This window comes from Serratia sp. CY55921 (assembly GCF_052167655.1).
Lineage (GTDB): Bacteria > Pseudomonadota > Gammaproteobacteria > Enterobacterales > Enterobacteriaceae > Serratia > Serratia ureilytica.
Map to the genome: position 1 here is coordinate 1,529,596 of NZ_JBJNMU010000001.1, position 55,916 is coordinate 1,585,511.

Sequence of the window (55,916 nt, forward strand, 5' to 3'; positions counted from 1 at the left end):
CCGCGCCGCTTCGGAAAAGCGCAGCGTCGGGAAAGAGATGCTCAGCCCGGCGATCGCCACCCCGAACCTGTCAAAAACCGGTACCGCGATGCAGCGGATCCCCGCTTCTTGCTCTTCGGCATCTTCGCCGTATCCCTGCGCACGCACCCGATCCAGCACCGGCAACAGTTCGGCGGCGCTGGTCAGGGTATGCTCGGTGCTGCGGGTAAATTCAATCTGCGACAGGATCTGCGCCACCTCATCCCGCTCGCGCCAGGCCAGCAGCACCTTGCCGATGGCGGTGCTGTGCAGCGGGTTGCGGCGGCCGATGCGCGAATACATGCGCAGGTTGTACATCGCGTCGATCTTATGGATGTAGACGATGCCATCCTCGTCCAGGGCGCCGAGGTGGATGGTTTCACGGGTATGATTCGACAGCTCGCGCATCTGCACGTCGGCGCTGCGGATCAGATCGACGTTCTGCAACGATTTGGCGCCCAGTTCGAACAGCTTGAGCGTCAGCGCATACTTTTCCGTCTCGCCCTCCTGTGAAACGTAACCCAGCGCTTTCATGGTCTGCAGAAACCGGTAGACGGTGCTTTTAGACATCATCACCCGCTGGGACAGTTCGGTAATGCCGATCTCGCGCTCATCGCCGAGCGCCTGCAAAATGCCGAACACTTTCATCACGGATGAGACGGCATCCGGTTGCTTGTCTGAATCTGCGTTAGCCATGGCGAATACCCTACTTAACGGTTTTGTTTCAGGAAATTTAAACAAGGGTTTCAGTATAATCGGAACAGATCGCGACGCGCAACGCAGCTGAAGGCTAAGCGATTGAAGCCAAATGAATAACCGCCTGCCGCTCACCGCCGTTTACAATTAAGCGGACAAGGGGCATGCAATCGCAGGCGAATATGATTAGCATGATAATACTCTCCTGAATAAATACCGCTGAGACCTGCATGCGTCCTTGTTCCGACGGCCTCCCCGTCCCGCAACGCTATGGGGCGATCCTCGCCATCGCCCTCGGCATTACCGTATCCGTGCTCGACGGCGCGATAGCCAACGTGGCGCTGCCCACCATCGCGCGCGATCTCAACGCCAGTCCGGCCAGTTCCATCTGGGTGGTTAACGCCTATCAACTGGCGATCACCGTCTCTTTGCTGTCGCTGGCGTCGCTCGGCGATCTGGTCGGCTATCGCCGCATCTATCAGGCTGGATTGCTGGTGTTCAGCATCACCTCACTGTTCTGCGCCCTGTCCGACTCGCTGCTCACCCTGACCATCGCCCGCGTGCTGCAGGGCTTTGGCGCCGCCGCCATCATGAGCGTCAACACCGCGCTGATCCGCATCATCTACCCGCAGCGTTTTCTCGGCCGCGGCATGGGCATCAACTCGCTGATCGTCGCCTGCTCCTCGGCGGCCGGGCCGACGGTGGCGGCCGCTATCCTGTCGGTCGCGTCCTGGCAATGGCTGTTCGCCATCAACCTGCCGATCGGCATCGTCGCGCTGCTGCTGGGGATGAAATTCCTGCCGGCCAACGGCCAAAAAAGCGATAACCGCCGTTTCGATCCCACCAGCGCCGTGCTGAATGCGCTGACCTTCGGCCTGCTGATCACCGCCATCAGCGGCTTCGCCCAGGGCCAGAGCCTGACGCTGATCTTCAGCGAGATCGCCGCGCTGCTGGCGATTGGCGCGCTGTTCGTGCGCCGCCAGCTGCGCCAGGAATTTCCGTTGCTGCCGGTCGATCTGCTGCGCATTCCGATCTTCGCCCTGTCGATGGGCACCTCAATCTGCTCGTTTGCCGCGCAAATGCTGGCGATGGTGTCGCTGCCGTTCTTCTTGCAAAGCGCATTGGGCCGCGACGAGGTGGCGACCGGGCTGCTGCTGACGCCGTGGCCGCTGGCGATCGTGGTGATGGCCCCGATCGCCGGCCGGTTGGTGGAACGCGTGCATGCCGGCCTGCTGGGCTGCATCGGGCTGGCGGTGTTCGCGCTCGGGCTGTTCTCGCTGGCGCTGCTGCCCGCGGCGCCGTCGAATATGGACATCATCTGGCGCATGGTGCTGTGCGGCGCCGGTTTCGGCCTGTTCCAGTCGCCCAACAACCACACCATCATCTCCGCCGCACCGCGCAACCGCAGCGGCGGCGCCAGCGGCATGCTGGGCACTGCCCGTCTGCTGGGACAAACCTCGGGGGCCGCCCTGGTGGCGCTGATGTTCAACCTGTTCCCAGCCTCCGGCACCCACGCTTCACTGATCCTGGCTGGGGTGTTCGCCACCCTGGCGGCGGCCGTCAGCAGCCTGCGCATCACTCAACCGACGACGCAAACGGCGCAGCCCAGCCGCGAGGTGAAATAGCGCACATAAAAGAGCCGAGCCCCATCGATTGTAAAACCGACGGGGCCAGCACTGGCGGCCGGGCCGCGTCGGGTGCGGTGCCGGGAGCATGGCAGGCCAGGCGTCAGTCGCCGCACCTCAACGGGCTGCGGCCTTGTCGTAAACAGGCTAAATAGGCGTCGTCATCCGGATACCAGCCAACAATGCGTTGGCCGTCGTTATCCATCCCCTCGAAGGCCTTGAGCAGGCCGGGGGCGAACATGCGCTTTATCAGATCTTCGGATTGCGCGCTGTCGATGCGGCAGTCGCAGCGCGTCTCTCCGCCAACCTGAACGAAGTTCTGCAACGAAGCGAGACATCGCGCGTCGAGGTCGCCATGAACATGGATAAACTCCCCCGTTTCTACCAGGGTGAGCGCGGTCAGGTCTCCCCCCACCACGAACGCGCCGTCGTTTCCTGAGCTGCAATAGGCATGGCGTATGCGGACATCGTCACGCACGACCAGCCCGCCCCAGCAAATCAGCGTATCCGCCTGCAGCCGCCCCAGCACGACAATGCCGCCGTCCTCTCGCTGCGGTGACACCGCCAGGCATCCCTCGACGATCACATCGCCGTCCACGATCAGGTAATCGTAATCGTGGCCATCGTGCTCGTCGGGGAAAAACGCCGGCAGGCGCAGATCGCCTGAATGCCAGCGAATAACCGGCGGTTCATCATCGTCATCATGCCGGTTCAACAATTCCGCAACCGCATCGGCGACACCGCCAGCCAATGCGGCCAGGCGCGCCGACACCTCATCACCGTTGAGTAAGGGAAGGTGGTTGATTTTCATAGGGCCTCAGGGACAAATGTCATTGTGCCAAAGCATATAACATGCGCTTCCAAAGCCAAACAGGCGGTCGTGACCGGGCCCGATGCGGCTTGCCCTCTCACCGGGTGATCTGGCACCGCGCCAGCCCAGGCTGAGAGGCCGAAAGACGCGGTTTGCAGGTGGGCTTCAGCGACTTCGGGCGCTGCTGCACGGCATTAACGCCCGCAAACTTCGCTGAAGCGCTCATCCCATTCATTGCCGAATTTCATTGCTGAATCCGTCGCCGCCACTGAAATAGCGGTTCAGGCATGCCATAAAAAAACCCCGGCAAGCCGGGGTTTTTCATTTCATTCAGCCGATTACTTCAGGTACTGACCGGTGCGCAGCGCTTCGATGCGCTTGTCGAGCGGCGGGTGCGACATGAACAGCTCGCTGAACGACTTGGATTTGCCGTTGATGCAGAACGCCATCATGCTGCCCGCTTCCTGCGGTTCATAGCTGGTTTTCAGACGCTGCAAGGCGGCGATCATCTTCTCGCGGCCCACCAGTTTGGCGGAACCGGCGTCGGCATAGAATTCGCGGTGACGCGAGAACCACATGGTGATGATGCTCGCCAGGATGCCGAACACCAGTTCCAGCACCATCGACACGGCGAAGTAAATCATCGGGTTGCCGTTGCCTTCCCCTTCACCGTCGCGGTTGCCCAGGAAGCCGGCGGCAACCTGTGCGATCAGGCGCGAAATGAAGATGACGAAGGTGTTCACGATCCCCTGGATCAGGGTCATGGTCACCATATCGCCGTTGGCGACGTGGCTGATTTCGTGCGCGATAACCGCTTCCGCTTCGTCGCGGCTCATGCTCTGCAGCAGGCCGGTGCTGACGGCGACCAGCGAAGCGTCGCGCCGTGCGCCGGTGGCGAAGGCGTTGATGTCCGGCGCGTGGTAGATAGCGACCTGCGGCATGGCGATGCCCGCCTGCTGCGATTGACGGCGCACCGTTTCCAGCAGCCAGTTTTCGGTTTCGTTACGCGGCTGTTCAATCACTTCCCCGCCCACGGAGCGCAGCGCCATCCATTTGGACATCAGCAACGACACGAAAGCGCCGCCGAAGCCGAACAGACCGGCCATGATCATCAGGCCCTGAACGCTACTGGATTGGATTCCTGTCAGGCTGAGCACCAGCCCGAAAACCAACATCACCGCCAGGTTGGTGAGCAGGAACAGAGCTATACGCATCATAAAATGTTTACTTCCTCATAAATGTTAACAAAACACTGTCCAGATACCCTGGATCGTATGGGCATTCGTCACAGTTTCAAGAGTTGCGCGCCATTAACCTACTAAAAATACGAAACTTTACAAAAACGACGCGCGACCGGGATTTGGCAAATTGTAAACGATTGTTGCGCAAGGCGGAGGGATTTTGCAGAAAAATTTCTTTGCCCGCACGCCATGACAACGAGAACCGTTATCCTCACGCTTTATAGGCCAATATCCGCTCAGCGCGTTTCATCATACCCCGCCTGATTCAGCGGCGATGAAAGTTTGAATCTCGCGATTAATTGTTACATTATAACATCACAATTAATCGTAAAGGGATGTCAATCATGTTATCGCGTATCGTCTGGATGCTGGCGACGTGGCTGCTTTTCTGCCAGGTCGCGCACGCTGAAATTCACCTCACCGACGTTGAAGGACGCCAGGTTACCCTGGCCGCCCCCGCACAGCGCGCCTATATCGGCTTTTACTACGAAGATTTTCTGGCGGTGAACGGCCCGGAGAGTTATCAACAGGTCGTCGCCTTCTCCAAAAGCGACTGGGCGTTGCGCGCCAGCCAATGGACGCGCTATCAGGCGGCGCTGCCACGGCTCGCTCAACTGGTCGATGTCGGTTCGCTCTATAACCAGAGCTTCGATTTTGAACGCCTGCTGACCACGCGGCCAGACCTGCTGATCCTGGCGAAGTGGCAGCTCGACGGCTTCGCCAACTACCTGCCGGTGCTGCAACAGCTCAACATTCCTTACATCGTCGTCGACTTCAATCAGGGCGTTGAAGTCAAGCTCGCCAGCATCCGGTTAATGGGCCAGGCGATGGGCCACGCCGAGCGAGCGGAACGGCTGGCCGACGAATATCGCCAAAGTCTCGAGGATACCCGGCGGCGCATCCGCCAGGCGCAGCTGCCGCCGCCGGTCACCTACATTGAGCTGGGGGACAAGGGCCCCGGCGAGTACGGCAGCAGCTATGGCGCATCGATCTGGGGGCCGCTGCTGCAGCTGGCCGGCGCCGAAAATATCGCCGCCGGCGTCGTCGGCAGCCCTTCCCCCTTGCGCGCCGACTATGTCCTGACCCAACGGCCCGAGGTGATTTTTCTCGCCGGTGGCGACTGGGAAAACATGCCGAACGCCGTGCCGATGGGTTACGGCACGCAGGCAGCCCCCCTACAGACGCGCCTGACGCAATACGCCCGGCGGGCGGGATGGCCGCAACTGCCGGCGGTAAAAAATCAGCGTCTTTATGCGCTTTACCATGGCGGCGCGCGCACGATTTACGATTTTATCTTTGTCCAGTATCTGGCGAAAGCGCTCTATCCCGCCGCGTTTGCCGATGTTGATCCCGCGCGCAATCTGGCGCAGTTCTACCATCAATATTTGCCGATAGAGGCGGACGGCGTCTTCTTGCAACGCTGGCAAGGAGAATAACCGTGGCCCACACAGGACGTGCGTTTTTGCGACGGCGCAGGCTGCGCCGCGGGCTATTGACGCTGGCGCTGCTCGGCGCGCTGCTGGCGGCGACCGCCATCGATCTCACCGTCGGCGCCGCGCAACTTGGCCTCACGGATATCGTGCGGATGCTTTGGCCCGGCTCTGCACCTGGCAACGCACTGCATCAGGCGGTTTTCTGGTCGATTCGCTTGCCGATGACGCTCACCGCCTTGGTGGTCGGCGCCAGCCTGGCGCTGGCGGGCCTGCTGATGCAGACCGTGCTGGCCAATCCCCTCGCCAGCCCCTATACGCTGGGGATCTCTGCCGCGGCGGGGTTCGGCGCGGCGCTGGCGATCCTCACCGGCTTCAGCCTGGGCGGCGCGTTGGCGCTGGGCACGCCGTTGCTGGCTTCGCTGATGGCGCTGTTGGCTTGCGTGCCTATCTATCTGCTGGGACAACGCCGCGGCATGACGCCGCAAATATTAGTGTTGAGCGGCATCGTGGTGCTGTTTTTCTTTCAGTCGCTGCAATCGCTGCTGCTGTTTCTGGCCTCGCCGGAAGCCATGCAGCAAATTGTCTTTTGGCTGTTCGGCAGCCTGCTCAAAGCCAATATGCACGGCGTGGCGATCACCGGCGTCGTGTTGCTGTGCGCTCTGTTCGTCAGTCTGCGGCTCGCCTGGCGGCTGACGGCGCTGTCCGCCGGCGAAGAGCAGGCCCAGGGGCTGGGCATCAATGTCAGCGCCTTGCGCAAGCTGGCCTTTCTGCTGGCGACCTTGCTGACGGCCGCCTCGGTCTCGTTTGTCGGCACCATCGGGTTCGTCGGGCTGATCGCCCCGCATTTCGCCCGCTTTCTGGTGGGTGAGGATCAGCGCTACCTGATCTGCATTTCCGCCCTCTGCGGCAGCCTGCTGCTGCTGTGCGCCTCGATCGTCGCCAAGCTGGTGATGCCGAACGGCGTGGTGCCCATCGGCATCGTTATCGCCCTGATCGGCGTGCCGGTGCTGTTTTACTTCGTCACTCGACAGGTTAAACGCCCATGACTCAACTGACCCTCACCCGCGTCGGCGTCTCGCTGCATCGCCGCTCGCTATTGGCAGACGTTTCATTGAGCTGGCCGGAGGCGCAGCTCGGCGGCATCATCGGCCCCAACGGCGCCGGCAAATCGACGCTGCTCAAAGCGATTAACCGCATGGTGCCGTGCAGCGGCGAGATCGCTTACCGCGAGCGCCCTCTCGATCCGAAAACCAGCCGTATCGCCTATGTGCCGCAGCTAAATCGCTGCGATTCGGCATTGACCGCTTTTGACATGGTGCTGCTGGGCAAGGTACGCCAGTTGAGCTGGCGCGTCAGCGCCGCCCAGGCCGATGCGGTCGAGCAGGCGCTTACGGAATGCGGCATTTCCGCGCTCGCCGATCGCCCCTTCAACCGTCTCAGCGGCGGCCAGCGACAGTTGGTGATGCTGGCTCAGGCTTTCGTCTCTCAGCCGCAGATCATTTTGCTCGACGAACCCACCAGCGCGCTGGATATCCACCACCAGCTGCGCGTGCTCAATCAGATCGCCGACTACGGCCGGCGCTACCGCTGCATCACGCTGCTGGTGATCCACGATCTGGGATTGGCGCTGCGCTATTGCCACTCACTCACGCTGCTCGCGCACGGACGCGTCGTTTGCCACGGCGATACCCATCAGATGATGGGACATCCGATGGTGTCTCGCGTATTTGGCGTCGGCATCGAAAACGGCGTCAGCCCGCAGGGCTACCCCTATCTGCTGCCGACACAGCTGTTACACGCACACGGAGAATCCCCATGTACACTCTGACCAAGGCGGACATGCTGGCGCAACTCGCCGGCTTGCAACAGGAAATTCACCAGCTTCACCGTTCCGCCCGGCAAGATCGGCGCCATTTTTCCCTGCTGGAACGTCGTTTCAGCCGCCTGCAGGCCTTTAACGACGAACCGCAGCTGCAGGCCTATCGTCAAAAGCTGGAAAACGACCGTTTGATAACGGCGCAGATCACCCAACTGCGGGCGACGGCCAACGCCGCGTTGTGCGACTACGAGAAGCATCGCGTCTCGGCGCTGTGCCGGGAACCGGCGCAAACCAACGCCTACCTGAACAGTTTCGACCGCGCGCTGCAGCTGGAGATCGCGGCCGCCGACATTAAACCCGGCGAACGGGTGCTGCTGGTGGGCAGCGGCGCATTGCCCACCACGGCGCTGGCGCTGGTCGCCAGGCTCTCCGCCACCGTCATTTGCTACGATTGCGACCCGGCGGCCCAGCGTTTTGCCCGCCGGCTCACGCGCCACCTGGGGCTGGTGCAGCAGATGCCCTGCATCGACAAGCTGAACGGCCTGACGCGCAACGATATCGATCACATCATCATCGCCTCCCTGGTGGCGGACAAGCAGGGTTTGCTGAAGGCGCTGCGGCCTTTGCTGCCCCAGTGCGGCAAATTGCTGGTGCGCTATGGCAATGGCCTCAAGTCGATCTTCAACTGCCCTTACCACCACCAGGCCGCCGGCTCGCCCTGGCGCGTCAGCGGTAAACCGCTCACCACCCCGCTGTACGATCTGTTGATTTTGGAGCCTCACCGCCATGAATAATGCCTTTCCCACCCTGATCCTCGGCGCCGGCCCGGCGGCGATCCAACTGGCGGCGGACATCAAGGCCGCGGGCAATGCGCGCATCGGCCTGTACAACCGTCCCAGCGAAAAAGGGCGCCGCCTGAAGCAACATCTGGCGCACACGCCCAGCCTGTGGCTGACGGGCGCCGGTAAGGCGCAGCGCACCCAAGACGATGCGCAGGTGACAATTGACCGCTATTGCGATGATCTGGCGCTCGTCGGCGGCGACTGGCGCAGACTGATCCTTGCCGTCCCCGCCGATCAATACCATGACGTGCTGCGACAGGTGCCATGGGCGGCGTTGCCCCAACTGCGCTCACTGATCCTGCTCTCTCCCTCCATCGGCTCCGGCTTGATGGCGCAAAGCCTGCTGCAGGAGGCCGGGCAATCCCACGTCGAGGTCATCAGCCTGTCGAGCTACTACGCCGACACCAAATACCAGAACGCCGAACAGCCTTACCGCGCCTACACCAAGGCGTTCAAGCAGCGAATTTATCTGGCCGGCGCAGGCACAAGGTCAGACTGCGCCGAACTCGACTGGCTTTGCTCGCTGCTGGCGCGTCACGGCATTGACGCCCAACGCTGCAACAGCCAGTTCGCCGCCGAGCGCTTCAGCATCACCAATTATATTCATCCTCCGCTGGCGCTGGCCGAAACCACGCTGCAGGCGATATTCGAGCCGCAGGCGCCGATCCAGTACCTGTATAAAACCCACCCCGAGGGCCCCATCTGTCCCGAGGCGATCGCCGACATGCTGGCGCTCTCGCAGGATTACCAGCAGTTGCTCAACCGGTTCGGCATCGAGGCCATTAACCTGCTGCGCTTTTTGAATGACGACAACTACCCGGTTCCGCCCCGTATGGTGAGCCGCCGCTGGATTGACCAATTCCCGCAGCTCGCGCCGACGGAGCAATGCTATGCGCTGTTTACGCGTTATACCGCGCTGCTGGTCGACCCCTATTCCGAGCCGGACGCGCAGGGTCGCTACTATGATTTTTCCGCCGTCAGGGTCGCCCGCGTCTTCCAGGATGTCCAGGGGCGCTGGCGCCTGCCGCGCGTGCCGCAAGAGGACGTGCGCAAACTGCGCGTCCTGGTCTTGCTGGCGCAGCGGCTTGACGTCGAGATGCCCGCCGCCCAGCGTCTGTTGGCCCGCTTTCAGCAGGCGCTGCAGCGCTTCGTCACCCGGATCGGCGCCGAGCATTGCCATCGCTCGTTGCTGGACGATACCTGCGACGAGCAGGCGGACATCATTTACCGACAATGGCGGAGGCAAGCATGAATCAGGGTGCGCTACTGGCCATTTTTGCCTCATTGATTTTCAGCGTCATGAACGCGCTGGTTAAAACCATCTCCGATGCTATTCCCACCGGTGAAATCGTGTTCTTTCGCAGCAGCATCGGCTGTGTGCTGGTTCTACTGCTGATGTACCGCCACCGCATCGCCTTCAGCCGCGTAGACCGGCCGCTGCTGGTGTTGCGCGGCACCATGGGCGGGCTGTATCTCATTTGTTATTTTTACAGCATCGCCCATCTGACGCTGGCCGACGCCAGCATGCTGGCCTATCTGTCGCCGTTTTTCTCCATTTTGCTCTCCTTGCTGGTGCTGCGTGAACGGGTCAGCGCCTGCACCGCGTTTTGGCTGACGATGGTCATCATCGGCGCCGTGCTGCTGGTGCGGCCGTGGCACTTCTCGGCCTATACCCTGGCGTCGCTGGTCGGCGTGATGAGCGCGGTGTTCGCCTCGATCGCCTATCTGTCGGTCAACAAACTCAGCAAGCGCCACCACAACTACGAGATCGTGTTCTACTTCCTGTTCATCGCAACGCTGATCTCGCTGCCGCTGATGTGGAACGCGTTCGTTTGGCCCAACGCCTATCAGTTCGCCATTCTGCTCGCCATCGCCCTGGTGTCGCTGTTGGGGCAGGTCGTCTTAACCCAGGCCTTCTCTTCCGATAACCTGATCGTGGTCTCGGTGGTGCGCTATATCGGCATCGTGTTCAACATCGCCTGGGGTTGGCTGTTCTGGCATGAGATCCCGCTGCTGCTGTCGCTGTTCGGCTGTCTGCTGGTGGTGGTTTCCTGCATTCAGCTCGGGCTGCGTCACCGTAAGAAACCGGCTTAAGCCGGGCTTGCCGCAACCAAAAAAAAACGCACCCAAGGGTGCGTTTTTCACAGGCAAAGCCGTGGCCTTATTTGGCCGGCGTCGGCTGCTGAGCGGGCTGATCTTTTTCCAGATGAGCCAGGTCCAGCGCGATATGCACGGTTTCATCCAGGTACGGATCCGGCTCCTGGTAATCCTTCGGCAGATCGTCGAGCGATTTCAGCGGCTTCTTGCCCGCACGTTCCAGACGCTCGTTGATGCGTTTCAGACGGGTCGCGTCGTCATCGTGATTCTCTTTCTCGCGCACCGCCAGATTGAGGGACACGATGTTGCGTTTATCCTTCAGCGCCTTGTAATGCGCGATATCCTGCGCGATGTACTGGAACTCCGGATTTTGCGCGATGCGCTGCTGGTGATCTTTCAGCAGCTCCGGCTCGAACGGCGCCATATCGCCGGTCTTGCTGTAGGTCGCCGCATTGATGCTGTCCCACGGCATGGCGTTGTCTTCAAACGCTTCGCCGGTTTCCGCCGGATCGACGCCGGTCGGCATCAGAATGTCCGGCGTCACGCCCTTGCGCTGGGTGCTGCCGCCATTGACGCGGTAGAACTTCTGAATGGTGTACTGCACGGAACCGAGCGCCGGCCACTCAGGGCGCAGCATCTGATCATAGATACGGTTCAGCGAACGATACTGCTGCACGGTGCCTTTACCGAAGGTCGGCTCGCCGACAATCAGCGCGCGGCCGTAATCCTGCATCGCCGCCGCGAAAATTTCGGAGGCGGAGGCGCTGAAGCGATCGACCAGCACCACCAGCGGGCCTTTGTAGTAGGTCACGCCGTCGGTGTCGGCGTCTTCACGCACTTTGCCGTTGTTGTCGCGCACCTGCACCACCGGGCCGCTCGGAATGAACAGGCCGGACAGCGACACCGCTTCGGTCAGCGCGCCGCCGCCGTTGGTGCGCAGATCGATGATCACGCTCTTGACGTTCTGCTTGGCCATCTTCTGCAGCTGCACTTTCACGTCATCGGTCAGACCGACATAGAAGCCGGGGATGTCGAACACCGCCACCTTCTCTTTGCCGACGGTCTTGATGGTCATTTTCACCGCGCGGTCTTCCAGACGGATGCGCTCGCGGGTCAGGGTGACCACGCGGGTTTTGGTGCCCTTGCCGGCCGGCAGGATCTCAAGGCGCACCTTGCTGCCCTTCGGCCCTTTGATCAACGACACCACGTCGTCCAGGCGCCAGCCGATCACGTCCACCATCGGTTTGCCGGCCTGGCCGACGCCGACGATGCGATCGCCCACGGTGATCGCCTTGCTCTTCGCCGCCGGGCCGCCCGGCACCATCGAGTTGATCAGGGTGTAGTCGTCATCCATCTGCAGCACCGCACCGATGCCTTCCAGCGACAGGCTCATCTCGGTGTTGAACTGCTCGGTGTTGCGCGGAGACAGATAGTTGGTGTGCGGGTCGATTTCATGCGCAAAGGCATTCATCGCCAGCTGGAAGACGTCTTCGCTGTTGCTTTGCGTCAGGCGCTTGATGGCGAACTGATAACGCTTGGTCAGCGTGTCGCGGATTTCTTTGTCGGTCTTGCCGGTCAGCTTGAGGTTCAGCTCGTCATAGGTGACTTTCGCATCCCACAGGCTATCCAGCTCGGCCTTGTCTTTCGGCCACGGCGCTTTGCTGCGGTCGAGATCGATAGTGCCGTTGCCGGTGAAGTTCATCGGCTTGTCCAGCAGCGACAACGCATAGGTGTAACGCTCGAAACGGCGTTTCTGCGCCAGATTGAACAGCGCGTAGAAGGTGTCCAGCTTGCCGGTTTTCAGCTCTTCGCCAACCTGATTGCGTTTGCCGGCGAACTGCGCCACGTCGGAGGCCAGCAACACGTTATGGTTGTAGTCCAGCATGTTCAGGTAGCGATCGAAGATCTTGCCTGAAAATTCCGCATCGAGGGCGAACTGGCGGTAATGAGAGCGAGTGAAGCGCGAGGTGACGCGCTCACTCACCGTAGCGTGCTGGGGTTCCTGTTGCAGTTGGGGCAGTTGGCCGATGCGGATGTTGGCTGTTTCCGCGCCGTAACTGACACCCGCCCACAGCAGCCCTGCAATCGCTGTTAATCTGACGAATTTGTTCATGCCTGGGTTGGCCTCCGTATCAGAACTGCAAGTGTTCTGCGCGCACAATCATCGCCAGACCGGAAGAGAGCTGCACACGTACGCCATCTTTAGCGATTTCGAGTACGGTAGCATCCATCGCGCTCTTGCCTGCTCTGACTTTGATTTCCTGGCCAATTTGCAGTTTAGAGATATCCGTGACTGGCGCATAACGCGGCTGGCTTTCCTCTTTGGCTGCACGAGGTTGGCGAGCGGGCTGTGGGCGAGTTTGTGGGCGCGGCTTGCGGTTTTCCGGCGCGGCTCCGCCTTCGCGACGCGCAGCGGGCTTTTTACCGGCTGGACGCGGACGGCGCGGAGCGGCATCGGCGGATTCGCCGGCGGCTTCACGTTTTTTGGCGTTTTGTTCGGCACGCTGTGCCTGAACGCGCGCTTTGGCTTCTTCAAGCTGCTGGCGAGCATGATCGACATGCTGCTGCTCCAGTTCACCGCACGGATTGCCGTCCAGATCGACGCGCTGCGCGCCCACCTTGACGCCGTACAGGTAACGCCAGCTTGAGGTGTATAGGCGCAGGGCAGAACGCAATTGCGTTTTGCTGAGATTCTCTTCCCCCTGCACGCGCTCTACCAAATCCTGAAAAATACCGATTTTCAGCGGACGAGCTTCGCCTTCGGCGCTAAAGCAGAGCGGAAAACGCTCGGCAAGAAAAGCAATGACTTCTTTACTAGAGTTCAACTTAGGTTGATTTTCCATGAAATTTCCTGATTACAACGGTATTGCCAACAAGCCACAGGCATGAACAGGCGTCATTATAATGACGCCATCGGTAATTGCCACGTTAACCGTCGATCAACTTGCCGCCACAGTCACATATTTCGCACTGTCACACTGTTCCAGTTGCTCACAAAGCCCCGCCACCACTGCTTTCAGGCCCACTTCGTCCTGTTCGTCGAAGCGTTGATAAACCGTGCTATCGATATCCAAAACGCCGATCGCTCGGCCGCCAACCACCAGCGGCAGCACGATTTCCGCGTTGCTGGCCGCATCGCAGGCGATATGGCCCGGAAACGCATGCACGTCGCCGACGCGCTGCACGCGATTTTCCGCCACCGCCGTGCCGCACACGCCCTTGCCCACCGGAATGCGCACGCAGGCGATCTTGCCCTGGAACGGCCCCAGCACCAGTTGGTCGCCATCCATCAGATAGAAACCGACCCAGTTCACGTCATCCAGACGCTCGTTGAGCAACGCGCTGGCGTTGGACAGCGCCGCGATAAAGTTGGTTTCCCCGCCGAGCAACGCGCTCAGGTCACGTTTTAATTCCGCGTAGAATTGTTCTTTTGTCATGTGTTAACCATTGAAACAGTGAAGATGGCCAGAAGCCCAAAGCTTAGGCCCTATAAAATAAGCATTAAATGCGTATAGCCACAAGGTTAATCATCTGTTGCTTCACAAAACCCCGTCGCTCGGGGTATGTTTGCCGCTCAGAATCCCGGTTTACCTCGTTTTACCGTCCGGCGCCCGATCGCCGGTGACGCGGCCGGTTTATTTTTCAGCTACGCTGACAGTTCCGGCGGGCTCAAGGGCAGCTACTTGTCAAAAATGAAAATACACGCGATCACCGCCCCCCTTTCCAAAGCGCGCCACCAACGCTGCTGCGAGTGCGACCTGCTGTTTGTGCTGCCGCCGCTCAGCGGCAATCAGGCCGCTTATTGTCCGCGCTGTAACGCCAAGGTGGTGAGCGGCCGCGACTGGTCGATGACGCGCCTGACCGCCATGGCGATCGCCATGCTGCTGCTGATGCCGTTCGCCTTCACCGAACCGCTGATCAGCATTCGTCTGCTCGGCACGCGCATCGACGCCAGTTTGCTGGAGGGCATCTGGCAGATGAGCCGCCAGGGCGATCCGCTCACCGCCAGCATGGTGGCGTTTTGCACCATCGGCGCCCCGCTGACGCTGGTGCTGTCGCTGCTGTACCTGCGTTTCGGCCATGCGCTCGGCATGAACCTGCGCCCGGTGCTGCTGATGCTGGAGCGGCTCAAAGAGTGGGTGATGCTGGACATTTATCTGATCGGCATGGCGGTGGCGGCGATCAAAGTGCAGGATTACGCCGACATCCAGCCCGGCAGCGCGCTGATCGCTTACCTGTCGCTCACGGTGCTGAGCATCCTGACGCTGATCCACGCCAACCTGGAGCAGCTGTGGGAGCGCTACTATCCGCAGGAACAGCCGGAAGGCCCGCCGACGGCGCTGCACATTTGTCTGTCCTGCCACTATACCGGCTATCCCGACGCGCGCGGCCGCTGCCCGCGTTGCCATGTGCCGATGTGCCATCGCCAGCCCTACAGCCTGCAGAAAACCTGGGCGGCGCTGATCGCGGCGATGATCCTGCTGATACCGGCCAACCTGCTGCCGATTTCCATCATTTACGCCAACGGCACGCGGCTGGAAGACACCATTTTCTCCGGCGTGGTCTCATTGGCCACCTCCGGCAACGTGCCGATCGCCGCCATCGTGTTCATCGCCAGCGTGCTGGTGCCCTTCACCAAGGTGATCGTGCTGATCGTGCTGTTACTGAGCATCCACTTCAAAACCTCGCACAGCCTGAAGACGCGCATTCGTCTGCTGCGCCTGGTCACCTGGATCGGCCGTTGGTCGATGCTCGATCTGTTCGTTATCGCCTTGATGATGTCGCTGGTAAATCGCGATCAACTGTTATCTTTTACTATGGGACCGGCCGCGTTTTACTTTGGCTCGGCGGTCATTTTGACTATTCTTGCCGTTGAATGGCTCGATAGCCGATTGATTTGGGATGCACATGCAACAGGAAACGCCGACTACACCGACTGAAGCGCGGGTCAAGAACAAACGCCGCATTTCACCGTTCTGGTTACTGCCGTTCATCGCCCTGCTGATCGCCGGGTGGCTGGTCTATAACAATTTCCAGGAGCGCGGCACCACCGTCACCATCGATTTCCAATCGGCGGCGGGCATCGTCGCCGGCCGCACGCCGGTGCGCTACCAGGGCGTTGAGGTCGGCACGGTGCAAAAAATCAGCCTGAGCAAAGATCTGCGCAGCATCGTGGTGGAAGCCAGCATCAAAAGCGATCTGGAAGACTCGCTGCGCGAAGGCACCCAGTTCTGGCTGGTGACGCCCAAAGCCTCGCTGGCCGGGGTTTCCGGGCTCGATGCGCTGGTCGGCGGCAACTATATCGGCATGATGCCTGGCAGCGGCAAGGAGCAAACCCACTTCACCGCGCTCGATACCCAGCCGAAGTACCGCCTGAACACCGGCGAGCTGATGATTCACCTGCACGCCGACGATCTGGGTTCGCTCAACAGCGGCTCGCTGGTCTATTACCGTAAAATCCCGGTCGGCAAGGTGTATGACTACACCATCAGCGAAGGCAACAAGGGCGTAACCATCGACGTGCTGATCGACCGCCGCTTCGCCAACCTGGTGAAGAGCAACAGCCGCTTCTGGAATGTCTCCGGCTTCAAGGGCGATTTCAGCCTGTCCGGCGCCACGGTGCAGATGGAGAGCCTGGCGGCGTTGGTCAACGGCGCCATCGCCTTCGATTCGCCGGCCGATGGCCAGCAGGCCAAGGGCGATCAGAACTATACCCTTTACCCGGACCTGGCCCACAGCCAGCGCGGCGTCAATATTCTGCTGGATCTGCCGAGCGGCAACAATTTGAGTGAAAACCGCACGCCGCTGATGTACCAGGGGCTGCAGGTCGGCACCCTGACCAAGCTGACGTTGCAACAGGACAGCAAAGTCATCGGTGAACTGACCATCGATCCTTCGGTGGTCGATCTGATGCGCAGCGGCACCCGCATCGTGATGCGCAGCCCGCGCATCAGCCTCAACGACGCCAAGCTCAGCCAACTGCTGACCGGCACCACGCTGGAATTGGTGCCGGGTGAAGGCGAACCGCAGCAGCGCTTCAACGTGCTGGACAGCAGCGAAACGCTGTTGCAACAGCCGGGCGTGTTGACCGTCACGCTGACGGCGCCGCAAAGCTACGGCATCGACGTCGGGCAACCGCTGGTGGTGCACGGCGTGAAAGTCGGCCAAATCCTGAGCCGCACCTTGACCGCCGGCGGCGTGGTGTTCACCGCCGCCGTTGATGCGCAATATCGCGGCCTGCTGCACAAAGACAGCAAATTCGTGGTCAACAGCCGCCTCGATGTCAAGCTGGGAATAGACGGCATGGAAGTGCTCGGCGCCAGCGCGCAGGAGTGGGTAGACGGCGGCGTGCGCATTATCCCCGGCAGCAAAGGGGAGCCTGGCGGCCAATACCCGCTGTACGCCAACAGCGAAAAAGCCGAGGAAGGCATCGTCGGCAACGCCCCTTCCACCACCCTAACCCTCAGCGCCACCAGCCTGCCGGACGTGCAGGCCGGCTCAGTGGTGCTGTATCGTAAATTCCAGGTGGGCGAGATCGTCAACGTTCGGCCGAAGGCCAACGAGTTTGAGGTGGACGTCTACATCAGCCCGGAATACCGTAAGTTGCTGACCCGTGAAAGCATCTTCTGGGCCGAAGGCGGCGCCAAGGTGCAGCTCAACGGCAGCGGCCTGACGGTGCAGGCTTCACCGCTCAACCGCGCGCTGAAAGGCGCCATCAGCTTCGACAATCTGCAGGGCGTGACGCTGAACAAAGGCGCCAACCGCGTACTGTACGCCAGCGAAACCGCCGCCCGCGCGGTGGGCAGCCAAATCACGCTGAAAACCTATGACGCCAGCAAGCTGTCGGCGGGCATGCCGCTGCGTTACCTCGGCATCGACGTCGGCCAGGTGGAGTCGCTGCAGCTGGCGCCGGAGCGCAACGAAGTGTTGGCCAAAGCGGTGCTGTATCCGGAATACGTGCAGACCTTCGCGCGCCTCGGCAGCCGCTTCTCGATCGTGTCGCCGGAGATCTCCGCCGCCGGCGTCAGCAACCTCGATACCCTGCTCCAGCCTTATATCAACGTGGAGCCGGGCCGCGGGCGCGAGCTGCGCACCTTCGAACTGCAGCAGGCCAGCATCACCGACTCGCGCTATCTCGATGGGCTGAGCGTCGTGCTCGACGCGGCCGAAACCGGCTCGCTGCAGATCGGCACGCCGGTGCTGTTCCGCGGCGTGGAGGTCGGCACCATCACCGGCTTCTACCTCGGCGCCATGTCCGATCGGGTGCACGTCGCGCTGCGCATCAGCAAGAAGTACCAGCATCTGGTGCGCAACAACAGCGTGTTCTGGCTGGCGTCGGGTTACAACCTGCAGTTCGGCCTGACCGGCGGCGTGATCAAGAGTGGCACCTTCCAGCAGTTCATCCGCGGCGGCATCGCCTTCGCCACGCCGCCAACCATTCCGCTGGCGCCGAAAGCGACGCCGAACAAGCACTTCCTGCTGAATCCGGAAGAGCCGAAGGACTGGAAAACCTGGGGCACCGCCATTCCGCGCGATTAACTTTCGCGTTTCCCTCAGGGCCCGGCAATGCCGGGCCCTGTTTTTTTCCGCTTTGTGATAAACTCTCGCCCTTGTCTTTATTGCACCCTGAGAGTTCGCCCGTGGCCAAATCCACCGCCGTTTTTCTGCCCCCCGCTTTCCTTGACGCCACCCGCGCCATCATGCCCGCCGAACTGGCGATGGACGATTTTATCGCCGCCTGCCAGCGCCCGCTGCGCCGCAGCCTGCGCGTCAACACGCTGAAAATCAGCGTCACCGACTTCCTGGCGCTGGTGCGGGACTACGACTGGCGATTGGAACCCATTCCCTGGTGCGCGGAAGGTTTCTGGATCGAGCGCGACGATGAAGAGCTGCGATTGGGCAGCGCCGCCGAACATTTGAGCGGCCTGTTCTACATTCAGGAGGCCAGCTCGATGCTGCCGGTCAGCGCGCTGTTCGCCGGCGGTGCAGCGCCCCATCGGGTGCTGGACGTGGCGGCCGCGCCGGGCTCCAAAACCACCCAGATAGCCGCGTTGATGGATAATCAGGGCGGCATCGTCGCCAACGAATACTCCGCCAGCCGGGTGAAAGTGCTGCACGCCAATATCAGCCGCTGCGGCGTGAAGAATACGGCGCTGACCCACTTCGATGGCCGGGTGTTCGGCGCCGCGCTGCCGGAGAGTTTTGACGCCATTCTGCTCGACGCCCCCTGCTCCGGCGAAGGCGTGGTGCGCAAAGATCCGGACGCCATGAGCAACTGGTCGCCGGAAAGCGTCGCCGAGATCGCCGCCACCCAGCGCGAGCTGATCGACAGCGCGTTTCATGCGCTGGCGCCGGGCGGCGTGATGGTTTATTCCACCTGCACCCTCAATGCGCAGGAAAATCAGCAGGTGGTGCGCTGGCTGCTGGACACCTATGGCGACGCGGTCAGCGTCGAGCCGCTGGGTGAGCTGTTCCCCGGCGCCGACAAGGCGTTGACCGCCGAGGGCTTCCTGCACGTCTTCCCGCAGATTTACGACAGCGAAGGGTTTTTCGTCGCCCGCCTGCGTAAAAAACACGCCGTGGCGCCGTTAGCAAAGCCGACCTATAAAGTCGGTAAATTCCCATTCAGCCCGCTGTCCGGCAAAGAGGCGGCGCTGGTCGCCCAAGCCGCCGCGGCATCCGGCTTAACCTGGGGCGATGACAGCCGGCTGTGGGAGCGCGACAAGGAAATCTGGCTCTTCCCGGCCGAGCTGGAGCCGCTGTTCGGCAAAGTGCGCTTCTCGCGTATCGGCCTCAAGCTGGCGGAGCGCTTCCCGAAAGGTTTCCGTTGGCAGCACGAAGCGGCGATCGCCCTCGCGTGCGCCGACGGCAAACAGCATTTCGAGCTGGACGCCACGCTGGCCCAAGAGTGGTATCACGGCCGCGATCTCTACCCTGAGCAGCCGCCGGCGGGCGACGAGTGCATCGTCACCTATCAGGGGCAACCGCTGGGCATCGCCAAACGCATCGGCAGCCGCATCAAGAACAACCTGCCGCGCGAGCTGGTGCGCGACGGCGCGCTGGATTTTCACCTGTAATCGCCCTGGCGCCGGGGAGCCGCTTTCCCCGGCGATAAATAAAGATAACAATATTCCCATCACCATTCGTTATTATTCTAATCATTTCACCATCACGTTATTTCACCCGCGCACGCTTGCCCTGTGCCAATTAAAAAGTTTTGACCTTTGATAAAGACAATTTCACGTTCTTATCCTATTAATTTAAATGTAAGTAAATAAATGCGTGCAACTCAGCTCTGGGTGGCGTTTTTGCGGACTTTCTCTGACATGGCAAGGAATCATGATGAAAAAAACTCTGCTGGTTTTGCTCTCGTTAACACCTCTGCTGTGCATCAGTGGCGCAGCCAACGCAGCGGGCACCATTCAGGGCACGGTGGGCGTGACAATGACCATCGGCGCCGGATGCGTGGTCACCGGCGGCAACAGTTCCGGCACCACCAACGACTTTGGTTCCATCAGTTTCGGCACCTACTCGTCTCTGGCTAACGTCATCACCGCCAGCGCCACCGGCAGCGGCGGCACCGGCACCTTGGGGCTGAACTGCACCACCGGCACCAACTACACCGTGGCGCTGGACAACGGCCTCAACGCCTCCGGCAGCCAGCGGCGCATGGCCAGCGGCGTGCCCGCCTACATCAGCTATAACCTCTACCAGGACAGCGCCCACGCCGTGCCGTGGAACAGCACTACCGGCGTGCTGACCGGCACCGGCACCGGCTCGGCGGTCCCGCTGATCGTCTACGGTCTGGTGCCCGCTGCGGGCACCACCCCGGCCGCCGGCGTGTACAACGATACCGTCACCATGACCGTGACCTGGTGATGCCTGCCGACACGGGGCGCCACCATGGCGCTCCGTTATTCATTAATGTAATAATATTCCTATCCACCCTCTCGTTATCTCAAACACGATTCCCCCTGATGTGTTTACGCTGCACTCAACCTGCGATCTCGCTTAAAAATAAATAAAGTTTTTAATCTTTCGGCAAGACATTCCCCCGTTCTTATTCTATTAATTAATCTGTAAATAGATTAATGCATTTGACTCATTTTTCGGGCTTTTTGGCAGGCTTCTCTACTACGGCAAGGAACCATGATGAAAAAGACTCTGGCGGCATTAACCTCGGCAGCGGTTCTGCTGTGCACCTCTGGCGCCGCCTTTGCGGCGGGCACCATTCAGGGCACGCTGGGCGTCACTTTAACCATCGGCGCCGGCTGCGTCGTTACCGGCGGCAACAGCTCCGGCACCACCAACAACTTCGGCTCCATCAGCTTCGGCACCTACTCGTCGCTGGCTAACGTCATCACCGCCAGCGCCACCGGCAGCGGCGGCACCGGCACCCTGGGGCTGAACTGCACCACCGGCACCAACTACACCGTGGCGCTGGACAACGGCCTCAACGCCTCCGGCAGCCAGCGGCGCATGGCCAGCAGCGTGCCCGCTTACATCAGCTATAACCTCTATCAGGACAGCGCCCACGCCGTGCCGTGGAACAGCACCACCGGCGTGCTGACCGGCACCGGCACCGGCTCGGCGGTCCCGTTGATCGTCTATGGTCTGGTGCCCGCCGCGGGCACCACCCCGGCGGCAGGCGCGTACAGCGATACCGTCACCATGACCGTCACCTGGTAAGCATGACGCGCCTGGCCGTCACCTGCATGCTGCTGTCGTTGGCAGGCGCTTGCCGCGCCGACGTCAGCACTGCGACGGTCGGCGTCAGCGCCACCTTGGTCAAATCCTGTGTCGCAGGCACCACCAGCGGCGGCAACACCACGTTCGGCACCTTTAACTTCGGCACGGTTTACTTCCTTAATACGGCGATAAAAGTGACCGGCCAGGCGAACGCCGGCGCACTGCAGATCAACTGCAACAACGGCACCAGTTACACGGTGCTGCTCAGCGGCGGACAGAGCGGCAATACCGCTTCGCGCTATCTGCAAAGCGCGGCGGGCGCCCGCGTGAACTACAACCTGTATACCAGCGCCAGCTACGCCACCGTCTGGGATAACGTCACCGGCGTGACGCAGACCGCCACCGGTCAAAGCGTCTGGCTGCCGGTGTACGGCATGATTCCGGTGCAGGCGACGCCGGCGACGGGCACTTATACGGACACGGTACAGGTGACGATAAATTGGTGATTAACGGAACGCTGCGCACCCTGCTGCTGACGGCGCTGTTTGGCGCTCCGGCGGCACATGCCGATACCGTCAGCCAGGGCTTCACGGTCAATGCTTCGATCATCAAAGGCTGCGTGCTCGGCAGCGGCGTCACCAACGTTACCTCGTTCGGCAGCATGAGCTTCGGCCAGGTGGCGTCTTTAAGCAGCCCGATAAAAATTGTCTCGAGCGCCGGCGCCGGCTCAATCCTTATCCGCTGCAACCCCGGGCTCAGCGTCACCCTGGGATTGAACGTCGGCAATAACGTGACCGGCTCCATCGCCGGCGGGCGCAAGCTGTTGAACTCGGTCACCTCGGAAACGCTGATTTACCAGCTCTACCAGGATGCCAACTACGCCGTTTTGTGGGGAGACGGCGGCAACGGCGGCGCCGCCCAAACCGTCTCCTCCACCGGCAGTACGCAGGAAATAAAAATCTACGCCAGTTTAATGGCGAGCAGCACCTTGCCCACCAGCGGCACCTACAACGATACAGTCTTAGTGACGGTGAGTTATTGAGCTTTTAAAAGGATCACATTATGCGTACTACTCTGCTTCGCCTGCCTCTGCTGGCAGGATTGTTGTTAGCCGGCCAGCCGCAGGCCTTCGCCGCCGCCTCCATTCTGATTTGGCCCATCGATCCGGTTATTGAAGACAACCAGCAGGCGACGGCCCTGTGGCTGGAAAACCGCGACAGCAAGCCGGTTTACATGCAAATTCGCGTGCTGGGCTGGCAACAAACCGGCGGTAAGGACGATTACCGCAACCAGAGCGAGGTGCTCGCCAGCCCGCCGGTCGCCACCATTCTCCCCGGCAAACGCCAACTGATTCGCCTGATCAAGCAGACGCCGGCCGCCGCCGGACAAGAGCGGGCTTACCGCATCCTGGTCGATGAAGTGCCGATCAAAGATAAAGATGGCGCAGCGCCCGACAAAGGCGCGCAGATGGGGCTGAAATTCCAGATGCGTTATTCGGTGCCGCTGTTCGTCAGCGGCAAAGGCGTCTGGACCAAGCAAGACTTCGAACACCCGCGCGACTACGCCACCGCCAACCAGCCGAAGCTCAGCTACCGGCTGCTGCAACAAAACAGCCAGCGCTGGCTCGACGTGCGCAATGACGGCATCGTGCATGCTCGCCTGTCGCAGGTCAGCATTCAGGGCAAGCCGCTCAACAACGGGCTGCTGGGCTATGTGCTGCCGGGTTCGCAAATGCGTTTCGCCCTGCCGCCGTCGGGCAGTTTTGCCGCCGGCAAGCTGCAGGCGATGGTCAACGACAATAAACAGCCCGTAACCCTCCCGTCTTACTGAGCCCGAGGCGCAGGTGATGCGGATGTCGCCATCGCCCTCACGCGGCATGCAGCTCAAGCCGCTGGCCCTGGCCGTACTCTGTATGGCGGTAGAACTGTGCCCGCCGCCTGCCGCCGCCGACGATTTGCCACCGCCGCCCCGCGCCGTCAGCATGCCGGATACCACGCTGTATCTGGAGCCGGTGGTGAACGGCCGCCCGACCGGCAAAGTCGTGCCGGTCGCCTACCGCGGCGGCCATTACTATTTAACGCCTCAGCAGCTGATCGATGCCGGCCTGCCGGTGACGGACAAACAGGTGAAAGAGATCGCCGTCGATCAACTGGATAAGGTCGACGTCACCTACAGCGGCGAAACGCAGCAGTTGCTGATCTCGGTGCCCAACGATTGGCTCCCCAGGCAAACCCTCGGTGACGCCAACCCGGAGCAGCGGCTGCCGGCGCAAAGCAGCCTGGGCTTCTTGCTGAATTACGACGCCTACGTCAGCCAAAGCGGCGGGCGCGGCAATCCGGGCTATTTTTCCGCCTGGAGCGAACAGCGCCTGTTCGACGGCTTCGGCGTTATCGCCAACACCGGCATTTTCCGCAGCAGCTTCAACGGCGAGACCGCCGCGCAGCAGAACAATCGCTATATCCGCTACGACAGCAGTTGGCGCTACAGCGACGACGACACCATGCTCAGCTACACCGCCGGCGATCTCACGACCGGCTCGCTGCCCTGGACCAGTTCGGTGCGCGTCGGCGGTCTGCAGGTAGCGCGTAATTTCGCCACGCGGCCGGATCTCATTACCTACCCGCTGCCGCAGTTCTCCGGCCAGGCCGCCGTGCCGAGCAGCGTCGATCTGTACATCAACAGCTATAAAAACACCTCCGCCAACGTGAATCCCGGCCCGTTCACCCTGAATACCGTGCCCTACATCAACGGCGCCGGTCAGGCGACGGTGGTGACGACCGATGCGCTCGGCCGCCAGATCAGCACGACGGTGCCGTTCTATGTCGCCAGTTCGCTGCTGCAGGCCGGGTTGAGCGATTTCAGCCTGTCGGCAGGCGCGCTGCGCCAAAACTACGGTTACCGATCCGCGGACTACGGCCAGTGGGTGGCCAGCGGCAGCGGGCGTTACGGCGTCACGGACTGGCTCACGATCGAAGGGCGGGCGGAAGGTGCGGCGGAGTTGGCGGTCACCGGCGCCGGCGCCGGCGTGCGCATCGGGCAGCTAGGGGTGCTCAACGCCTCCTACAGCTACAGCCAGGCGGGCCGCGACGCTTTCAACGCCCCTCCTGTCACGCCGCGGTATTACGATCCGGTCACCGGCCAACCGGTGCAGCAACCGGATGCCGGTCCGGTGTATCAGTACGCCGGCCGCCACGGCGATCAAACCAGCCTGAGTTACACCTACAGCAATCAGTATTTCAGCCTCAACGCTCAACGGGTGCTGCGCAGCGCGGACTTTGGCGATCTTTCCACCTACAAGAGCAGCTATCGGCTGAGCCGCCGCACCGATCAGCTGACCGGCAGCATCGGCCTGAGCCGCTTCGGCAGCCTGGGCGCCGGTTATTTCGACGTGCGCGACGCCATCGGCCAGCGCACTCGCCTGGTCAACCTGTCGTACAGCCTGACGCTGTGGCGCAACATCAGCCTGTACGCCTCGGCGAACCGCGAGATTGGCGGTGACGGTTACAGCTCTCAGCTGCAGATCAGCATTCCGTTCGATACCTGGGGCACCGCCAACGTCAGCACCGCCCGCGACGCCGGCAACCGCTGGAGCGAACGCGTGGCTTACAGCCGCGCCGCGCCGACCGACGGCGGTTTCGGTTGGAATCTGGCCTATGCCGGCGGCCAGGGCAGCAACAGCGATTATCGTCAGGCGGATGTGACCTGGCGCACCTCGCTGTTGGAAACCCGCGCCGGGCTGTATGGCAACCGTAACGACTACACCCGCTGGGGCGAAGTCAGCGGTTCTCTGGTGGCGATGAACGGCGGCGTTTATGCCACCAACACCATCAACGATGCCTTCGCGCTGGTATCGACCGACGGCTACGCCGGCATTCCGGTCAGCTACGAGAACCAGCGCATCGGCGTCACCAACGACAAAGGTTATCTGCTGGTGCCCACCGTCACCTCGTATTACCACGCCAAGTTCCAAATCGACCCGCTCAATTTACCGGCGGACGTTAACCTGCCGGCGGTCGAAAAAACCGTCGCCATCCGCGATCACAGCGGCTACCTGGTCGAATTCCCCGTCCAGCGCCTGTCCGCCGCCGACGTGGAGCTGGTCGATGCGCAAGGCAAACCGCTGGCCAACGGCAGCCAGGTGGCGGTGCTCGGCGGCAATCAACAAAGCTACGTCGGGTGGGATGGCATGACCTATATCGATCCGGTGCAGCAACACAACCGGTTAAGCGTAATCCCGGCCGACGGCGGCCCGCCGTGCCAGGTCAGTTTCAGCCTGGCCAACCCGCAGGGGCTGCAACGCGTCGGCCCTCTCGTCTGCCAGTAACACACGGAGAAGAAGAATGATGTCTCGGCAAGTGAAAATCTTTTTGGCGGCGCTGCTGTTGATGTGTGGACAACGCGCGCTGGCGGACTGCGCCACCACCAACGGCACGGTTACCCTGCCCAGCAGCAACTCCTTCGCCGTCTACAACGGCCAGATAAGCGCCCAGGGCACTGCGGGGCTGAACTGCACCGGGCTCGGGCTCAATTTGCTGACGCAAAACACCGTCACGGTCAAGATCGCTTCCACCACCAACAACATGGCTCTGCTGAACGGCAACGGCTCAGGCGATAAAATTTCTTATTTGATCTACCCGGATTCGAACTACCAGTACCCGTATAGCGTCGGCCAGACCATCGATTACAGCTCGCTGAATCTGCTGTCGCTGATCCTGATCTCAGCCAACGTCAACTTTCCGGTGTATATCAAAACCGTCGTCGGCGCGAACGTCAGCGCCGGCACCTATACCGATACCATCAACCTGGTGTGGAACTACCATATCTGCGGCCTGGGCCTGATAGGGCTTTGCATCTGGTGGGACGGCACCAATCAACCCAGCACCGTGACCGTCACCGCGGTCATCACCAAGAGTTGCCTGATCAACACCGCCAACAACGTCAACTTCGGCAGCATGGCCTTAGTGGGGCAATTCAATCCGATCAACCAAAGCATCACGCTGACCTGCACCAAATCCCAGTCTTACAGCTCCTATTTCACCAACGGCAACAATCCGATCACCGGCTGGCGGCGAATGATCAGCGGCACCAGCAACTTCCTGCAGTATCAGATCTATTTGCCCAATACCAGCACCGTGTGGAGCAGCACCAACGCGCAAAGCGGCACCGGCACAGGCCTGGCGCAAAGCATCCCCTTTACCGCCGCCGTCAACCCGGCGCAGACCGAAGTGCCGGTCGGCACCTATCAGGATAACGTCAGCTATGTCGTGACTTACTAGCGCAGCCGCTAGCCGCCCGGCCGAATGTTGCCAGAGTGTATTTTTTATGTGGCATTTTTTGCTCATTTGGCTATGCTCATACCGATGACCTGACTGGTCTAACCTCCTACCACATCATTGAGCAAGGAGTTCCCATGAGCAAAACCGTCGTAAAAATTGGCAGCTTCGAGGTCGATGACGCGCATCTTCACGCCACCGCCGACCGTGCAGGCACCCTGAGCATCCCCTGCAAGTCCGATCCGGATCTGTGCATGCAGCTCGACGGCTGGGATGAACACACCAGCATTCCGGCCATCCTCAACGGCAAGCAGTCGCTGCTGTACAAGCAACACTACGATCGACACACGGACGCCTGGGTGATGCGGGTGGCATGAAAATGCATCCAGTCGGCTGACGACGCGCTGCTTTCATCAGAAACAGCGCGTTTTTTTATGCGATGGCGATGCCGCGGCCGGCAAAGAAGTGGGCGAAGCGGTTGAGTGACAGCTGTACTCGCTCGCGCGTCGCCGGGCTGTCGCCCGAAGGATTATGGAAGGTCACGCTTTGCGGATCGGCGGCGGTGATCAACACCAGATGCCCGCCCCGCTGCGGCGGTATGCTCTCGGGCCGGCGAATGGCGGGATGCACCGAGGCGATAAAGTAGCGGCATTCATGAAGCAGCGCCGGCACATCGGCGGCCGCCAGCCCCACCTTCACCTCCGCCTGCAGCGCGAACTGCTCGCGCACGTACTCGACGAACGGCGCGTAAATCAGCCCTTTTATCCGCTCGTTCTCACGCACATAGGCGCCATAAGGCAGGCTGCGGCGCGCCAGTTCCAACAGCGGCGGCGCTTCGCCATCGCGGTGGCCCAGCACCATTTTCAGGCAGGCCATGCCGCACACGTGGTTGGCCCACTCGACGTACTCCGCCCGATCGCGGGCGCCGCTGCGCGCCCAATTCTCGTCTTGCGCCAGCGTCGCGCGGCCGGCGATCAGATCGGCGGCCATCTCCGGGCTCGCCCACTGGCACTCGTAGGGAACGGCGCGCATCCGTTTAGAACTTGTCGACGACTTTGAAATTCATCAGCACCAGCGTCATGTCCGGCGAGAACAGATCGTACTCTTCGAAGAAGCGTTGTAGCTCTTTGCGCCAATGCGCCAGCGAACGATCGCCCTCGCCTTCGGCAAAGGCGTGCGCTTCATCGACCTGATCGTACGTTTTCATTTCCACCGCGGTCAGCTCAACCGCGCAGACCGGCTCTCCCTTGCCGTCCACCACCAGGAACCGATCGCCGGCCTGTGGGATGCCCTCGCCGTCCAGGTTGGAGCAGGTCGCCGTTTTGGTGCCGTTCAAAATCAATTGCACCACTTCATCGGCCTGCTGTTCGGTATCGCCGAACGCCCAGCGCTCAAGGTGCTCGTATTTCTGTGGAATTGCCGTCGCCATGATTATACCTTTTGGAAAAATGCCTCAATGCAGACAGGATAGTACAACGTATTGGCGGCCGTCTGCATCCGTCACAAGCACGACTGCGCGTTACGCCAGCGCCGTCTTTACGAGTTTTTACCGTTCTTCGCTGTGCCTTCAGCGCTACGGGGCGCATACTGTGAACAGTATTCACTCAATGGCAACGCCAGGCGGCAACATGCGGCAAGACGATTTCGATGCTGACGATACCTTCAGCGATTTACTCAACAGCGTCGCGTTGGCGACGCTGTTGCTCATCGCCATCGCCGGCGGATGGTATTTCAGTTAAGAGAGGGCGACGTGGCGACAAAACGCATGGGCAACAAGCTCAGTAAAATGGTGGTGGTGCTGCTGCTGATCTGCCTGGCGTTGCTGCTGTTGCGTTGGGCAGCGATAGCGTTCGGTTAATCCCATAAAACGACGCCGGCCAACCGCCGGCGCCCTGCTCACCGCCGCGGCGCCGCGGTCGGTTCCAGTAACTCGCGCAAATAGGCAAGACGCGCTTCCCCCTGTGGCAACCAGCGACGGCACAGCCAATGTTGCGTTTCACCCGTGCGGCTGAGGCGGTAGTACTCCGCCAAGGTTTCGACCCAGTTCATGATGTGTTCTCCTGCTTTTCGACATTGCCAGTATTGAGCGCAAAAACCAGAAGAAATACTGATGGCTTGTTTTTTATGCTTCCTGTTTTTGGCCGTCGGTAGCGAAGCCGCAGTTCAACTGCTACATTGGGCGAAAATCAACCCACCGAGGTGTAGGCCATGACGTTCTCGGAACAGGAGATTAAACCCGTATGGGATGAAGTCGCGCGCCTGATCGGCGACAGCGTGATGCAGCTGCGCCATCGCGGCGAGGCGCTGTCGGTGGAAACGCTGGAGAAACATCTGGCGCGGCAGCTGGCCGAGAGCAACGACATCGAACGGCGTATCCTGCTCGGCGCCGCCATCAACATGCTGAAAGGCGGAAAATGAATCGCCAACCGAAAAGGTTGGCGATCCGACAGAAGCCCGAGGTATGCAAGCCCGGCCTTCTGCGCGCTACTATGTCACGCTAATATGACGTAATTAATAGGAATTGTCGGGTTTTTGCCCAAAACGCCCTATTTTTGTTGCCTGCATTACGCCAACACGAAATCGCCGGCATCCAGCGGCTGCCCCACCACTTTCACCAGGAAATCGTTGCCGTCAAAGGCGCCGCCCAGGTTGATCGCCACATCGCTGACGTGATTTTGCGCATCGTAGCTCAGCTTCGCCTCGCCCGCCTTGCCGCTGAACTGATCGACGAAGCGGATGCCGTCGGCGCTGCCGGTGTTGAACAGCGTCAAATCGATCTTGTCCTCGCCGCGCACGAAGTCGCGGATCCAATCCGGCGCCGCCGCCGTCGACTCATCCGCCGCGAAGTAGACGAAGGTGTCCTTGCCGGCGCCGCCCCACAGCTGATCCGCCCCTTTGCCGCCGTACAACACATCATCGCCCGCGCCGCCCTTGAGCACGTTATCGGCGGCGTTCCCGACCAGCACATCGTTACCCGACCCGCCGATGGCGTTTTCAATCGTTACGCCCGCCGCGATCGACACGTTGCCTTTCAGGCCGCCGACGTCCGAGAACGCCTTTTCATTCAGGTTGATGCGCTGATTTTGGCCAAAGCCGGAGAAGTCGAAGGTGTCGTTGCCGCCGGCATCCCAGGCGGTGAAGATTATCTTGTCCTGCGCGCCGGTGGCGGTGAGGAAGTCGCGATCGGTGTTGGAATTGAAACCGTAAACCGTGTCGCCGGTGCGGGTGTTCATGTTGGCGCCGTAGAAATGCTGGATCGCCGTGATGTCATTGAGCAACGGCCCGGAAGAGTACGCGCCTTTAAAGTCCTGCCCGGTGTTGCTTTCGCTGAAATAGCTCATCAGGCTGTGGGCGCGGCTGTCTTCGAAGTAGGTCGCGTCTTTAGCGTAGGTGATGCTGACGCCCGGCGCGGCGTTATAGTCGCCCGGGTGCTGCAACCCCAGCGCATGACCGATCTCATGGGTGAAGGTCTGGCGGCCGTACTCGTTTTCATGGATCTGGTTGTTGACGAAGGTGTGGTTCTTGGCGTTATACCAGGTTTGACCGGCGACCGAAGGCGAAGAATCCGGGTTATACGCAAAGGCATAGGAGCCGCGCGAGCTGTAATCGAACAGACCGAATTTGATGTTGGCGGCGGCGGTGTTGCTGGTCTCGGTGAAGGTAATGTTGGCCACGTCGGACCATGACTGCAGCGACAGTTTGGCCTGCTCGCGCTGTTCCGCGTTAAAGCTGCTGAAGCCGCTGATGCTCATGCTCGACATATTGCCCGGCGCCTTTTCCCAGAAGCTGTAGGTCAGGGAGACCGGCTTTTCGGTCACGCCCTTGTCGTGCCAACTGCGATCGCCGCGCACCAGTTCCAGGCCGGCATTCTCGAACGTTTTCGACGGATGAAGCACGGTAATGGTGTCGTCTTCATCGGGTTTATAAGCGCCCAGCAGGGCTAATACGCCTTCGGCCTTAACGGAAGCATTGCTTGATGACATAACCTTATCTCCATATTCGTCAATTCAATCGGGGGGATGCCCCAACTGGCGGATTGCCTGAACGGCAGCGGCCCGGTGTTGAATCAATACGGGGATATCGGTAATGCGCTGGCGCCTTCCATCGGCACTCTGAATGAGAACGATAATCCCTTAAGAGAAGAGAATAGACACATTTTACCGAGAACAGATTTTTCTTATCAAAAGTGTGACAGGGATTTTCCGCCATGCGAATGATTTTCAAGGTAATAATCAGCATTATCACGATGTCGAAAAAAGTATAAAAAAACCGGGGCAATCCAACCCCGGCTATCCATAACACACTCTGGACTCAGACTAACCAACCGAGCAACAGCGTCGCGCCAATGACCGTGGAAGCGCCGCCGATGCGCGTAGCGATTTGGGCGAACGGCATCAGCCCCATGCGGTTGGACGCCGACAGGATCGCCACGTCGCCGGTGCCGCCCAGGCCGCTGTGACAGCAGGTGACGATCGCCGCTTCCACCGGGAACATCTTCAGGTAAGGCGCAATCAGGAAACTGACCAACCCCATCGACAGCACCACCGAGCCGCAGACCACCACATAGCCGACCGAGAACACCGCAACCACGCTTTCCAGCGGCACGTACAGCATGCCCAGACCGATCATCAGCGGCCACACCAACGCGGTGGAGACGAACTTATAGAAACTGTGCGCGCCGGTCTCCATCGAGGCCGGGATCACCCGGCAGTATTTGCACAGCACCGCGAACAGGATCATCAGCACCGGGCCAGGGATATGCACGATATGCTCGAACAGGCCGCCGACGATAAAGAAGGCGCAGATCACCAGCAGCCCGCCGCCCATCAGTTGGAAATCGACGTTGCCGCTTTGTTCCTTGATGGCGAACATCGCGTTCTCCTGCGCCGAACGGATCAGCATGCCGTCGCCGCTCAGCGCCTTGCGCTGCATGCCGATGCGCGCCAGCACCCCGGCGGTCACGATGGCGAAGATATTACCCAGCACCGCCGCCGGCGCCAGCTGCGCGACGTAGACGTCCGGTGTCGATCCCAGGATCGCCGAATAGGCCAGCGACAGCGGTAAAATGCCCTCGCCGATGCCGCCGCCGATGATCGGCACGATGATAAAGAAGAAGGTGTGATAGAAGGTGAAGCCGAACAGTTTCCCCACCAGCAGCCCGGTGATCACCGCCGTGACCGTGCCCACCACCAGCGGCACGAACATGCGAATCATCCCCTGGATCAGGATCACCCGGTTCATGCCGAGAATGCTGCCGACCACCAGACTGGCGATGACGAAATAAAGCAGGTTGGCGTCTTTCATCAGCAGATGGACGGTGCCCATGACGTTGGGCTGGAACACGTTGAAGTAGACCAGCACCGACGGCACCATCAAACACAGAATGGCCGGCCCGCCGATATCGCGCAGCACGGGAATGCTTTTACCCAACTGCGCCAACGCAAAGCCCAGCGTCATTATCACCGCCAGGCCGCCGATCATATTCTTCGGCAGGAAGTTGGCGTAGGCGGAAATCGCCACGATGGCGCAAATCGTGATAAACAACGCGATCGGCACCGCACCGATATCTATTTGACGAAGTTGATTAATTAATCCTGATGATTCGGACGATGCCGTATTTTTATCACAGGCTATTTCTGCATTTATCTGTTTCATTATTCACCCTGCTGACAAGCGTACAGTACGGTTAGATTCACCTGGCGCAATAATCCCGCCATAGCCAAGTGAAAACAACTAATTACAAAAATCCTATTGCGGATTTCGCTTTTTCTAATAAGAAATAAAACAGTAGACAGTACTGACAATATGATAAAAAATAAAAATGCAAAACTAAATTACGCTGAGGGAATTCAATATTGTGACCCTCCGCCAAGGTTGGTTTTAATTAATTATCGTCAGCATTTTGTAATTAAAGTAATCAGGCTTAAATTCGCTGCTATGCTATAGGAGGGCGAAAAAGCCCCCTGCTTTATTAATAAAGAACCGGAAACGCCATTAGCTGAATCCGGTCAGCTTGATCCGAACCTTAATCCTGCGCGCGGCACCGCACGGGAAAAAGGCATAATATGACTCATAAGGAAGTAGAATATGTCTTCACGCGCTGTTACCCCACAAACCCTCGCTCGCTACGGCATCCATCAGGCCGCCGACATCGTCTATAACCCCAGCTATGAATTGCTGTTCGCCGAAGAGACCCGCGCCGACCTGCCGCCGCTGGAACGCGGCACCCTCACCCAACTGGGGGCGGTCAACGTCGCGACCGGCGAATTTACTGGCCGTTCGCCGAAAGACAAATACATCGTGCGCGACGACACCACGCGCGACACCGTCTGGTGGTCCGACAACGGTACCGGCAAGAACGACAACCAGCCGCTGTCGCCGGAAGTCTGGCAGCATCTGAAGACGCTGGTGGGCAACCAGCTCTCCGGCAAGCGTCTGTTCGTGGTGGATGCCTTCTGCGGCGCCAACGCCGATACGCGCCTGAAGGTGCGCTTCATCACCGAGGTGGCCTGGCAGGCGCACTTCGTGAAAAACATGTTTATCCGCCCAAGCGACGCCGAGCTGGCGGACTTTGAGCCGGACTTCGTGGTGTTGAACGGCGCCAAATGCACCAACCCGGACTGGCAACAGCAAGGGCTGCACTCGGAAAACTTCGTCGCTTTCAACCTGACCGAGCGCATGCAGCTGATCGGCGGCACCTGGTACGGCGGCGAGATGAAGAAAGGTCTGTTCTCGATCATGAACTATCTGCTGCCGCTGAAGGGCATCGCCTCGATGCACTGCTCGGCCAACGTCGGCGAGCAAGGCGACGTCGCGGTGTTCTTTGGCCTGTCAGGCACCGGCAAAACCACCCTCTCCACCGATCCGAAACGCCAGCTGATCGGCGATGACGAGCACGGCTGGGACGACGACGGCGTGTTCAACTTCGAAGGCGGCTGCTACGCCAAAACCATCAAGCTGTCGCCGCAGGCGGAGCCGGAAATCTATCAGGCGATCCGCCGCGATGCGCTGCTCGAAAACGTCACCGTGCGGGCCGACGGCAGCATCGACTTCGACGACGCCAGCAAAACCGAGAACACCCGCGTCTCTTACCCGATTTATCACATCGAGAACATCGTCAAACCGGTGTCCAAAGCCGGCCACGCGCGCAAGATCATCTTCCTGACCGCCGACGCCTTCGGCGTGCTGCCGCCGGTGTCGCGCCTGACGCCGGAGCAGACCCAATACCACTTCCTGTCCGGCTTCACCGCCAAGCTGGCCGGCACCGAGCGCGGCATCACCGCCCCGACGCCGACCTTCTCCGCCTGCTTCGGCGCCGCGTTCCTGACGCTGCACCCGACGCAATACGCTGAAGTGCTGGTGAAACGCATGGAGGCCGCCGGCGCCCAGGCTTACCTGGTCAACACCGGCTGGAACGGCAGCGGCAAGCGTATCTCGATCAAAGATACGCGCGGCATCATCGACGCCATCTTGAATGGCGACATTGAGCAGGCCGACACCTTCACGCTGCCGATCTTCGGGCTGGCAGTGCCGACCGCGCTGCCGGGCGTCGATCCGTCGATCCTCGATCCGCGCAAAACCTACGCCGACGAATCGCTGTGGCAGGAGAAAGCGCAGGATCTGGCGCAGCGCTTTATCGATAACTTCGCCAAATATACCATCACCCAGGCGGGCGAAAAGCTGGTGAACGCCGGGCCGAAGCTGTAACGCAGACGTTTAGCATCCTGCTGTTTAAGGGCCGAACTTTCGGCCCTTTCTTGTTTTCATCCTTCCGCCAGCAAACCCGGCATCACCAGCGCCACCGCCGCCGCGATGCGCTCGTCGATCGCGCTGCCGGGCGGCAACAGCCCCAGCGTCATCTGCCGCAGCGGTTCGGCGATGGCCATCGCCAACAGCAGATCGCTGGTTTGCGCCCAGTCGCGCTCACGCAGCCACCCGCACTGCTGCTGGCGCCGCAGCCAGTCCGCCACCGTCGCCCGTCCGCGCTGAATGCCGTTGCGCTGATAGCTGTCCAGCAGCGCCTCGCGCCCCGGAAACTCGCTTTGCAGCAGCCGAAACATCCCCACCGCTTCGGCGCTCAATACCTGCTGCGCCACCGCCTTCAGCCCTTTTTCCAACAGCGGCGCCACCGCCTCCCACCGCCCGGCATCCTGGGCGAAGGCCGGCTGAAACGCATCGGTCCAGCCGCTCACCGCCTGCGCCACCAGTTCGTCGCGATTGGCCGCAAAGCGATACAGGGTTTTTTTAGCCACCCCGGCGCGTTTCGCCACCGCATCCACCGTTGCCGCGGCATAGCCGCCGTCGAGCAACAGCGCCAGCGTCGCCTGCGCCAGCGCGGCGCGCAGCGCCGTTTCCGGCGTGGCCGGCCGGCCGCGAGCACGCAGCGGTTCTTCATTCGGGTTCGCCATATTTATTCCTCACAAGCATTGACAGACTCAGCATAGCGGCATAACTTTATTTTGGAAACACGATTCGTTTCCAAAATAAAACAGGAACCCATTATGACACATCCTTCCCTGCTGGCGCCGTGGGGCGTTAACGATATCAACGAGTTGCTCAAACCTGAACCGCTGCGGCTGGAGATGGGGCTGAGTCGCAGCGCCGACGGTTTGCTGACCGTCGCGGTCCGTACCGATCTGCACGGCTGCAAGGGGCGCATGCTGGACTGGTGGTTCACCTTCTTTGAGAACACGCAGCACATCAACTGGTGGCACCCGCACGATCACGTTGAACATCGCGGCTGGGACCGCCATTGGAAAAAAGGGGAAAGCTACGTCGGCGCCAGCATCGAAGCGGTCGAATGGCTGGCGGAGCTGCCACCGGTCGCGGCGCGCCTCAAATTCCACGCCGCCGAGGACTTCTTCGCGCCGCAACCGCTGCGCCAGGCGCGTGACGCGCAGGCGCTCTCCGCCGCCGTGTGCGCGCGCATCGGCTTCGGCGACCAGGTGGCGTTGGATGACAACGGCGATCCCTGCGACGGCGAGATGCTGCATCTGGCGCGCGATACGCCCTACGGGTGCGTGCTGCGCAGCCGTTTCCTGCTGGGTAAAGCCTGCGCCAACGCCCACGACGAACTCTCGGACGACATCGGGTTTAACCTGATGCGCCACTGCTACAACGAGTTCAGCTATCTGGCGCAGTTCCTGCCGTCGCTGTACTACGCCGAAAACGGCCGCGAGCCGGCGCCGTTGCTCTGGTAATGCATCAGCGGGGACCTGTTAATTTTTCGCGATATCGCTATAGTGATTTTCATCGTTTTCCCCTGAGCTCATGACGGAGACATCATGGAAAATCCCTGCTATAGCGGCGGCTGCCTGTGCGGGCATATTCGCTTTCAGGCACGCGGCCTGCCTGGCAATCCGCACAGCTGTTCCTGCGATTTTTGCCGCCGCCACTCCGGCGCGCCGACGCTCTGCTGGGTCGAATTTCCGCGTCAGGCCATCGAGTGGAACGGCCCGGGCGGCATGCCCACACTCTACCGTTCTTCACCCTATTCCAGCCGCGCCTTTTGCCCGCGCTGCGGCAGCACGCTGGGGGCGATCGACGACGAGCCGACGGTGGCGCTGGCCACCGGCAGCTTCGATCGGGCCAATCTGCCGGAGCTGCGCCCGACCTCACATGCGTTCGCCGATGTTTGCCCCGAATGGTGGCGTATCGACGGCATGCGCTGAGCGCCTCACAGTTCCCGCTGAAATCAATTGATTGTTTTGTCGTATAAATTTAGAACTGACGAACAATAATTCAAATGTATGGGAACGGGGATGAATCAACAGACTCTCGACGCGCGCCGGTCGCGTCAGGCGTTGCTGGCCGGCTCGGTCGGCAACTTTATCGAATGGTATGAGTTCGGGGTATACGGTTTTCTGGCCACCGTCATCGCCGCCAATTTTTTCACGCTGCAGGGTGAAAATGAAATCACCAGCCTGATCCTCACCTACGCCGCCTTCGCGCTGGCATTTTTCTGCCGGCCGATCGGCGCGGTGATCTTCGGCCGTATCGGCGATCGCATCGGCCGTCGTCCGACGCTGATTGCGGTCCTGCTGCTGATGACGCTGGCGACGGCGTTAATCGGCGTCATGCCGACTTATGCCTCGATCGGCGTCGCCGCCCCGCTGCTGCTGACGCTGCTGCGTATGTTCCAGGGGCTGTTCGCCGGCGGCGAATTCGGCGGCGCCGTGTCGCTGATGACCGAGTTCGCCCCAAAGGGCAAGCGCGGGCTGTTCGGCGCATGGCAATCGCTGACCGTCGCGCTCGGCCTGTTGGCCGGCGCCGGGCTGGTGGCGCTGCTGGCCGCGCTGCTGAGCGTGCAGCAGTTGCATGACTGGGGCTGGCGCATTCCCTTCCTGCTGGCGCTGCCGATGGGCGCCGTGGCGCTGTGGCTGCGGCTCAAGCTTGAGGAAACGCCGACGTTTACCCAGGCGCAGCAACATGCGGAACACGCTATCACCCCACCGGAAGTGAAGCTGGGCGGCGTGGTGAAAACCATTCTGGTCGGCATCGGCCGCATGATGGGTTGGTCGGCCGCCGGCTATACCTTCCTGGTGGTGATGCCTTCCTATTTGCAAACCTCGCTGCACGCCACCTTCCAGCAAGCGCTGGTGGCGACGGTGCTGGCCAACGTCGGTTTCGCCCTGACCATCCTGCCGGCGGGCATCATCAGCGACAGGCTGGGACGAAAAACGGTGATGCTGACGGCGGTGGCGGCGGTGATCCTGTTCACCTTCCCGCTGCTGCACCTGTTGCAGGATGCGCAGAGCTCACTGTGGATCAAAGGGCTGGCAGTCATGATCGCCGGCGCCGTGGTCGGCCTGCTGGCCGGTCCCGGCCCGGCGATGCTGGCGGAGATGTTCCCGACCCAGGTGCGCTATACCGGCCTGGGGCTGGCTTACTCGCTGTCCAATGCGGTGTTTTCCGGCTCGGCCGGGCTGATTATCACCGGCCTCATCAAACAGACCGGCAATATCGACATTCCCGCCTACTATGTGGTCGCCACGTCGGTGGTCAGCCTGTTTGCGCTGATGACGCTGCGCCGCGACGATCATCTGCGCTCGCTGAACGAACGTTAATCCTCCGGGGGCGCATCGCCCCCATTCCAACTCGTGATAATGATCACAACGCAATAATGTTAACGTTAACTTTTGTGATTAACATCGCATGAGTGATAACTGACAGCTTCATCCATCCGCGAGTTAACGTTAACAATAGAGCTAACTTCACTCACCGGGGCCCTACCCATGAACCGCGAAACGAAAAAATATTACGTGCTGCTCAGCGGCCTGCTGTTCTTCTTTTTCTTCACCTGGTCTTCCAGCTTTTCGCTGATCTCGCTGTGGCTGAATCAAAAGATCGGGTTGAAAGGCGCCGAGACCGGCCTGATCTTCTCCGCCATCTCGCTGGTGGCGCTGTGCGCACAGCCGTTGTACGGCTTTATTCAGGACAAACTTGGGCTGCGCAAACACCTGCTGCAGTTTCTCGGCGTGATGCTGCTGCTGACCGGCCCGTTCTTTATCTACGTTTATGCCCCGCTGCTGGCGAGCAGCCTGCCGCTCGGCGCTTTGGTCGGCGGGGTGTTCATCGGCGCGACCTTCTTCGCCGGCATCGGCGCGCTGGAGTCTTATACCGAGCGCGTCAGCCGCATCAGCGGTTTCGAGTTCGGCCGCGCCCGCATGTGGGGCTCGCTCGGCTGGGCCAGCGCCACCTTTGTGGCCGGTTTTATCTTCAATATCAATCCGAACATCAATTTCTGGCTGGCCTCCGCCGCCGCCGTGGTATTCCTGTTTCTGCTCAGTCAGGTACGCGAGCTGAAGCCGAACGCCATGGCCGGCCTGGCATTCGGCAAACCGGAGAACCTGCGGCTGCAGGACGCGCTGGCGCTGCTGCGCATGCCGGGCTTCTGGGCGCTGGTGGTGTTTGTGCTGGGGATCAGCGTATACAACGTTTTCGATCAGCAATTTTCTGTCTACTTCGCTTCACAGTTCGCTTCTCGCGCACAGGGCAACGAGATGTACGGTTTTCTCAACTCGCTGCAGGTCTTCCTCGAAGCCGGCGGCATGTTCCTGGCCCCGCTGCTGGTGAACCGTATCGGCGCCAAGCAGGGGCTGTTGCTGGCGGGCAGCGTGATGGCGCTGCGCATGTTCGGTTCCGGGTTGGTCACCGGCGCCCTGATGATCTCCGCCATGAAACTGCTGCACGCCGTAGAATTGCCAATCCTGCTGATCGCTATCTTCAAATACATCGCCAGCCGCTTCGACAGCCGACTCTCCTCCACGCTGTACCTGGTAGGCTTCCAGTTCATCACCCAGGTGATGGCCAGCTTCCTGTCGCCGCTGGCGGGCTACGGTTATGACCGCATCGGCTTTGCCGACACCTATCTGCTGATGGGCTGCGCGGTCGCCGTCACCACGCTTGTCTCCTGTTTCTTGCTGCGCGGCGAACGCTCCGCCACGGCAACGCCCTTTCCATCCGCCATTAAATCAAGTGAGTCTGTCCAATGAACACTGCTTTAGCTCAAGCCGACCATGCGGTCGAAGCCCTGTGCGCAGAGCGCCGAGACGATTATTATCCGCAGTTCCATCTCGCACCGGCCGCCGGCTGGATCAACGATCCCAACGGCCTGATCTGTATTGACGGCGTCTATCATGCCTTCTTCCAGCATCACCCCTATAGCGAACACTGGGGGCCCATGCACTGGGGGCATGCGACCAGCCGCGATCTGATACGCTGGCAGCGCCAGCCCATCGCCCTGGCGCCCGATGCGCCCTATGACAAAGACGGTTGTTTTTCCGGCTGCGCCGTGGATGACAACGGCGTGCTGACGCTGCTTTACACCGGCCACGTGTGGTTGGGCGAACCCGGTGACGACAGCCTGGTGCGGGAAGTGCAATGTCTGGCCACCAGCGAGGACGGCATACGCTTCGTCAAGCACGGACCGGTACTGGCCCCGCCGGACGGCATTCAGCATTTTCGCGATCCGAAAGTCTGGCGCGAAAACGGCGAATGGTGGCTGGTGGTCGGCGCCAAAGAAAACGGCCTGGGCCAGGTGCGCCTGTACCGCTCTGCCGACCTGCGCGCCTGGCGCTTCGATCGGGTGCTGGCCGGCGCGCAAACGGCGCATCAGGGCTATATGTGGGAATGCCCGGATTTCTTTCCGCTGGGCGAGCAACACCTGCTGCTGTTTTCGCCGCAGGGGCTGGCGGCGCAGGGCTACCGCTACCGCAATCGCTTCCAGAGCGGCTATCTGCTCGGCCATTGGCGGCCGGACGGCGACTTTACGGTAACGCAGCCCTTCTGCGAGCTGGATGCCGGCCACGATTTCTATGCGCCGCAGACCTTCACCGCCGCCGACGGCCGTCGGCTGCTGTTTGCCTGGATGGATATGTGGGAATCACCGATGCCCAGCAAAGCGCACCGCTGGGCCGGCGCCCTCACCCTGCCACGCGAGCTGACGCTGGCCGCCGACGGCAGCGTCCGCATGAATCCGGCGCGTGAACTGGCGGCGTTGCGCCGAGGATCGCAGACGTTGTCGGCGCAGACGCTGACCAATCAGCATCTGCCGCTGACGAACGATATGCAGGAGCTCATCCTGACGTTGAGACCGGCCGACAGCGACGCCGAGCGGTACGGTCTGGCCATTGGGAGTGCGGCGCGGCTGTTCGTCGACAATCAGTCACACCGATTGGTGCTGGAGCGTTTTAATGAACACCCGGCGCTGTGCACCTGCCGCAGTGTGCCGCTGCCGGAGGGTGACATTCTGTCGCTGCGGATCTTTATCGATCGCTCCTCACTGGAGATCTTCGTTAATCAGGGGCAGGCCTGCCTGACCAGCCGCATCTATCCGACGGCGGGCGATCGCCGCCTCAGCCTGTTCGCCGAAGGCGGCCAGGCGCTGTTCGAGCCCATCACGGGATGGCAGTTGGCAAGCATCTGGGGGTAATGGGAATGAGCACCGGGCGCGCAGCGACGCCCCCGGTGCGTTTACAGCGAACCACGTTCCAGCAGCGGGCAAGGCACTTTCACCGTATCACGCTGTTCCCGCCGCTCAATCACATGCAGCGCCGCAAGACGACCCAGTTCATAATGCGGCAGCTGCACCGTCGTCAATGCCGGCAGGAACAGCTCGCCGGTGCCGACCATATTGTCGTAGCCCAGCACCGCCACCTGCTGCGGTATCCGCCATCCTTGCGCCAGCAATACCTGATACGCCAGAAACGCTATCCGATCGTTCCCACACACCACGACATCGCAATCGCGCCGGCCGGCGGAAAAATGCCGCTCCAGCAACGCTACGCAGTCGCGATAGCTTTGATCGCCGGCGCTCAGATCGAGATGATACTGCCGCAGCTGTTCAACATCGCGCCCCGCTTCGCGCCAGGCGCGTTCCAGACCGCGGCGGCGCAGCCCCGCCGCCAGCGTATCCGCCGGTAAATGAATGCACAAAGGCGCGCGATAGCCTTTGGCGATCAGCGTGCGCGTCGCGTCATACTGCCCTTGCTCATCATCAGGAATGTAGCTGGCGATCGAATGCGCCGGGCTGACGCAGTTGGCCAACACCAGCTTTTTGTCCAGCAGTTTGGCCGGCAGCGTCACCTCACGCAGTCCCATCGTGGTGAAGATCACCCCATCCGGCCGATGCGCCAGCAGCAGATCGACGGTCTGTTCGGCGTTGTCGTCGGCGAACAGGTTGACGACGAAGCTGTTCCAGCCGCGCTCGCGCGCGGTTTTCTCAATCGACAGGATCATTTCCACCGAGAACGGCGTCGTGGCGGTGTCCAGCGCCAGCACGCCGAGCGTCTGCACGCGATTTCCGTCACCGCGAATACGCCGCGCCGACAGATCCGGCACATAGTCCAACCGATCGATAGCTTGTTTGACGCGGCGGTAGGTTTCCGGCCGCAGCTTGCCGGGATCATTGATGGCGCGGGACACCGTCATCAACGAGACTCCGGCAAGTTTTGCGACGTCTTTCAGCGAAGCCATGCGCCCTTCTTTATGATTAATGGGAAAAAGTGAATAATCCCATAACCGAGCGCAGGACTCTACTCTGCGTTAACGGGGTGTGATGTCCGCCCACAGGATAGCGCTGCCGGCCCTTAACGGCGCCACGTCGCCCCCCGCCGCCGATGCCGTCCACCAGACGCCCTCGCGCGCGCTCAGTTCGCCGCCTCCCGGCAGCGACCAGAGCCCGCTCAGCACATACAGCACCCCCGCCCGCCCCGGCGGCAAGGTTAGCGGCTCGGCGCTGCGTTGCACCTGCGCCGCTAGCCGGCCGCGGCGCGTCATGATGTTGAAATCCTGACTGGCGCCGCCCAGCAGCGTCGCTTCCAGCGCCACGTCGCCGGAGAACGCGAACGGTTCCCCGACGCGAGCCAATTGATGGTCGATATGCCCGGCGCTGAACAGCCGCACGCCGTCGCCTTCCAGCAGCGTGATCGAACGGTCAATGCCCGCAAAGGCGGAAAACGGCCCGTCCTGCGCGATGGTAGCGATGCTGGCGCGCCAGTCAAAATCCTGCGCGCCCGGGGGCCAGCTGACGATTTCACGGGTTTCCCCACCGCCGTTGCGCCACGGGCTGACCGGCAGCCCAGCGAAATTAAAACGGGTCAGGCTCATTACGCCTCCTGCTGAAAGGTTTTCAACACCTGCAGGAACTCGGCGCTGCTCTGCTGCTGCAGCGCGTGCCGCCCCTGCTCGATCACCTGCCGGCCGCCGACGAACACGTCGCGAATTTGCTCTTTGCCGCCGGCGAACAGCCAGCGGTTGAGGATCGAGGCGTCCGGCGCCGCCGCCAGATACGGGTCGTCGCCGTCCAGCACCAGCCAGTCGGCGCGATAGCCGCTCTGCAACCGGCCGATCGGCGCGCCGCACGCCTGCGCGCCGCCCTGAAGCGCCTGCAGGTACAGCACATCGCCCACCGCCGATTGCTGCGGTGTCGTCAGGCGATTGCGGCGCTGATCGCGCAGCCGCTGCCCATATTCAAACCAACGCAGCTCTTCCACCACGTTGAGCGAAACGTGGCTGTCGGAGCCGATGCCCCAACGCCCCTGCTGCTGCAGATAGGCGTCGCCGGGGAAAATGCCGTCGCCGAGGTTGGCTTCGGTGGTCGGGCACAGGCCGGCCACCGCGCGACTGCGCGCCAGCGCTTCCAGCTCATCGCGATCCAGATGGGTGGCGTGCACCAGACACCAGCGCTGATCCACCGGCAGATGATCATACAGCCAGGCCACCGGTCGCTGCCCGCTCCACGCCAGGCAGTCGTTCACCTCTTTTTGCTGCTCGGCGATATGAATATGCACCGGCAGGGTGCGATCCGACGCGGCCAAAATCTGTTGCATCTGGCCAAGTTCCACCGCGCGCAGCGAATGGAAACACAGACCGTGATTCTGCAACGGGCGATCCGCCAGTTGGCGAGCAATCACCTGCTGCTGTTGCAGGTAGCTTTCGGCATCCTGGATAAACCGTTTCTGCCCCGGCTGGGCCGGCTGGGCGCCAAAACCGGCGTAACTGTACAGCACCGGCAGCATCGTCATGCCGATGCCGGCCTGATGCGCGGCCTCGCTGAGGCGGCCGGTCATCTCACCGCGATCGGCGTAAGGCTTGCCGTCGGCGTCGTGATGCAGGTAGTGGAATTCGGCCACCTGGGTATATCCGCCCTTGAGCATTTCGATATACAGTTGACGGGCGACCACCTCCACCTGCTCCGGCGTCAGGCGCTGCACCAGCCGATACATCAGATCGCGCCAGGTCCAGAAGCTGTCCTGCGGGTTGCCCGCCACTTCCGCCAACCCGGCCATCGCGCGCTGAAAGGCGTGGGAGTGCAGGTTCGGCATGCCCGGCACCGCATCGCCGTGTAGCCGGGTGCAGCCTTGCGGTTCAGCGTTGGCGGTAACTTGAGTCAGATAACCTTGCGCATCGACGTCCAGCCGGACGTTATGCGCCCAGCCCTCAGGGAGCAAAGCGCGTGGGGCAAAATAAGCAGGCATGGCAGAATTCCACGGTTGATGTAACGGCGAATGAAGCGCGGCGATGGCGCGCATTCAGGAATTTTTGGCGGTCGCCGGCAAGTTTCTGGCGCGACGGCCACTAGTTGTATATACATATACATACGCCGACATCAACAGTAAACTGGTGTTATTATTTTTTTATTTGACGAGGTTAACGTCGTGGCTGAACAACAGACCGTGTTACAACTGGCGGCTGCAATGAGCGATGCCCCCGCCCCGATCTACCAACGGGTCAAACAGGCGATCGTGAATCAAATTCGTGCGGGGCATTGGCAACCGCACCAGCGCGTGCCCTCCGAAAGTGAACTGGTGGCGGAACTGGGCGTCAGCCGCATGACCATCAACCGCGCGCTGCGCGAGCTGACCAGCGAAGGTTTTCTGATCCGCATGCAAGGCGTCGGCACCTTCGTCGCCGAAGCCAAGGCGCACACCGCGCTGCTGGAAGTGCACAACATCGCCGATGAGATAGCCGCGCGCGGTCATCGCCACAGCAGCAAGATCCTCGAGCTGAAGGCCCGAGCGGCCAGCGAGGAAGAGGCGACGGCGCTCGGCATTCACCCCGGCCAACGGCTGTTCTACTCGCAGATCGTGCATTACGAAAACGACGTGCCGGTGCAGGTGGAAGACCGCTGCGTCAACCCGCTGGTGGCGCCGGATTACCTGAAGCAGGATTTCGACCGCGTCACGCCTTACACCTATCTGACGCAGGCCGCGCCGCTGACCGCCGGCGAACACATCGTCGAAGCGGTGATCCCGACCCGACGTGAACGCGAGCTGCTGCAGCTGGAAGACCACGAACCCGGCCTGCTGATCCACCGCCGCACCTGGTCCGGCAAAACCGTGGTGACCTCGGCCCGGCTGCTGTACCCCGGCAGCCGCTATCAACTGTTCGGCCGCTTCACCAGCGAAGTCTGATCCCCGGCGGGCGCGCCCTGCGCCCGCATCTCCGCTGTCGATCACATCCTGATAACAAAATCTCTCCCGCCTCTTGTGACATCCCGGTGAATGCGTTAGGTTGTTTTTAATTGTATATACAACCATGTGGGAGCTGCGGCTCCGGCGGAGGAAAGCAATGACGTCTGAGATTCACTGTGACAGCCTGTGGCGCGGCGCCGATATCGTCACCATGCGCGACGGCAAATATCACACCCTGACCGACGGCGCGATCGCCGTACGCGACGGCAAGATTGTCTGGATTGGCGAACATGCGGCGCTGCCGCCCGGCCTGATGGCGGACGAAACGGTGAAATTCGACGGCGGCATCATCACCCCCGGCTTTGTTGATTGCCACACGCACCTGGTGTTCGGCGGCAACCGCAGCGGCGAATTCGAACAGCGGCTGAACGGCGTAAGCTACGCCGACATCGCCGCGCAGGGCGGCGGCATCATCTCCACCGTGAAAGCCACCCGCGAAGCCGACGAAGCGCTGCTGCTGGAACAGGCGCTGTTCCGTCTGCGGCCGCTGCTGGCGGAAGGCGTCACCTGCGTGGAGATCAAATCCGGTTACGGCCTCAGCCTGGAAAGCGAGCTGAAAATGCTGCGCGTGGCGCGCAAACTGGGCGAGCTGCTGCCGGTCGAGGTGAAAACCACCTGTCTGGCGGCCCATGCGCTACCGCCGGAATACGCCAACCGCGCCGACGACTACATCAATCTGGTCTGCGATACCATCATCCCGCAGGCCGCCGCCGCCGGCCTGGCGGATGCGGTTGACGCCTTCTGCGAACATCTGGCGTTCTCACCGGCGCAGGTGGAGCGAGTCTTCGCCGCCGCCGAAGCCGCCGGTTTGCCGGTCAAACTGCACGCCGAACAGCTCTCCGCCCTCGGCGGCAGCACGCTGGCGGCGCGCCATCACGCGCTCTCCGCCGACCATCTCGAATACGCCACCGAACAAGATGCCCGCGCCATGGGCGACGCCGGCACCGTGGCGGTGCTGCTGCCCGGCGCCTACTACCTGCTGCGCGAAACCCAGTGCCCGCCGGTGGAGCTGTTCCGCAAGCACCATGTGGCGATGGCGATCGCCAGCGATGCCAACCCCGGCACCTCGCCGGCGCTGTCGCTGCGCCTGATGATCAACATGGCCTGCACGCTGTTCCGCCTGACGCCGGAAGAAGCGCTGGCGGGCGTTACGACCCACGCCGCCAAAGCGTTGGGGCTGCAACACAGCCACGGCACGCTGGAAACCGGCAAGGTGGCGGACTTCGTTCACTGGCCGCTGTCGCGGCCGGCGGAACTGGCTTATTGGTTGGGCGGCCAGCTGCCCTGTACGGTGATTTTCCGAGGAGAAGTACGCCAATGACCATTCGCGATCCTTTTAGCTTCCAGACCGGCAGCCTGCCGCTGCTGATCAGCATCCCGCACGCCGGCACGCAACTGACGCCGGCGGTCGAGGCCGGGTTGACCGACGACGCCCGCCCGCTGCCCGATACCGACTGGCACATTCCGCAGCTGTACGACTTCGCCCGGGCGATGGGCGCCAGCGTGCTGGTCGGCAACTATTCGCGCTTCGTCATCGATCTGAACCGCCCGGCGGACGACAAACCGCTGTACACCACCGCCACCACCGGTCTGTATCCCGACGTGCTGTTCGACGGCCGCCCAAGCTTCCTGCCGGGCAAAACGCCGACGGACACAGAACGCGCCGGCTATCTGCAGCAAATTTGGCAACCTTATCATCAGCAGCTGCAGAACGAGCTGGCGCGCCTCAAAGCGCGGCACGGCTATGCGTTGCTGTTCGACGCGCACTCCATCGCCTCGGTGATCCCGCGGCTGTTCGACGGCAAACTGCCGGATCTCAACCTCGGCACCAACGGCGGCGAAAGCTGCGCCCAGGCGCTGAGCGATCGGCTGGTCGCCTGCTGCGAGCAGCAACAGCAGTACACCCACGTGCTGAACGGCCGCTTCAAGGGCGGTTACATCACCCGCGCCTACGGTCAACCGCAGCAGCAACAGCATGCGATCCAGCTCGAGCTGGCGCAGGTCAACTACATGTCCGAACAGTATCCTTTCGCGTTCGAACCACAGCGCGCCGCCTCGCTGCAGCGCCTGCTCAAGCAGATGGTTGAAAGCCTGTTGGACGGTGCCGCCAGGCTGAACTGATCCCCCTTTACAGGCGCCGCCGGGCGCCTGTTTTTCTCCTGCCTTTAACCGCAACGCCAGCGGCAATCTGCGCGCTATATCAAAGTTTCGCGTGATTCCCCGCTAACTGGTCCAAACAGCGCACAAAACAGCGGCCGACGAAAAACGCACTGCGCCACAATCAGCCCAAAAGCCCGTGTTCATCGTCAGCACCGGGCGGCCTGTGGCCAACTGGCCCGTTTCGAATATCTCTCTGGAGGCCCTATGTCTGTAACACCGTTAAACTGGCGCGCTGCCGGCGCCGTCGCCGAACAACTGCTGGCCGGCTGGCAACGGCGTGGCGAACCCGGCGGCGCCATCACCCTGTTTGACGCCGAACAACTCCGCGCCACCGCCTGCGCCGGCCTGGCCGATCTGGCGCAGAACACCCCCTTCACCGCCGACAGCGTGGTGCGCTACGCCTCAGTGACCAAGCATATCTTCGCCGCGCTGGCGCTGAACGCCACCGATCGCGCCGTTCGGCTGGAACAACGCCTGGGTGAACTGCTCCCCGCCCTGCAGCCTGCGCTGGCGGACGTCACCGTCGGCCAGGCGCTGGACATGACCGGCGGCCTGCCTGACGTGCGCGAGACGCTCGGCCTGCTCGGCATCTCGCTGCACGCCGTCAGCGAGGCGCAGCCGGTGATGCAGTTTGTCGAGGGGCTGGAAAGGTTGAACTATGAGGCCGGCAGCGAGATCGCCTACAGCAATACCGGCTATCGGCTGCTGGAGGCCGCGCTGCGCAGCAAAGGGTATGATTTCGACCAGTTGGTGCAACGGCATATCGCCCAGCCGCTGCAGGTGCAGATGCGAGCGCCGGAAAGCTGGTTCGACGTAGTGCCGGGGTTGGTGCCGGGTTACTGGCGGGCGCCGCAGGGCTGGCAACACGCCAGCGCCGGTCTGCACCTTTCCGCCTCCGGCAGCCTGACCGGCAGCGTCAACGCCCTCACCCGCTGGCTGCAAACGCTGTTGGCGGACCAAGGCCCCGGCCAGGGCGTGCTGGCGCAGCTCAGCGCGCCGCGCCGCCTCAATCAGGGCCAACTCAGCGCCTATGGCCTGGGGCTGGCGCGCACGCCGCTGGGCCGCCGCAGCCTGCTGGGCCACGGCGGCTCCCATGCCGGTTACAAAACCTATTTCCTGCTGGCGCCCGACCGTCAGGCCGGCGTCGCGCTGGTGGCCAACCGTGAAGACTGCGACAGTTTCGGCATGGCCTTGCAGGTGATGGCGGCGCTGCTGGGCGAACCGCTGCCGCAGCGCAGCACGGCGATCCCCGACGGCCTCTACGCCACGCTGGCGGAGCCGCACTGGCTGGAAGTCAAAGACGGCAATCTAGCCTATCTGGGCAGCGATGAACCGCTGTATCAAGGGGAGGACGGGTACGCGGTGTCGCTGTCCGCCCATATGCCAATCAAATTGAAGTGGACCGGCGAAGCGGTCGAGGGCGAGGTCGGGCATGTGGCGCGCCGTTTCCTGCCGGTCACGGCCAACGGTGACTGCCTGAAGCATGTGCAGGGGTTGTGGTATCACCCGCACTATCGCACCGCCTTTGAAATTCGCGGCAATCGGGTGCATATTGGCGTCGGCCCAGCGGCGCAGACCGGCACGCTCAGCCCGCTCGGCCAGGGCCGCATGCTGGTGGAGTGCCAGGACGGCCCATGGTTGAAACGCTTTTGCCTCTATTTCCGCGGTTACAACGTGGATCTCATCGCCAACCGCAGCCGGATGCTGACCTTCCGCCGCAGCACCGTCGGCCGCGACTGACGATCAGCGCGCGCTGTCGGCTTTGACCGCCAGCAGCGCATCCGCCAGCCGCCGCTTGTCGGCGGCGCTGAGATTCACCTGTTCCACGGACGCCATAAACGCCGCCCGATCCGCCGCGTCGAGCGGGCCGGCGCGCAGCCGCGCCGCCAAACGCTGCAGTATCCGGCTGCTCAATTGCCCGATCTGCACCCGCACCTGCGCCAGCGGGCGCGGCTGCCAATCGCTTTCCGGGCTCGCCAACCAGTCGGCGCGATAGCGGTACTGAATCGCCTTGGCGGCGTCCATCTGCGCGGTGATAAAAGGCCGTACCGACGCCGGCTCCAGCCCCAAACGCCCCGCTTCCGCCTGCGCGTTGGCCAACACCTTCGCCTCCTGCGCCAGATCTTCGATCGGCAAATGCTGCTGCGCCTTGTAACCGGCCACGTCTTTCATCAACGACAGCCGTTGGTTCACCAGCTCGCCGATAGCGGCGCCACCGTCCGCCAACGCCGGAAAACTGGTCAGGCAACACGCTATCAATAACGCCCTGAACATGGCGCCTCCCTTATGATGCAGTGAAAAGGTCAGGCGCCAAGTTCACCACGTCAGCCCCGCGCCGGCAAATAAAAAAGGCCCCGCCGCAGCGAGGCCCGATGAGACCCAACCGGCGTTAATCGAACACGCCGTTGATGACGGAAGCCACAATCGCGGTGCTGAGCGCGACCAGCACCAGATCGTCGCCGGCGATGCGCCATTCATAACCCGGATACTGCGGCAGTTCACGCAGCATCGAAGACGGCACCATTTTTTTGGCGATGCCCGGCGGCAGCGGTTTGCCGCGCGCCAGATTCTTGGCGATGCCCGGCGGCAACGAGCGGTAGCCGGTCAGCCCGTAGGTGTGCGCCAGCGAACGGGCGCGGTCGCGCGAGAGGCTGACGGAAACCAGATTGTCGTCGTTTCTATAGTCTCTATAGTCGCCTTTATCTTTGTTGCCGTGATTGCCGTTGTTGCCGTGGTTACCGTTATTGCCGTGATTGCCGCTGTTGCCATGCCCGTTGCCGTTGCCGTTACCATTGCCGCCTTTGTCGGCCATGGCCGGGGCGGATGACAACCCCAGCGATGCAATCAGTGCCAACACCGTGAGAGTCGTACGACGTTTGTTCATGTTGTGTATTCCTGCGTGGGGGACTCTGTTTACTATAGTTGGCCTTTTCCGGGCAAAGTATAAGGAAAACTCCGAGATGACAGTGCGGTTTTACGGCATTCGCGCCACTCTCTTGTTTTAACGCAAAACGCCTCGAGAATTCCGAAATCTACCCCCGATTTTTCTTGAAGAAAAATAAGCCTTCCGCTAGCGTGGGACGGTAACAAAAAAGAGTTAGCGTGCTCTTTTTCGTCGCACCTCAAATCTTATTCTTATCATCCAGAATGATAATATCGAACACTTCCCGCCTTTCCGTGCGGGATTCTTTTTCCCACCGGCGTCGCTCCTATTTGGTGCTTTATGTTGAGATTTCGTTGCCGATAATTTACATTCGCTGTCTGAGAAACCTTAACCTCCCGCGGTGGCCAGGCTGGCAACGGGTGGGCGTTCAGGAGCAAAAGACGTGCAAATGACCCTCATGGAATACATCACTCGGCACTTTAACGGCGATCTTCATCGTTACGCGCAGTCGGAAGGCGTCAGCCGTGAACAAATCATTAGTTGGATAAATAATGAATGTCACGTGATCAAAGGCAGGCTGTTTATGCCGGTGAGGCATCTCCCGGTAGAACAAGCCCAGTGATGACGAAAAAAAACCCCGCCTGGCGGGGTTTTCTGTTTCTGATAACACGGAAAATCAGAAGTTATAGCCGACCACCAGGTAGTAACCCCAACCGGTAGACTTGATCGGGCCCTGCGGCGTGCCGATCTCCGCGCCATCCTGCCACTGGCCGCCGTTATGGAAGTAACGCGCCACGAAAGAATAGTGCCAGTGATCGTAGTTCAGCGCCAAAATATGGCTGGAGGCGATAGAATTGCCGGTGCGCACCTGTTTGCCGGTGCCGTCAACCCAATGGCTGTCCTTGCCAAGATCGGAACCGAAGTCGAAGTTGGTGAAGCCGATGTAGCTCAGATTGCCGCCCCACACCTGGGTCAGCGGCACGAAGTATTTCACCTTAAAGCGGTAACCGTCCCAGCTGTTCTCGTTGGCAGCCTGGTAGTTTTCCCACTGGTATTTGGCATAGATGTTCATCGACAGGCTCATCGGCAGGCCGGTGTCGATATCGGTACCCAGGCCCATGTACCAGGTGTTCTGACGGCCGTCGGCGTTGTGGCCCAGGTCATAGATGTAGTTGTTGGCGAAGTACCACTCTTTGAACGGACCGAAGCTCAGATCGGTGCCGGTCAGCTTGTCGATGGAGAAGCGCGGTTCAATCTCCATAAACAGCGGGGAGCCTTTGTCCCAGATGCCGCGGTCCGGGGTGTTGCCCACGCCGAAGAACTTTGGCACGTCAACGTAGCCGTAGAAATCGAACCAGTCTTTCTTGGCGAAGGCTTCGTATTCGAGATACACGTCGTTATTCAGTTGCGGCCCGAAACGGGTGTGGTAGCTGCCCACCACGTTAACGCTCTGGTGCCACCAGTCGGAGACATATTGACTGTCTTTGCTATCAGCCATTGATGATGCACTGTAAGACGCTGCGAGCAGTACACCTGCTGCGAGAGCTATTTTTTTCATTTTATTACCACATGCTTAAAGGGCCATTTCCTGCCCGTTTAGAAAAGATGACAATGAGTCTGCCGACACCTGGCGTTGTCTTCACACAGAAACTCGGATGACGCGCGCATTATAGAAACCACTGACTGTAAGAATCTGTGATCCAGTTACGCATTTCGCGAATAGGTAATCGATTGCGTTCACATTTGTCAAATTATGTTTCATGCAAATTCACATTCGCTGTGATTTTTGTCATGTGTCGCGTTTTTTAGCGCAGTTTTTAAGCCAAATGACATCAGGGCGTCATCACGAGGTGGAAAAGAAAAAGCCGACGCGCAAGCGTCGGCCTTCATCAGCATCAGGAGAAAGTGCGGAACGTGAAATCAGCTTACCGCCGGCACCGCTTTGGCGATGTTTTCCTGGCGGAACGCCACCTCTTCACCGTTTTTGACCTCCCAGCTGGCGACCGGAATATCGGTTTTGGGCGCCGCCGCGACGACCGAACCGTAAATCAGCTTGTCATCGCGGCGCAAAATATAAACATCGAGCTGATATTCATGCCGCAAATTCGCCGTGGTCAGGCGCACGGTATCGCCGCGCTCATAATGATGCACGTCGATTTCAGGCTGCTGAATAAATTGAATGTCACTTCTCATTGTCGTCGTTCCTTCAGGCAACATGGCTAGTTAAATTCTAGTTCAACATTGCGGCGATGGCGGATAATTTCCGTTAATTTCCGCGAGTTGCCCGCCAACAGATCAGCGAACCCAGGGTAACCATCGCCACGCCCTGCCAGAAATTGACGGTCAGCGAGGTGTGCAGCACCAGCGCGGCGAACACCGCCGACAGCACCGGGGTAAAATAGGAGACGGTCGCCAGCAGCGTCATGTTGCCGTGCAGAATGCCGACGTTCCAGGCGGCATACCCCGCCCCCATCGCCACCCCGGCGCACAGCAGCGTCACGGTCACGCCGACGCTGAACTGCATGCCGCTTTCCGCGCTGAAGGCGTACTTCAGCCACAGCGCCAGCGCGGTCAGCACGATAAACAGCACCACACCGTTGCTGCCCTGGGCGATCTTCTTGGTCAGGTTGCAATACAGCGCCCAGATCACCGCGCCGCTGAACGCCAGCGTATAGCTGAGCGGATTGCTGCGCACGTTGGCCAGCATCTGCGCCGGTGACCAGCCGCCCTCGCCGCTCATGATCCAGCCGATGCCGAACAGCGACAGCAACAGCCCCGGCAGCAGCCACCATTTCGCCTTTTGGCCGTTGAGCGCCAGCGCCATCAGCACGGTGAAACAGGGCCACAGGTAGTTGATCATGCCCACTTCTATCGCCTGCAGGCGGGTATTGGCGTAGCCGAGCGACAGCGACAGGCAGATCTCGTAGCTGACGAACAGCAGGCTGCCGACGATCAGGTAAGGCCGCGGAAAGCTGCGCCATTTCGGCACGCCAAGCGCCACCAGCAAAAACACCGCGCTGACGCTGTAGATCATCGCCGCGCCGCCGACAGGCCCCAGCCCTTCGCTGACGCTTCTGATCAGGCCAACGACGCTGCTCCACAGCACGATGGCCAACAAACCGAACAGCGTGGCACGGGTACGCGAGGGCAAAGCGGGCATAAGGCAGGTCCAATAGGTTATTTTTTATCAGGTTTTTCACTCTACTGCCGCACGCGCCAAAAAGAAAGGCGGGAAACTCCCGCCTGTGAATTTATTGCTGCGGTTGCCGCTCCAGCTGCGGCGGCGGTTGGCGAAAACGCCGGGTCAGCCAGGCCAAGTAGCCGAAGCCCAGCGTCGCCCAGATCAATCCCATGGTCAGCGAGCTCTTCTCCAGATTCAGCCACAGCACGCCCACCGTCAGCGCCCCCACCAACGGCAGGAACAGGAAGTTGAAGCGATCCTTCCAGCTTTTGTTGCGCCCTTCGCGAATAAAGAAGTGGCTGATCACCGACAGGTTAACGAAGGTAAAGGCCACCAGCGCGCCAAAGTTGATCAGCGCCGTGGCGGTCACCAGATCGAACGACAGCGCCGACAACGCCACCAGCCCGACCATCAGTACGTTCAGCGCCGGCGTACGCCATTTGGGGTGGATATAGCCGAAGAATTTCTCCGGGAACACGTTGTCACGCCCCATCACGTACAGCAGGCGCGACACGCTGGCGTGCGACGCCAGGCCGGAGGCCAGCGTGTTGATAAAGGTCACGCACAGGAAGATCGATTGGAACAGCTTGCCGCCGACGTACAGCGCAATCTCCGGCAGTGCGGCGTCGGGCTGATGAAAGCGTTGAATGGACGGGAAAAACAGCTGAATGAAGAACGACACGCTGATAAAGATCACCCCGCCGTACAGCGCGGTCAGGAAGATGGCGCGCGGGATCACCTTGGCGGCGTCGGGCGTCTCTTCACACAGCGTGGTGACTGCGTCAAAGCCGAGGAACGAGAAGCACAGGATAGTCGCGCCGGTAATGATCGGCAGCAGGTGCGCATTCTCGCTGAGGAACGGCCGCAGGCTCCACACCGTACCCATCCCCTCGCCGTTGTGCAGGCCGCGTACCACCAGGTAGATAAATACCAGAATGATCGCCACCTGCGCCAGTACGAACAGGGTATTGAAGTTGGCCACCAGATTGACGCTTTTCAGGTTGATGGCGGTGATCAGAATCACGAAGCCCACCACCCACACCCAGGGCGGCACCTCCGGGAACAGCGCGGTCAGGTAGATCTTGGCCAGCAGCGTGTTGATCATCGGCAAGAACAGATAGTCCAGCAGCGACGACCATCCCACCAGGAAACCGACGTGCGGGTTGATCGCCTTCTGCGCATAGGTATAGGCAGAGCCGGCGGTGGGAAACTGGCGCACCAGTTTGCCGTAGCTGATGGCGGTGAACAGCACGCCGGCCAGCGCCAGCAGGTAGGAGGTCGGCACATGGCCGTCGGTGAGGCCGGAGACGATGCCGAAGGTGTCAAACACCGTCATCGGTGTCAGATAGGCCAGGCCCATCATCACCACTTGCCACAGCATGAGGGATTTGCGCAGCTGCGGTTTGCCCGCCTGGCCGCCGTCGATGGCTTTAGTCGTCATGGCATTTCCCCTTTTGGTCCTCTGCTGTCAACCGTGCAACGTCATTCAGAGAGGCCGCGGGGAAACTGCTGCTCAGGCGGCGGGAAAAACGGGTTGGGATCGCTGTCGGGCGGCCGGCGACCGGCCCGTCGGCACTGCGGCACAGGCAAACGTCTGCGCAGGGAGATGACTGAGTCATGGTTATTTCCTCGTCGGCGTCCTGTACGCCGTGATAGAAGAAATTCTGTACCGCAGCGCGCAGCCTCGCCGGCCACAGGAGAGCCGATGAAATGCGCCGGACGCGCGCGGTAGTCGCAGGGTGAGCGGGATCAGGCGTTTTTCAACATCCACTCGATCTCGGTTTCGGTGATCAGGCGCTCAAACTGCACCAGCTCATCGGTTTTGCAGGCCAGATAGACGTGGCTGAAGCGTTCGCCCAACAATGCATTGAGCACCGGCTGATGTTCGAACTCGTACAGGGCGTCGCTCTGGCGGATCGGGAACGGCAGCCCGTCCTGCTCCAGCCCGTTGCCGGTCACCGGCTCAGGCAGCGGCAATGCGGTTTCCAGGCCGTAGACGATGCCGGCCAGAATGGTCGCCATCACCAGATACGGGTTGGCGTCGGCGCCCGCCACGCGATACTCCACCCGGTGGTTATCGCGATCGCCGCAGGGAATGCGCAGCGCCACGGTGCGGTTGTTATGCCCCCAAGAGGCCTGGGTCGGCACATACATGCCGGGCTGGAAGCGGCGGTAGGCGTTGACGTTCGGCGCCAGCAGCGCCATCGAGGACGGCATCAGGGCGATCATGCCCGCCAGCGCCTGTTTCAGCAGCGCCGAATCTTCGCCGTCGTCATCGGCGAACACGTTGTCGCCTTGCGCATTCAGCATGCTGATGTGCACGTGCATGCCGCTGCCGGCGTGCTCCTCATACGGCTTGGCCATAAAGGTCGCCTGCATATTGTGGTTCTCGGCCACCATGCGCACCAAGCGCTTCAGCGCCAGCGCATGGTCGCAGGCCTGCAGCACATCATCGGTATGGTGCAGGTTGACCTCGAACTGCCCCGGCGACGCCTCCGCCACCGCGCCGTCCGCCGGAATGCCCTGCAAGCGCGCCAGTTCGTCGATCTCGCTCAGCACGTCGGCGAAATGATTCAGGTTATCGACGGAGTACACCTGGCTTTGGGTGTTGCGCTCCTGGGTCCCCGGTGCGCACGGCGGCTGCAGATACCCCTCCGCATCGCGTTGACGATCGATGAGATAGAACTCCAACTCTACCGCTACCACGGGGGAGAGCCCGCGCTGGCGCAAACGCTGCCACACTCGGTTCAGCACATTGCGCGGTTCAACGTCAAAGGGAGTGCCATCTTCATCCAACATGGTGAGCAGCACCTGCGCGATATATTGCGGATCCGCCGCCGACGGCGTCAGCGTGCCCGGTACCGGCACGCACACGTGATCCGGCTCGCCCAGCTCCTGCCCCAACCCGGCTTCTTCCACCACGTTACCGAGAATATCCATCGCAAATACCGACGCCGGGAAGTAACAGCCTTTCTCCAGCTTATTCAGACCGCCGACCGGGATGCGTTTGCCGCGGAAGCTGCCGTTCAGATCGGTCAACAGGACGTCGACATGTTGGGTTAACGGATAACGTTCCAGGTACTTCTTCACTTCGCGCTGGAACGCGCTACTTCGTCTCTCTTCACTGTGCTGAACAAAGTTTTCCACTTCTACGATGTTGGTCTGCATGGTT

53 protein-coding genes (1 of these 53 running past the window's edge) are annotated in these 55,916 nt (G+C 61.1%); 31 read left to right on the top strand and 22 right to left on the bottom strand.

What is annotated here, in order from left to right; all coding sequences use genetic code 11:
* A protein-coding gene (gene kdgR, locus ACJ8M3_RS07255) for a DNA-binding transcriptional regulator KdgR (protein WP_033642855.1) crosses the window boundary here: on the bottom strand, positions 1-714 show its 5' portion. 78 nt of this gene lie to the left of the window's left edge; only the first 714 of its 792 coding nucleotides appear in the window; the start codon lies at positions 712-714; the stop codon falls past the left edge of the window.
* Between the two features lie 230 nt (positions 715-944).
* Between kdgR and ACJ8M3_RS07260 the strand changes: the two genes are divergently transcribed.
* Entirely contained in the window at positions 945-2,339 is a 1,395-nt protein-coding gene (locus tag ACJ8M3_RS07260) for an MFS transporter (RefSeq protein WP_033642854.1), read from the top strand.
* 103 nt (positions 2,340-2,442) lie between these two features.
* Here the strand turns inward: ACJ8M3_RS07260 and ACJ8M3_RS07265 are convergent, their stop codons facing one another.
* Together ACJ8M3_RS07265 and htpX are read right to left on the bottom strand one after the other, a co-directional pair.
* The gene (locus ACJ8M3_RS07265; protein ID WP_089196973.1) at positions 2,443-3,150 is read right to left on the bottom strand and encodes a hypothetical protein; all 708 of its coding nucleotides are present in this window, start codon (positions 3,148-3,150) and stop codon (positions 2,443-2,445) included.
* Positions 3,151-3,488: 338 nt separating this feature from the next.
* Complete coding sequence (gene htpX / locus ACJ8M3_RS07270; RefSeq protein WP_033652481.1) at positions 3,489-4,367, bottom strand: protease HtpX; 879 nt, start codon at positions 4,365-4,367, stop codon at positions 3,489-3,491.
* Between the two features lie 368 nt (positions 4,368-4,735).
* Here htpX and ACJ8M3_RS07275 point away from each other — a divergent pair, with 368 nt between their 5' ends.
* The 6 genes from ACJ8M3_RS07275 to ACJ8M3_RS07300 are packed head-to-tail and all read left to right on the top strand — an operon-like array spanning position 4,736 to position 10,579.
* Positions 4,736-5,827 carry an ABC transporter substrate-binding protein gene (locus ACJ8M3_RS07275; RefSeq protein WP_089196972.1) on the top strand — a complete coding sequence of 364 codons (1,092 nt, stop codon included), beginning with the start codon at positions 4,736-4,738 and terminating at the stop codon, positions 5,825-5,827.
* A gap of 2 nt (positions 5,828-5,829) precedes the next feature.
* Positions 5,830-6,870 (top strand): FecCD family ABC transporter permease, encoded by a 1,041-nt coding sequence (locus ACJ8M3_RS07280; protein ID WP_052133798.1) that lies wholly within the window; start codon positions 5,830-5,832, stop codon positions 6,868-6,870.
* Positions 6,867-7,652, top strand: a complete 786-nt coding sequence (locus tag ACJ8M3_RS07285) for an ABC transporter ATP-binding protein (protein WP_442514636.1) — start codon at positions 6,867-6,869, stop codon at positions 7,650-7,652. Before ACJ8M3_RS07280 ends, ACJ8M3_RS07285 begins: the two co-directional genes overlap by 4 nt.
* Entirely contained in the window at positions 7,640-8,437 is a 798-nt protein-coding gene (locus ACJ8M3_RS07290; RefSeq protein WP_033642848.1) for a nicotianamine synthase family protein, read from the top strand. Before ACJ8M3_RS07285 ends, ACJ8M3_RS07290 begins: the two co-directional genes overlap by 13 nt.
* Positions 8,430-9,737 (top strand): opine metallophore biosynthesis dehydrogenase, encoded by a 1,308-nt coding sequence (locus ACJ8M3_RS07295; protein ID WP_442514637.1) that lies wholly within the window; start codon positions 8,430-8,432, stop codon positions 9,735-9,737. Before ACJ8M3_RS07290 ends, ACJ8M3_RS07295 begins: the two co-directional genes overlap by 8 nt.
* Positions 9,734-10,579, top strand: a complete 846-nt coding sequence (locus ACJ8M3_RS07300; RefSeq protein ID WP_033652485.1) for a DMT family transporter — start codon at positions 9,734-9,736, stop codon at positions 10,577-10,579. The genes ACJ8M3_RS07295 and ACJ8M3_RS07300 overlap by 4 nt, the downstream gene beginning before the upstream one ends.
* Positions 10,580-10,646: 67 nt before the next feature.
* Here the strand turns inward: ACJ8M3_RS07300 and prc are convergent, their stop codons facing one another.
* The 3 genes from prc to ACJ8M3_RS07315 all read right to left on the bottom strand — a co-directional run bounded on the left by prc (position 10,647) and on the right by ACJ8M3_RS07315 (position 14,019).
* Entirely contained in the window at positions 10,647-12,695 is a 2,049-nt protein-coding gene (prc, locus tag ACJ8M3_RS07305) for a carboxy terminal-processing peptidase (RefSeq protein ID WP_033642845.1), read from the bottom strand.
* 19 nt (positions 12,696-12,714) lie between these two features.
* Entirely contained in the window at positions 12,715-13,425 is a 711-nt protein-coding gene (gene proQ, locus ACJ8M3_RS07310) for an RNA chaperone ProQ (RefSeq protein WP_004931497.1), read from the bottom strand.
* Positions 13,426-13,521: 96 nt separating this feature from the next.
* Complete coding sequence (locus ACJ8M3_RS07315; RefSeq protein WP_046686940.1) at positions 13,522-14,019, bottom strand: GAF domain-containing protein; 498 nt, start codon at positions 14,017-14,019, stop codon at positions 13,522-13,524.
* A 255-nt stretch (positions 14,020-14,274) separates the two neighbouring features.
* Between ACJ8M3_RS07315 and yebS the strand changes: the two genes are divergently transcribed.
* From yebS to ACJ8M3_RS07370, 11 genes are all read left to right on the top strand, one after another.
* Positions 14,275-15,522: a membrane integrity lipid transport subunit YebS gene (gene yebS / locus ACJ8M3_RS07320; protein WP_047026336.1), complete on the top strand. Its 1,248-nt coding sequence runs from the start codon at positions 14,275-14,277 to the stop codon at positions 15,520-15,522.
* Positions 15,491-18,121, top strand: coding sequence for a PqiB family protein (locus tag ACJ8M3_RS07325; protein WP_033644262.1), 2,631 nt, complete (start codon positions 15,491-15,493; stop codon positions 18,119-18,121). The genes yebS and ACJ8M3_RS07325 overlap by 32 nt, the downstream gene beginning before the upstream one ends.
* Positions 18,122-18,222: 101 nt before the next feature.
* Positions 18,223-19,659, top strand: coding sequence for a 16S rRNA (cytosine(1407)-C(5))-methyltransferase RsmF (gene rsmF / locus ACJ8M3_RS07330; RefSeq protein WP_089196971.1), 1,437 nt, complete (start codon positions 18,223-18,225; stop codon positions 19,657-19,659).
* Between the two features lie 265 nt (positions 19,660-19,924).
* Positions 19,925-20,461 (top strand): Csu type fimbrial protein, encoded by a 537-nt coding sequence (locus ACJ8M3_RS07335; RefSeq protein WP_033652487.1) that lies wholly within the window; start codon positions 19,925-19,927, stop codon positions 20,459-20,461.
* Positions 20,462-20,734: 273 nt separating this feature from the next.
* Positions 20,735-21,271, top strand: a complete 537-nt coding sequence (locus tag ACJ8M3_RS07340) for a Csu type fimbrial protein (protein ID WP_033642840.1) — start codon at positions 20,735-20,737, stop codon at positions 21,269-21,271.
* Positions 21,272-21,273: 2 nt separating this feature from the next.
* On the top strand, positions 21,274-21,777 hold the full coding sequence (locus ACJ8M3_RS07345) for a Csu type fimbrial protein (RefSeq protein ID WP_033642839.1): 504 nt from the start codon (positions 21,274-21,276) through the stop codon (positions 21,775-21,777).
* On the top strand, positions 21,771-22,313 hold the full coding sequence (locus ACJ8M3_RS07350) for a Csu type fimbrial protein (RefSeq protein ID WP_033642838.1): 543 nt from the start codon (positions 21,771-21,773) through the stop codon (positions 22,311-22,313). The genes ACJ8M3_RS07345 and ACJ8M3_RS07350 overlap by 7 nt, the downstream gene beginning before the upstream one ends.
* Before the next feature lie 20 nt (positions 22,314-22,333).
* On the top strand, positions 22,334-23,101 hold the full coding sequence (locus tag ACJ8M3_RS07355; RefSeq protein ID WP_046686936.1) for a fimbrial biogenesis chaperone: 768 nt from the start codon (positions 22,334-22,336) through the stop codon (positions 23,099-23,101).
* Between the two features lie 22 nt (positions 23,102-23,123).
* On the top strand, positions 23,124-25,595 hold the full coding sequence (locus ACJ8M3_RS07360; protein ID WP_370528299.1) for a fimbria/pilus outer membrane usher protein: 2,472 nt from the start codon (positions 23,124-23,126) through the stop codon (positions 25,593-25,595).
* A 16-nt stretch (positions 25,596-25,611) separates the two neighbouring features.
* Positions 25,612-26,547 (top strand): Csu type fimbrial protein, encoded by a 936-nt coding sequence (locus tag ACJ8M3_RS07365; protein WP_188050028.1) that lies wholly within the window; start codon positions 25,612-25,614, stop codon positions 26,545-26,547.
* Positions 26,548-26,681: 134 nt separating this feature from the next.
* Complete coding sequence (locus tag ACJ8M3_RS07370; RefSeq protein ID WP_033642836.1) at positions 26,682-26,921, top strand: YebV family protein; 240 nt, start codon at positions 26,682-26,684, stop codon at positions 26,919-26,921.
* A 55-nt stretch (positions 26,922-26,976) separates the two neighbouring features.
* Here the strand turns inward: ACJ8M3_RS07370 and ACJ8M3_RS07375 are convergent, their stop codons facing one another.
* Both ACJ8M3_RS07375 and ACJ8M3_RS07380 read right to left on the bottom strand, forming a co-directional pair.
* Entirely contained in the window at positions 26,977-27,576 is a 600-nt protein-coding gene (locus ACJ8M3_RS07375) for a C39 family peptidase (protein WP_033642835.1), read from the bottom strand.
* A gap of 4 nt (positions 27,577-27,580) precedes the next feature.
* Complete coding sequence (locus ACJ8M3_RS07380) at positions 27,581-27,973, bottom strand: ASCH domain-containing protein (protein WP_033638276.1); 393 nt, start codon at positions 27,971-27,973, stop codon at positions 27,581-27,583.
* A 336-nt stretch (positions 27,974-28,309) separates the two neighbouring features.
* Here ACJ8M3_RS07380 and yniD point away from each other — a divergent pair, with 336 nt between their 5' ends.
* Entirely contained in the window at positions 28,310-28,402 is a 93-nt protein-coding gene (gene yniD, locus ACJ8M3_RS07385) for a small membrane protein YniD (protein WP_016928013.1), read from the top strand.
* A gap of 38 nt (positions 28,403-28,440) precedes the next feature.
* Here yniD and ACJ8M3_RS07390 read toward each other — a convergent pair whose 3' ends face one another.
* Positions 28,441-28,593, bottom strand: coding sequence for a hypothetical protein (locus ACJ8M3_RS07390; RefSeq protein ID WP_162837208.1), 153 nt, complete (start codon positions 28,591-28,593; stop codon positions 28,441-28,443).
* Positions 28,594-28,752: 159 nt separating this feature from the next.
* Between ACJ8M3_RS07390 and ACJ8M3_RS07395 the strand changes: the two genes are divergently transcribed.
* The gene (locus ACJ8M3_RS07395) at positions 28,753-28,962 is read left to right on the top strand and encodes a hypothetical protein (protein ID WP_033642834.1); all 210 of its coding nucleotides are present in this window, start codon (positions 28,753-28,755) and stop codon (positions 28,960-28,962) included.
* Positions 28,963-29,108: 146 nt separating this feature from the next.
* Here ACJ8M3_RS07395 and ACJ8M3_RS07400 read toward each other — a convergent pair whose 3' ends face one another.
* Together ACJ8M3_RS07400 and ACJ8M3_RS07405 are read right to left on the bottom strand one after the other, a co-directional pair.
* A complete protein-coding gene (locus ACJ8M3_RS07400; protein WP_033652108.1) occupies positions 29,109-30,527 on the bottom strand; it encodes a serralysin family metalloprotease in 1,419 nt (472 codons plus the stop codon).
* 328 nt (positions 30,528-30,855) lie between these two features.
* Positions 30,856-32,199: a 2-hydroxycarboxylate transporter family protein gene (locus ACJ8M3_RS07405; RefSeq protein ID WP_033642832.1), complete on the bottom strand. Its 1,344-nt coding sequence runs from the start codon at positions 32,197-32,199 to the stop codon at positions 30,856-30,858.
* A 432-nt stretch (positions 32,200-32,631) separates the two neighbouring features.
* Between ACJ8M3_RS07405 and pckA the strand changes: the two genes are divergently transcribed.
* A complete protein-coding gene (pckA, locus tag ACJ8M3_RS07410) occupies positions 32,632-34,251 on the top strand; it encodes a phosphoenolpyruvate carboxykinase (ATP) (protein ID WP_442514638.1) in 1,620 nt (539 codons plus the stop codon).
* Between the two features lie 56 nt (positions 34,252-34,307).
* On the opposite strand, the gene ACJ8M3_RS07415 is transcribed toward pckA, so the two are convergent.
* Positions 34,308-34,952, bottom strand: coding sequence for a TetR/AcrR family transcriptional regulator (locus ACJ8M3_RS07415; RefSeq protein WP_089196969.1), 645 nt, complete (start codon positions 34,950-34,952; stop codon positions 34,308-34,310).
* A gap of 93 nt (positions 34,953-35,045) precedes the next feature.
* On the opposite strand from ACJ8M3_RS07415, the gene ACJ8M3_RS07420 reads away from it, so the two are divergent.
* The 5 genes from ACJ8M3_RS07420 to ACJ8M3_RS07440 all read left to right on the top strand — a co-directional run bounded on the left by ACJ8M3_RS07420 (position 35,046) and on the right by ACJ8M3_RS07440 (position 40,477).
* Entirely contained in the window at positions 35,046-35,744 is a 699-nt protein-coding gene (locus tag ACJ8M3_RS07420) for a DAPG hydrolase family protein (protein ID WP_025302572.1), read from the top strand.
* Between the two features lie 84 nt (positions 35,745-35,828).
* Positions 35,829-36,215: a GFA family protein gene (locus ACJ8M3_RS07425; protein ID WP_033642828.1), complete on the top strand. Its 387-nt coding sequence runs from the start codon at positions 35,829-35,831 to the stop codon at positions 36,213-36,215.
* A gap of 90 nt (positions 36,216-36,305) precedes the next feature.
* Positions 36,306-37,610 (top strand): MFS transporter, encoded by a 1,305-nt coding sequence (locus ACJ8M3_RS07430; RefSeq protein ID WP_089196968.1) that lies wholly within the window; start codon positions 36,306-36,308, stop codon positions 37,608-37,610.
* A gap of 168 nt (positions 37,611-37,778) precedes the next feature.
* On the top strand, positions 37,779-39,038 hold the full coding sequence (locus tag ACJ8M3_RS07435; RefSeq protein ID WP_089196967.1) for an MFS transporter: 1,260 nt from the start codon (positions 37,779-37,781) through the stop codon (positions 39,036-39,038).
* Positions 39,035-40,477, top strand: a complete 1,443-nt coding sequence (locus ACJ8M3_RS07440) for a glycoside hydrolase family 32 protein (protein WP_089196966.1) — start codon at positions 39,035-39,037, stop codon at positions 40,475-40,477. Before ACJ8M3_RS07435 ends, ACJ8M3_RS07440 begins: the two co-directional genes overlap by 4 nt.
* A 41-nt stretch (positions 40,478-40,518) precedes the next feature.
* Here the strand turns inward: ACJ8M3_RS07440 and ACJ8M3_RS07445 are convergent, their stop codons facing one another.
* The 3 genes from ACJ8M3_RS07445 to ACJ8M3_RS07455 form a co-directional block, all read right to left on the bottom strand.
* The gene (locus ACJ8M3_RS07445) at positions 40,519-41,520 is read right to left on the bottom strand and encodes a LacI family DNA-binding transcriptional regulator (RefSeq protein WP_033652100.1); all 1,002 of its coding nucleotides are present in this window, start codon (positions 41,518-41,520) and stop codon (positions 40,519-40,521) included.
* 69 nt (positions 41,521-41,589) lie between these two features.
* Entirely contained in the window at positions 41,590-42,153 is a 564-nt protein-coding gene (locus ACJ8M3_RS07450; protein WP_089196965.1) for a HutD/Ves family protein, read from the bottom strand.
* Positions 42,153-43,523, bottom strand: coding sequence for a formimidoylglutamate deiminase (locus tag ACJ8M3_RS07455; RefSeq protein WP_089196964.1), 1,371 nt, complete (start codon positions 43,521-43,523; stop codon positions 42,153-42,155). Before ACJ8M3_RS07455 ends, ACJ8M3_RS07450 begins: the two co-directional genes overlap by 1 nt.
* A 180-nt stretch (positions 43,524-43,703) precedes the next feature.
* Here ACJ8M3_RS07455 and hutC point away from each other — a divergent pair, with 180 nt between their 5' ends.
* From hutC to ACJ8M3_RS07475, 4 genes are all read left to right on the top strand, one after another.
* Entirely contained in the window at positions 43,704-44,459 is a 756-nt protein-coding gene (gene hutC, locus ACJ8M3_RS07460; protein ID WP_033638258.1) for a histidine utilization repressor, read from the top strand.
* 157 nt (positions 44,460-44,616) lie between these two features.
* The gene (gene hutI / locus ACJ8M3_RS07465) at positions 44,617-45,840 is read left to right on the top strand and encodes an imidazolonepropionase (protein ID WP_046686929.1); all 1,224 of its coding nucleotides are present in this window, start codon (positions 44,617-44,619) and stop codon (positions 45,838-45,840) included.
* On the top strand, positions 45,837-46,640 hold the full coding sequence (gene hutG / locus ACJ8M3_RS07470) for an N-formylglutamate deformylase (RefSeq protein ID WP_069100092.1): 804 nt from the start codon (positions 45,837-45,839) through the stop codon (positions 46,638-46,640). The genes hutI and hutG overlap by 4 nt, the downstream gene beginning before the upstream one ends.
* Before the next feature lie 243 nt (positions 46,641-46,883).
* The gene (locus ACJ8M3_RS07475; protein WP_089196963.1) at positions 46,884-48,419 is read left to right on the top strand and encodes a serine hydrolase domain-containing protein; all 1,536 of its coding nucleotides are present in this window, start codon (positions 46,884-46,886) and stop codon (positions 48,417-48,419) included.
* Between the two features lie 3 nt (positions 48,420-48,422).
* Here ACJ8M3_RS07475 and ACJ8M3_RS07480 read toward each other — a convergent pair whose 3' ends face one another.
* Together ACJ8M3_RS07480 and ACJ8M3_RS07485 are read right to left on the bottom strand one after the other, a co-directional pair.
* The gene (locus ACJ8M3_RS07480; protein WP_033652093.1) at positions 48,423-48,953 is read right to left on the bottom strand and encodes a chorismate mutase; all 531 of its coding nucleotides are present in this window, start codon (positions 48,951-48,953) and stop codon (positions 48,423-48,425) included.
* 115 nt (positions 48,954-49,068) lie between these two features.
* Complete coding sequence (locus ACJ8M3_RS07485; RefSeq protein ID WP_033642812.1) at positions 49,069-49,563, bottom strand: anti-virulence regulator CigR family protein; 495 nt, start codon at positions 49,561-49,563, stop codon at positions 49,069-49,071.
* Between the two features lie 442 nt (positions 49,564-50,005).
* Here ACJ8M3_RS07485 and ACJ8M3_RS07490 point away from each other — a divergent pair, with 442 nt between their 5' ends.
* Positions 50,006-50,185, top strand: a complete 180-nt coding sequence (locus ACJ8M3_RS07490; RefSeq protein ID WP_033642811.1) for a hypothetical protein — start codon at positions 50,006-50,008, stop codon at positions 50,183-50,185.
* A gap of 54 nt (positions 50,186-50,239) precedes the next feature.
* Here the strand turns inward: ACJ8M3_RS07490 and ACJ8M3_RS07495 are convergent, their stop codons facing one another.
* From ACJ8M3_RS07495 to ACJ8M3_RS07515, 5 genes are all read right to left on the bottom strand, one after another.
* Complete coding sequence (locus tag ACJ8M3_RS07495) at positions 50,240-51,121, bottom strand: nucleoside-specific channel-forming protein Tsx (RefSeq protein WP_033642808.1); 882 nt, start codon at positions 51,119-51,121, stop codon at positions 50,240-50,242.
* Positions 51,122-51,483: 362 nt separating this feature from the next.
* Entirely contained in the window at positions 51,484-51,756 is a 273-nt protein-coding gene (locus ACJ8M3_RS07500) for a hypothetical protein (protein WP_033642807.1), read from the bottom strand.
* Between the two features lie 73 nt (positions 51,757-51,829).
* Positions 51,830-52,723, bottom strand: coding sequence for an aromatic amino acid DMT transporter YddG (gene yddG, locus ACJ8M3_RS07505; RefSeq protein WP_033642805.1), 894 nt, complete (start codon positions 52,721-52,723; stop codon positions 51,830-51,832).
* Positions 52,724-52,814: 91 nt separating this feature from the next.
* Positions 52,815-54,185 carry an APC family permease gene (locus ACJ8M3_RS07510; protein WP_089196962.1) on the bottom strand — a complete coding sequence of 457 codons (1,371 nt, stop codon included), beginning with the start codon at positions 54,183-54,185 and terminating at the stop codon, positions 52,815-52,817.
* Between the two features lie 308 nt (positions 54,186-54,493).
* Positions 54,494-55,912 (bottom strand): glutamine synthetase family protein, encoded by a 1,419-nt coding sequence (locus ACJ8M3_RS07515; RefSeq protein ID WP_015377637.1) that lies wholly within the window; start codon positions 55,910-55,912, stop codon positions 54,494-54,496.
* Positions 55,913-55,916 lie beyond the last annotated feature (4 nt).

What these genes read in the sequence shown, in the direction of transcription:
- ACJ8M3_RS07420 (WP_025302572.1), top strand. Translation starts at nt 35,046, where the DNA reads ATGACACATCCTTCCCTGCTGGCGCCGTGGGGCGTTAACGATATCAAC.
- ACJ8M3_RS07405 (WP_033642832.1), bottom strand. Translation starts at nt 32,199, where the DNA reads ATGAAACAGATAAATGCAGAAATAGCCTGTGATAAAAATACGGCATCG.
- ACJ8M3_RS07400 (WP_033652108.1), bottom strand. Translation starts at nt 30,527, where the DNA reads ATGTCATCAAGCAATGCTTCCGTTAAGGCCGAAGGCGTATTAGCCCTG.
- ACJ8M3_RS07425 (WP_033642828.1), top strand. Translation starts at nt 35,829, where the DNA reads ATGGAAAATCCCTGCTATAGCGGCGGCTGCCTGTGCGGGCATATTCGC.
- ACJ8M3_RS07295 (WP_442514637.1), top strand. Translation starts at nt 8,430, where the DNA reads ATGAATAATGCCTTTCCCACCCTGATCCTCGGCGCCGGCCCGGCGGCG.
- ACJ8M3_RS07395 (WP_033642834.1), top strand. Translation starts at nt 28,753, where the DNA reads ATGACGTTCTCGGAACAGGAGATTAAACCCGTATGGGATGAAGTCGCG.
- ACJ8M3_RS07370 (WP_033642836.1), top strand. Translation starts at nt 26,682, where the DNA reads ATGAGCAAAACCGTCGTAAAAATTGGCAGCTTCGAGGTCGATGACGCG.
- ACJ8M3_RS07355 (WP_046686936.1), top strand. Translation starts at nt 22,334, where the DNA reads ATGCGTACTACTCTGCTTCGCCTGCCTCTGCTGGCAGGATTGTTGTTA.
- ACJ8M3_RS07510 (WP_089196962.1), bottom strand. Translation starts at nt 54,185, where the DNA reads ATGACGACTAAAGCCATCGACGGCGGCCAGGCGGGCAAACCGCAGCTG.
- ACJ8M3_RS07345 (WP_033642839.1), top strand. Translation starts at nt 21,274, where the DNA reads ATGACGCGCCTGGCCGTCACCTGCATGCTGCTGTCGTTGGCAGGCGCT.
- hutI (WP_046686929.1), top strand. Translation starts at nt 44,617, where the DNA reads ATGACGTCTGAGATTCACTGTGACAGCCTGTGGCGCGGCGCCGATATC.
- ACJ8M3_RS07285 (WP_442514636.1), top strand. Translation starts at nt 6,867, where the DNA reads ATGACTCAACTGACCCTCACCCGCGTCGGCGTCTCGCTGCATCGCCGC.
- ACJ8M3_RS07265 (WP_089196973.1), bottom strand. Translation starts at nt 3,150, where the DNA reads ATGAAAATCAACCACCTTCCCTTACTCAACGGTGATGAGGTGTCGGCG.
- ACJ8M3_RS07495 (WP_033642808.1), bottom strand. Translation starts at nt 51,121, where the DNA reads ATGAAAAAAATAGCTCTCGCAGCAGGTGTACTGCTCGCAGCGTCTTAC.
- ACJ8M3_RS07325 (WP_033644262.1), top strand. Translation starts at nt 15,491, where the DNA reads ATGCAACAGGAAACGCCGACTACACCGACTGAAGCGCGGGTCAAGAAC.
- ACJ8M3_RS07275 (WP_089196972.1), top strand. Translation starts at nt 4,736, where the DNA reads ATGTTATCGCGTATCGTCTGGATGCTGGCGACGTGGCTGCTTTTCTGC.
- ACJ8M3_RS07380 (WP_033638276.1), bottom strand. Translation starts at nt 27,973, where the DNA reads ATGGCGACGGCAATTCCACAGAAATACGAGCACCTTGAGCGCTGGGCG.
- ACJ8M3_RS07475 (WP_089196963.1), top strand. Translation starts at nt 46,884, where the DNA reads ATGTCTGTAACACCGTTAAACTGGCGCGCTGCCGGCGCCGTCGCCGAA.
- pckA (WP_442514638.1), top strand. Translation starts at nt 32,632, where the DNA reads ATGTCTTCACGCGCTGTTACCCCACAAACCCTCGCTCGCTACGGCATC.
- yebS (WP_047026336.1), top strand. Translation starts at nt 14,275, where the DNA reads ATGAAAATACACGCGATCACCGCCCCCCTTTCCAAAGCGCGCCACCAA.
- ACJ8M3_RS07515 (WP_015377637.1), bottom strand. Translation starts at nt 55,912, where the DNA reads ATGCAGACCAACATCGTAGAAGTGGAAAACTTTGTTCAGCACAGTGAA.
- ACJ8M3_RS07360 (WP_370528299.1), top strand. Translation starts at nt 23,124, where the DNA reads ATGTCGCCATCGCCCTCACGCGGCATGCAGCTCAAGCCGCTGGCCCTG.
- ACJ8M3_RS07415 (WP_089196969.1), bottom strand. Translation starts at nt 34,952, where the DNA reads ATGGCGAACCCGAATGAAGAACCGCTGCGTGCTCGCGGCCGGCCGGCC.
- htpX (WP_033652481.1), bottom strand. Translation starts at nt 4,367, where the DNA reads ATGATGCGTATAGCTCTGTTCCTGCTCACCAACCTGGCGGTGATGTTG.
- yddG (WP_033642805.1), bottom strand. Translation starts at nt 52,723, where the DNA reads ATGCCCGCTTTGCCCTCGCGTACCCGTGCCACGCTGTTCGGTTTGTTG.
- ACJ8M3_RS07365 (WP_188050028.1), top strand. Translation starts at nt 25,612, where the DNA reads ATGATGTCTCGGCAAGTGAAAATCTTTTTGGCGGCGCTGCTGTTGATG.
- ACJ8M3_RS07435 (WP_089196967.1), top strand. Translation starts at nt 37,779, where the DNA reads ATGAACCGCGAAACGAAAAAATATTACGTGCTGCTCAGCGGCCTGCTG.
- ACJ8M3_RS07440 (WP_089196966.1), top strand. Translation starts at nt 39,035, where the DNA reads ATGAACACTGCTTTAGCTCAAGCCGACCATGCGGTCGAAGCCCTGTGC.
- ACJ8M3_RS07445 (WP_033652100.1), bottom strand. Translation starts at nt 41,520, where the DNA reads ATGGCTTCGCTGAAAGACGTCGCAAAACTTGCCGGAGTCTCGTTGATG.
- ACJ8M3_RS07450 (WP_089196965.1), bottom strand. Translation starts at nt 42,153, where the DNA reads ATGAGCCTGACCCGTTTTAATTTCGCTGGGCTGCCGGTCAGCCCGTGG.
- ACJ8M3_RS07335 (WP_033652487.1), top strand. Translation starts at nt 19,925, where the DNA reads ATGAAAAAAACTCTGCTGGTTTTGCTCTCGTTAACACCTCTGCTGTGC.
- ACJ8M3_RS07455 (WP_089196964.1), bottom strand. Translation starts at nt 43,523, where the DNA reads ATGCCTGCTTATTTTGCCCCACGCGCTTTGCTCCCTGAGGGCTGGGCG.
- ACJ8M3_RS07430 (WP_089196968.1), top strand. Translation starts at nt 36,306, where the DNA reads ATGAATCAACAGACTCTCGACGCGCGCCGGTCGCGTCAGGCGTTGCTG.
- proQ (WP_004931497.1), bottom strand. Translation starts at nt 13,425, where the DNA reads ATGGAAAATCAACCTAAGTTGAACTCTAGTAAAGAAGTCATTGCTTTT.
- ACJ8M3_RS07500 (WP_033642807.1), bottom strand. Translation starts at nt 51,756, where the DNA reads ATGAGAAGTGACATTCAATTTATTCAGCAGCCTGAAATCGACGTGCAT.
- ACJ8M3_RS07485 (WP_033642812.1), bottom strand. Translation starts at nt 49,563, where the DNA reads ATGAACAAACGTCGTACGACTCTCACGGTGTTGGCACTGATTGCATCG.
- yniD (WP_016928013.1), top strand. Translation starts at nt 28,310, where the DNA reads ATGGGCAACAAGCTCAGTAAAATGGTGGTGGTGCTGCTGCTGATCTGC.
- prc (WP_033642845.1), bottom strand. Translation starts at nt 12,695, where the DNA reads ATGAACAAATTCGTCAGATTAACAGCGATTGCAGGGCTGCTGTGGGCG.
- ACJ8M3_RS07480 (WP_033652093.1), bottom strand. Translation starts at nt 48,953, where the DNA reads ATGTTCAGGGCGTTATTGATAGCGTGTTGCCTGACCAGTTTTCCGGCG.
- ACJ8M3_RS07390 (WP_162837208.1), bottom strand. Translation starts at nt 28,593, where the DNA reads ATGAACTGGGTCGAAACCTTGGCGGAGTACTACCGCCTCAGCCGCACG.
- ACJ8M3_RS07375 (WP_033642835.1), bottom strand. Translation starts at nt 27,576, where the DNA reads ATGCGCGCCGTTCCCTACGAGTGCCAGTGGGCGAGCCCGGAGATGGCC.
- ACJ8M3_RS07290 (WP_033642848.1), top strand. Translation starts at nt 7,640, where the DNA reads ATGTACACTCTGACCAAGGCGGACATGCTGGCGCAACTCGCCGGCTTG.
- ACJ8M3_RS07260 (WP_033642854.1), top strand. Translation starts at nt 945, where the DNA reads ATGCGTCCTTGTTCCGACGGCCTCCCCGTCCCGCAACGCTATGGGGCG.
- ACJ8M3_RS07340 (WP_033642840.1), top strand. Translation starts at nt 20,735, where the DNA reads ATGAAAAAGACTCTGGCGGCATTAACCTCGGCAGCGGTTCTGCTGTGC.
- ACJ8M3_RS07315 (WP_046686940.1), bottom strand. Translation starts at nt 14,019, where the DNA reads ATGACAAAAGAACAATTCTACGCGGAATTAAAACGTGACCTGAGCGCG.
- ACJ8M3_RS07300 (WP_033652485.1), top strand. Translation starts at nt 9,734, where the DNA reads ATGAATCAGGGTGCGCTACTGGCCATTTTTGCCTCATTGATTTTCAGC.
- hutG (WP_069100092.1), top strand. Translation starts at nt 45,837, where the DNA reads ATGACCATTCGCGATCCTTTTAGCTTCCAGACCGGCAGCCTGCCGCTG.